At 71.3% G+C, this 56,353-nt stretch carries 51 protein-coding genes and 5 tRNA genes (2 of these 56 running past the window's edge); 18 read left to right on the forward strand and 38 right to left on the reverse strand.

The features are described 5' to 3' along the window. On the reverse strand, positions 1–961 hold the 5' portion of the coding sequence (locus tag ABZ079_RS25035; protein WP_356941682.1) for an ammonium transporter. The gene continues 383 nt to the left of window position 1, outside the view; 961 of the gene's 1,344 nt are visible here — the first part of the coding sequence; it begins with the start codon at positions 959–961; the stop codon falls past the left edge of the window. A gap of 405 nt (positions 962–1,366) precedes the next feature. Then, positions 1,367–2,845, reverse strand: a complete 1,479-nt coding sequence (locus ABZ079_RS25040) for a hypothetical protein (protein ID WP_356941683.1) — start codon at positions 2,843–2,845, stop codon at positions 1,367–1,369. A 459-nt stretch (positions 2,846–3,304) separates the two neighbouring features. On the opposite strand from ABZ079_RS25040, the gene ABZ079_RS25045 reads away from it, so the two are divergent. Then, positions 3,305–3,967: a bifunctional DNA primase/polymerase gene (locus ABZ079_RS25045; RefSeq protein ID WP_356941684.1), complete on the forward strand. Its 663-nt coding sequence runs from the start codon at positions 3,305–3,307 to the stop codon at positions 3,965–3,967. A gap of 111 nt (positions 3,968–4,078) precedes the next feature. Here the strand turns inward: ABZ079_RS25045 and ftsY are convergent, their stop codons facing one another. Then, positions 4,079–5,290: a signal recognition particle-docking protein FtsY gene (gene ftsY, locus ABZ079_RS25050; protein WP_356941685.1), complete on the reverse strand. Its 1,212-nt coding sequence runs from the start codon at positions 5,288–5,290 to the stop codon at positions 4,079–4,081. Positions 5,291–5,460: 170 nt separating this feature from the next. Between ftsY and ABZ079_RS25055 the strand changes: the two genes are divergently transcribed. Further along, positions 5,461–6,912 (forward strand): cytosine permease, encoded by a 1,452-nt coding sequence (locus ABZ079_RS25055; RefSeq protein WP_356941686.1) that lies wholly within the window; start codon positions 5,461–5,463, stop codon positions 6,910–6,912. Between the two features lie 6 nt (positions 6,913–6,918). On the opposite strand, the gene ABZ079_RS25060 is transcribed toward ABZ079_RS25055, so the two are convergent. Next, positions 6,919–7,128, reverse strand: coding sequence for a hypothetical protein (locus tag ABZ079_RS25060; RefSeq protein ID WP_356941687.1), 210 nt, complete (start codon positions 7,126–7,128; stop codon positions 6,919–6,921). A 223-nt stretch (positions 7,129–7,351) separates the two neighbouring features. On the opposite strand from ABZ079_RS25060, the gene ABZ079_RS25065 reads away from it, so the two are divergent. Beyond that, complete coding sequence (locus ABZ079_RS25065) at positions 7,352–8,323, forward strand: LLM class flavin-dependent oxidoreductase (protein WP_356941688.1); 972 nt, start codon at positions 7,352–7,354, stop codon at positions 8,321–8,323. 139 nt (positions 8,324–8,462) lie between these two features. Here ABZ079_RS25065 and ABZ079_RS25070 read toward each other — a convergent pair whose 3' ends face one another. The 4 genes from ABZ079_RS25070 to ABZ079_RS25085 form a co-directional block, all read right to left on the reverse strand. Further along, a complete protein-coding gene (locus tag ABZ079_RS25070) occupies positions 8,463–9,881 on the reverse strand; it encodes a sugar porter family MFS transporter (protein WP_356941689.1) in 1,419 nt (472 codons plus the stop codon). Between the two features lie 212 nt (positions 9,882–10,093). Further along, positions 10,094–13,813: an AAA family ATPase gene (locus ABZ079_RS25075; RefSeq protein ID WP_356941690.1), complete on the reverse strand. Its 3,720-nt coding sequence runs from the start codon at positions 13,811–13,813 to the stop codon at positions 10,094–10,096. A 242-nt stretch (positions 13,814–14,055) separates the two neighbouring features. Beyond that, positions 14,056–14,259, reverse strand: coding sequence for a hypothetical protein (locus ABZ079_RS25080; protein WP_023546484.1), 204 nt, complete (start codon positions 14,257–14,259; stop codon positions 14,056–14,058). A gap of 382 nt (positions 14,260–14,641) precedes the next feature. Next, positions 14,642–14,923 (reverse strand): acylphosphatase, encoded by a 282-nt coding sequence (locus ABZ079_RS25085; RefSeq protein ID WP_356941691.1) that lies wholly within the window; start codon positions 14,921–14,923, stop codon positions 14,642–14,644. Between the two features lie 180 nt (positions 14,924–15,103). Between ABZ079_RS25085 and ABZ079_RS25090 the strand changes: the two genes are divergently transcribed. Then, positions 15,104–16,222 (forward strand): CAP domain-containing protein, encoded by a 1,119-nt coding sequence (locus tag ABZ079_RS25090; protein ID WP_356941734.1) that lies wholly within the window; start codon positions 15,104–15,106, stop codon positions 16,220–16,222. Between the two features lie 110 nt (positions 16,223–16,332). Here ABZ079_RS25090 and ABZ079_RS25095 read toward each other — a convergent pair whose 3' ends face one another. Continuing rightward, positions 16,333–16,914 carry a hypothetical protein gene (locus ABZ079_RS25095; RefSeq protein ID WP_356941692.1) on the reverse strand — a complete coding sequence of 194 codons (582 nt, stop codon included), beginning with the start codon at positions 16,912–16,914 and terminating at the stop codon, positions 16,333–16,335. 256 nt (positions 16,915–17,170) lie between these two features. Here ABZ079_RS25095 and ABZ079_RS25100 point away from each other — a divergent pair, with 256 nt between their 5' ends. Then, the gene (locus ABZ079_RS25100) at positions 17,171–17,563 is read left to right on the forward strand and encodes a helix-turn-helix domain-containing protein (protein ID WP_356941693.1); all 393 of its coding nucleotides are present in this window, start codon (positions 17,171–17,173) and stop codon (positions 17,561–17,563) included. 120 nt (positions 17,564–17,683) lie between these two features. Here the strand turns inward: ABZ079_RS25100 and mutM are convergent, their stop codons facing one another. From mutM to recG, 8 genes are all read right to left on the reverse strand, one after another. Next, positions 17,684–18,565, reverse strand: a complete 882-nt coding sequence (gene mutM, locus ABZ079_RS25105) for a bifunctional DNA-formamidopyrimidine glycosylase/DNA-(apurinic or apyrimidinic site) lyase (protein ID WP_356941694.1) — start codon at positions 18,563–18,565, stop codon at positions 17,684–17,686. Between the two features lie 82 nt (positions 18,566–18,647). Next, positions 18,648–19,508: a ribonuclease III gene (gene rnc, locus ABZ079_RS25110; RefSeq protein WP_356941695.1), complete on the reverse strand. Its 861-nt coding sequence runs from the start codon at positions 19,506–19,508 to the stop codon at positions 18,648–18,650. Between the two features lie 8 nt (positions 19,509–19,516). Continuing rightward, positions 19,517–19,690 carry a 50S ribosomal protein L32 gene (rpmF, locus tag ABZ079_RS25115; RefSeq protein WP_003951102.1) on the reverse strand — a complete coding sequence of 58 codons (174 nt, stop codon included), beginning with the start codon at positions 19,688–19,690 and terminating at the stop codon, positions 19,517–19,519. A gap of 2 nt (positions 19,691–19,692) precedes the next feature. Then, positions 19,693–20,337, reverse strand: a complete 645-nt coding sequence (locus ABZ079_RS25120) for a DUF177 domain-containing protein (RefSeq protein ID WP_356941696.1) — start codon at positions 20,335–20,337, stop codon at positions 19,693–19,695. Between the two features lie 141 nt (positions 20,338–20,478). Then, positions 20,479–21,561, reverse strand: a complete 1,083-nt coding sequence (locus tag ABZ079_RS25125; protein WP_356941697.1) for a cell division initiation protein — start codon at positions 21,559–21,561, stop codon at positions 20,479–20,481. 57 nt (positions 21,562–21,618) lie between these two features. Continuing rightward, positions 21,619–22,098, reverse strand: a complete 480-nt coding sequence (gene coaD / locus ABZ079_RS25130; RefSeq protein WP_356941698.1) for a pantetheine-phosphate adenylyltransferase — start codon at positions 22,096–22,098, stop codon at positions 21,619–21,621. Positions 22,099–22,124: 26 nt separating this feature from the next. Then, positions 22,125–22,751 carry a 16S rRNA (guanine(966)-N(2))-methyltransferase RsmD gene (gene rsmD, locus ABZ079_RS25135; protein ID WP_356941735.1) on the reverse strand — a complete coding sequence of 209 codons (627 nt, stop codon included), beginning with the start codon at positions 22,749–22,751 and terminating at the stop codon, positions 22,125–22,127. Positions 22,752–22,851: 100 nt separating this feature from the next. Next, complete coding sequence (gene recG, locus ABZ079_RS25140) at positions 22,852–25,071, reverse strand: ATP-dependent DNA helicase RecG (RefSeq protein ID WP_356941699.1); 2,220 nt, start codon at positions 25,069–25,071, stop codon at positions 22,852–22,854. 200 nt (positions 25,072–25,271) lie between these two features. On the opposite strand from recG, the gene ABZ079_RS25145 reads away from it, so the two are divergent. Further along, entirely contained in the window at positions 25,272–27,107 is a 1,836-nt protein-coding gene (locus tag ABZ079_RS25145; RefSeq protein ID WP_356941700.1) for an HSP90 family protein, read from the forward strand. Next, complete coding sequence (locus ABZ079_RS25150; RefSeq protein WP_356941701.1) at positions 27,107–30,073, forward strand: tetratricopeptide repeat protein; 2,967 nt, start codon at positions 27,107–27,109, stop codon at positions 30,071–30,073. Before ABZ079_RS25145 ends, ABZ079_RS25150 begins: the two co-directional genes overlap by 1 nt. 13 nt (positions 30,074–30,086) lie before the next feature. Here ABZ079_RS25150 and ABZ079_RS25155 read toward each other — a convergent pair whose 3' ends face one another. After that, positions 30,087–31,796, reverse strand: a complete 1,710-nt coding sequence (locus tag ABZ079_RS25155) for a DAK2 domain-containing protein (protein ID WP_356941702.1) — start codon at positions 31,794–31,796, stop codon at positions 30,087–30,089. A 258-nt stretch (positions 31,797–32,054) separates the two neighbouring features. Between ABZ079_RS25155 and rpmB the strand changes: the two genes are divergently transcribed. Continuing rightward, on the forward strand, positions 32,055–32,240 hold the full coding sequence (rpmB, locus tag ABZ079_RS25160) for a 50S ribosomal protein L28 (protein WP_003993230.1): 186 nt from the start codon (positions 32,055–32,057) through the stop codon (positions 32,238–32,240). A gap of 90 nt (positions 32,241–32,330) precedes the next feature. Here the strand turns inward: rpmB and thiD are convergent, their stop codons facing one another. Together thiD and ABZ079_RS25170 are read right to left on the reverse strand one after the other, a co-directional pair. Next, positions 32,331–33,122, reverse strand: coding sequence for a bifunctional hydroxymethylpyrimidine kinase/phosphomethylpyrimidine kinase (gene thiD, locus ABZ079_RS25165; protein ID WP_356941703.1), 792 nt, complete (start codon positions 33,120–33,122; stop codon positions 32,331–32,333). Next, a complete protein-coding gene (locus ABZ079_RS25170) occupies positions 33,119–34,084 on the reverse strand; it encodes a thiamine-phosphate kinase (protein ID WP_067004870.1) in 966 nt (321 codons plus the stop codon). Before ABZ079_RS25170 ends, thiD begins: the two co-directional genes overlap by 4 nt. Before the next feature lie 248 nt (positions 34,085–34,332). Here ABZ079_RS25170 and ABZ079_RS25175 point away from each other — a divergent pair, with 248 nt between their 5' ends. Both ABZ079_RS25175 and ABZ079_RS25180 read left to right on the forward strand, forming a co-directional pair. Next, a complete protein-coding gene (locus ABZ079_RS25175) occupies positions 34,333–34,566 on the forward strand; it encodes an Lrp/AsnC ligand binding domain-containing protein (protein WP_030040983.1) in 234 nt (77 codons plus the stop codon). 20 nt (positions 34,567–34,586) lie between these two features. Next, positions 34,587–35,105, forward strand: coding sequence for a DUF3515 domain-containing protein (locus ABZ079_RS25180; RefSeq protein WP_356941704.1), 519 nt, complete (start codon positions 34,587–34,589; stop codon positions 35,103–35,105). Between the two features lie 146 nt (positions 35,106–35,251). On the opposite strand, the gene ABZ079_RS25185 is transcribed toward ABZ079_RS25180, so the two are convergent. The 3 genes from ABZ079_RS25185 to ABZ079_RS25195 all read right to left on the reverse strand — a co-directional run bounded on the left by ABZ079_RS25185 (position 35,252) and on the right by ABZ079_RS25195 (position 38,286). After that, positions 35,252–36,409, reverse strand: a complete 1,158-nt coding sequence (locus ABZ079_RS25185) for a D-alanine--D-alanine ligase family protein (RefSeq protein WP_356941705.1) — start codon at positions 36,407–36,409, stop codon at positions 35,252–35,254. Positions 36,410–36,490: 81 nt separating this feature from the next. Then, positions 36,491–37,501 carry an NAD(P)H-dependent glycerol-3-phosphate dehydrogenase gene (locus ABZ079_RS25190; RefSeq protein ID WP_356941706.1) on the reverse strand — a complete coding sequence of 337 codons (1,011 nt, stop codon included), beginning with the start codon at positions 37,499–37,501 and terminating at the stop codon, positions 36,491–36,493. Continuing rightward, a complete protein-coding gene (locus ABZ079_RS25195) occupies positions 37,498–38,286 on the reverse strand; it encodes a lysophospholipid acyltransferase family protein (RefSeq protein WP_356941707.1) in 789 nt (262 codons plus the stop codon). Before ABZ079_RS25195 ends, ABZ079_RS25190 begins: the two co-directional genes overlap by 4 nt. 153 nt (positions 38,287–38,439) lie before the next feature. On the opposite strand from ABZ079_RS25195, the gene cofC reads away from it, so the two are divergent. Together cofC and ABZ079_RS25205 are read left to right on the forward strand one after the other, a co-directional pair. After that, positions 38,440–39,078, forward strand: coding sequence for a 2-phospho-L-lactate guanylyltransferase (cofC, locus tag ABZ079_RS25200; RefSeq protein ID WP_356941708.1), 639 nt, complete (start codon positions 38,440–38,442; stop codon positions 39,076–39,078). A 257-nt stretch (positions 39,079–39,335) separates the two neighbouring features. Beyond that, a complete protein-coding gene (locus ABZ079_RS25205) occupies positions 39,336–39,539 on the forward strand; it encodes a hypothetical protein (protein WP_356941709.1) in 204 nt (67 codons plus the stop codon). 71 nt (positions 39,540–39,610) lie between these two features. Here ABZ079_RS25205 and ABZ079_RS25210 read toward each other — a convergent pair whose 3' ends face one another. The 4 genes from ABZ079_RS25210 to leuC all read right to left on the reverse strand — a co-directional run bounded on the left by ABZ079_RS25210 (position 39,611) and on the right by leuC (position 42,922). Next, positions 39,611–40,267 (reverse strand): HU family DNA-binding protein, encoded by a 657-nt coding sequence (locus tag ABZ079_RS25210; RefSeq protein WP_356941710.1) that lies wholly within the window; start codon positions 40,265–40,267, stop codon positions 39,611–39,613. Between the two features lie 135 nt (positions 40,268–40,402). Continuing rightward, complete coding sequence (locus ABZ079_RS25215) at positions 40,403–40,633, reverse strand: hypothetical protein (RefSeq protein ID WP_356941711.1); 231 nt, start codon at positions 40,631–40,633, stop codon at positions 40,403–40,405. Positions 40,634–40,898: 265 nt separating this feature from the next. After that, entirely contained in the window at positions 40,899–41,492 is a 594-nt protein-coding gene (gene leuD / locus ABZ079_RS25220; RefSeq protein WP_356941712.1) for a 3-isopropylmalate dehydratase small subunit, read from the reverse strand. A 5-nt stretch (positions 41,493–41,497) separates the two neighbouring features. Beyond that, on the reverse strand, positions 41,498–42,922 hold the full coding sequence (leuC, locus tag ABZ079_RS25225) for a 3-isopropylmalate dehydratase large subunit (protein WP_356941713.1): 1,425 nt from the start codon (positions 42,920–42,922) through the stop codon (positions 41,498–41,500). A gap of 207 nt (positions 42,923–43,129) precedes the next feature. Here leuC and ndgR point away from each other — a divergent pair, with 207 nt between their 5' ends. Continuing rightward, entirely contained in the window at positions 43,130–43,846 is a 717-nt protein-coding gene (ndgR, locus tag ABZ079_RS25230; RefSeq protein ID WP_145883474.1) for an IclR family transcriptional regulator NdgR, read from the forward strand. A 149-nt stretch (positions 43,847–43,995) separates the two neighbouring features. Here ndgR and ABZ079_RS25235 read toward each other — a convergent pair whose 3' ends face one another. After that, positions 43,996–44,508: a DUF4188 domain-containing protein gene (locus tag ABZ079_RS25235; RefSeq protein ID WP_356941714.1), complete on the reverse strand. Its 513-nt coding sequence runs from the start codon at positions 44,506–44,508 to the stop codon at positions 43,996–43,998. Between the two features lie 86 nt (positions 44,509–44,594). Between ABZ079_RS25235 and ABZ079_RS25240 the strand changes: the two genes are divergently transcribed. Beyond that, positions 44,595–45,239: a MerR family transcriptional regulator gene (locus tag ABZ079_RS25240; RefSeq protein ID WP_356941715.1), complete on the forward strand. Its 645-nt coding sequence runs from the start codon at positions 44,595–44,597 to the stop codon at positions 45,237–45,239. 72 nt (positions 45,240–45,311) lie between these two features. Here ABZ079_RS25240 and ABZ079_RS25245 read toward each other — a convergent pair. From ABZ079_RS25245 to ABZ079_RS25290, 10 genes are all read right to left on the reverse strand, one after another. Beyond that, positions 45,312–45,384 (reverse strand) — tRNA-Glu (locus ABZ079_RS25245). A 28-nt stretch (positions 45,385–45,412) separates the two neighbouring features. Then, positions 45,413–45,484 (reverse strand) — tRNA-Gln (locus ABZ079_RS25250). Between the two features lie 21 nt (positions 45,485–45,505). After that, positions 45,506–45,578, reverse strand: a tRNA-Glu gene (locus ABZ079_RS25255). 29 nt (positions 45,579–45,607) lie between these two features. Continuing rightward, positions 45,608–45,680, reverse strand: a tRNA-Glu gene (locus tag ABZ079_RS25260). Positions 45,681–45,701: 21 nt separating this feature from the next. Beyond that, a tRNA-Gln gene (locus tag ABZ079_RS25265) sits at positions 45,702–45,773 on the reverse strand. 90 nt (positions 45,774–45,863) lie between these two features. Further along, the gene (locus tag ABZ079_RS25270) at positions 45,864–46,595 is read right to left on the reverse strand and encodes an HAD family hydrolase (RefSeq protein WP_356941716.1); all 732 of its coding nucleotides are present in this window, start codon (positions 46,593–46,595) and stop codon (positions 45,864–45,866) included. 53 nt (positions 46,596–46,648) lie between these two features. Next, positions 46,649–47,332, reverse strand: coding sequence for a DUF4241 domain-containing protein (locus ABZ079_RS25275; protein WP_356941717.1), 684 nt, complete (start codon positions 47,330–47,332; stop codon positions 46,649–46,651). Between the two features lie 137 nt (positions 47,333–47,469). After that, the gene (gene gltX / locus ABZ079_RS25280; RefSeq protein WP_356941718.1) at positions 47,470–48,954 is read right to left on the reverse strand and encodes a glutamate--tRNA ligase; all 1,485 of its coding nucleotides are present in this window, start codon (positions 48,952–48,954) and stop codon (positions 47,470–47,472) included. Then, on the reverse strand, positions 48,947–49,732 hold the full coding sequence (locus ABZ079_RS25285) for a fumarylacetoacetate hydrolase family protein (protein ID WP_356941719.1): 786 nt from the start codon (positions 49,730–49,732) through the stop codon (positions 48,947–48,949). The genes gltX and ABZ079_RS25285 overlap by 8 nt, the downstream gene beginning before the upstream one ends. A 713-nt stretch (positions 49,733–50,445) precedes the next feature. Next, positions 50,446–50,640 carry a hypothetical protein gene (locus ABZ079_RS25290; protein WP_356941720.1) on the reverse strand — a complete coding sequence of 65 codons (195 nt, stop codon included), beginning with the start codon at positions 50,638–50,640 and terminating at the stop codon, positions 50,446–50,448. A 568-nt stretch (positions 50,641–51,208) separates the two neighbouring features. Here ABZ079_RS25290 and ABZ079_RS25295 point away from each other — a divergent pair. From ABZ079_RS25295 to ABZ079_RS25310, 4 genes are all read left to right on the forward strand, one after another. Further along, positions 51,209–55,003, forward strand: a complete 3,795-nt coding sequence (locus ABZ079_RS25295; RefSeq protein WP_356941721.1) for a nitrate- and nitrite sensing domain-containing protein — start codon at positions 51,209–51,211, stop codon at positions 55,001–55,003. A 9-nt stretch (positions 55,004–55,012) separates the two neighbouring features. Beyond that, positions 55,013–55,426, forward strand: a complete 414-nt coding sequence (locus tag ABZ079_RS25300) for a roadblock/LC7 domain-containing protein (RefSeq protein ID WP_184970701.1) — start codon at positions 55,013–55,015, stop codon at positions 55,424–55,426. Positions 55,427–55,536: 110 nt separating this feature from the next. Continuing rightward, positions 55,537–55,935, forward strand: a complete 399-nt coding sequence (locus ABZ079_RS25305; protein ID WP_009190816.1) for a DUF742 domain-containing protein — start codon at positions 55,537–55,539, stop codon at positions 55,933–55,935. Then, positions 55,916–56,353: the 5' portion of an ATP/GTP-binding protein gene (locus ABZ079_RS25310; protein WP_356941722.1), read on the forward strand. It continues 138 nt past the right edge of the window; 438 of the gene's 576 nt are visible here — the first part of the coding sequence; its start codon is at positions 55,916–55,918; the stop codon falls past the right edge of the window. The genes ABZ079_RS25305 and ABZ079_RS25310 overlap by 20 nt, the downstream gene beginning before the upstream one ends.

Genomic DNA, 56,353 nt, shown 5'->3' on the forward strand with positions numbered 1-56,353 from the left:
CGAAGCCGAACCTGAACTTCAGGCCCACGGCCGCGGCGCAGGCGACACCGGCGATGGCGCCGACGGCGATCGCACCGAGCGGGGAGACCGCGCCACCGGACGGGGTGATGGCGACCAGACCGGCGACCGCCCCGGAGGCGGCGCCCAGCGTGGTGAACGCCCCGTGCCGGATCTTCTCGTAGGCGAGCCAGGCCAGCATGGCGGCGGCCGTGGCGACCTGCGTGTTGACGAACATCAGCGCACCGACGCCGTCGTCGTTGCCGAGCCAGGAGCCGGCGTTGAAGCCGAACCAGCCGAACCACAGCAGACCGGCACCGAGCATGACCAGCGGAAGGCTGTGCGGGCGCATCGGGTCCTTCTTGAAGCCGACGCGCTTGCCGATGACGAGGATGACGCCGAGGGCGGCCGCACCCGCGTTGATGTGGACCGCGGTACCGCCGGCGAAGTCGATCACGCCGAGCTTGTAGGCCCAGCCGTCGGCGCCCCAGACCCAGTGCGCCACCGGGACGTAGACGATCGTGGCCCACAGGGCGACGAAGAGCGACCAGGCGGAGAACTTGACGCGGTCCGCGAGGGCGCCGCTTATCAGGGCCGGCGTGATGATGGCGAACATCAGCTGGAAGACCATGAAGACGAAGATCGGGATGGTGTAACCGTCCCAGAGCTCCGTCAGCCCGATGTCGCTGAGGCCGAACCAGTCGGAGTTCCAGCCGATGAGGCTGTTGCTTGTGCCGAAGGCGAGGGAGAAGCCGTAGAGCACCCACAGAATGGTGACGATGCCCATGCTGATGAAGCTCATCATCAGCATGTTGAGGGTGCTTTTGACGCGGACCATGCCTCCGTAGAAGAAGGCGAGACCCGGGGTCATGAGCAGCACCAGGGCGGAACAGATGAGCATGAAGCCTGTGTTCGCGGAGGACAGCTTGGGTGCCTCCGCGGCAAGCGTGATGGCTGGTGCCATCGGCGTCTCCTCGTCGATTGGTACGGCCCCGTGCGGGCGAAGCCTGAGCGGTCCGGTCAGTGAGGGGCGGGCCGGTTATGCGCCATGAGATTGGCGCAGCGCGGTTTCGGTGGAAGCCCCTCGTTGTTTCGCCGGGGTGACGAAGGCGCCTGGCGTGTTACGCGTCCATGAACTGCCGGATGCCGGGCTCGCCGATCGTTATCGTGGCGCAACCATCGCGGAGGCGCCGCAGCCGTGCGGGGAGAGACCTCGACCGCGACCAGCCAGGTGCACGAGAACGGCGGCGGCGGTTCAGTCACAGAAAAGGGGCCGGCCGCGGCGGGCCTTCCGATGACCTGGCGTGGGGGAGCCGAGTCGGGCGGTTCGGGAGGACCGGCCGCGGCCGGGGCATGGGGGCGGGGCGGGTCAGACCGCCTCGGCGGTCTCGGGCAGGTCCACGGCGAGCTGGTCGGTGAGGTCGACCACGGCCGCCATATCGCCGAAGTCGCGTACGGCCGTGTCGACCGTCTTTCGGATACGAGTGGTCACACGCTCGGAGCGGACCTTCTTGGCGATCCCCATGGCCTGCGAGGCGTACTCGGCGCCGCGCTCGGGCTCGCGCTGGAGCAGGTGCACGGTGGCCATGCCGATGAGGTTGAGCGCGTAGGACCGCTGGTGCTCGGAGTCCTTGGCGAACAGTTCCACCGCCCGCCGCATGAGCGGCTCGGCCAGGGAGGCGTAGGTGGGGCTGCGGCCGGCGACGTAGGCGAGGTCGCGGAAGGAGTGGGAGTTCTCGCCGTACAGCTCCGCCTCGGAGAAGAAGCGGATCCAGTCGGGGTCCGGCTCGTCCCACTCGTCGGCCTCGGCGAAGGTGTCCTCGGCCATGCGGACCGCGCGCTTGGTCCTGCCTGGCTGGCCCATGTTGGCGTAGGCGCGGGCCTCCATCGCATACAGCATGGACTGGGTGCGCGGACTCGCGCAGTCGCGGCTGCCGTACTGGGCGAGGTGGATCAGCTCCAGGGCGTCGTCCGGCCGGCCGAGGTGGATCATCTGGCGGCTCATGCTGGAGAGGATGTAGGAGCCGAGCGGTTTGTCGCCGGCCTCCTTGGCCGCGTGCAGGGCGAGGACGAAGTACTTCTGGGCGGTGGGCTGGAGACCGACGTCGTACGACATCCAGCCGGCCAGTTCCGCGAGTTCGGCGGCGACCTTGAACAGGGTGCGGGTGGTGGCCTCGGGCTGGGGTTCCTGGAGGAGGTCGGTGACCTCGTGCAGCTGGCCCACGACCGCCTTGCGGCGCAGACCGCCGCCGCACTGGGCGTCCCACTGGCGGAACATCCGCGTGGTGGACTCCAGCAGGTCCAGCTCGGGCCCGGACAGCCGGCCCGGCCTGCGGGAGTCGAGAAGGGTCTCCGGAGGGGGCGGGCCCGGGGAGCCGGGGGTGGGGACGAGCCAGCGCTGCATGGGCTCGATGAGGGAGGGGCCCGCGGACAGCGCGAGCGAGGTGCCGAGGAAGCCGCGGCGGGCGAGCATCAGGTCGCTGCGCGAGAACTCGCTGAGCAGGGCCACCGTCTGCGGGCCCGTCCAGGGCAGGTCGACGCCGGACGCGGAGGGCGACTGACGGGCGGCGCGCAGGCCGAGGTCCTCGATGGAGACCACACAGCCGAAGCGCTCGGAGAACAGCTCCGAGAGGATGCGCGGGATCGGCTCGCGAGGGTTCTCCCCGTCCAGCCAGCGCCGTACGCGCGAGGTGTCGGTGGAGATGTGGCTGGCACCCAACTGGCGTGCCCTGCGGTTCACCTGGCGGGCCAGCTCGCCTTTGGACCAGCCGCTGCGCACGAACCACGAGCCGAGCAGCTCGTTGGGGGGCCTGTCAGCGCTCGTCCCGCCACCGCCGTTGCCGCCCACTGGAACGCCCCCACTCCCTGAGACCACTTGTCGCCGAGTGCGCCAAGCCCTATCAGGATGCCGGTGAATACGGCCTCCCGTCCGCCGGTTCTCACCCTTCGAACGAGCTGACGACTTGCCTCCGGCATACCCACGGGGGCATGTGCCCCCAGGACTCGCACACTCACAGTAATCCTGCGATCACCGCCTCAGCCACGGAAATCCCAGAAACGCCACCATTCGCCACCCCTTCGAATGAACCCACGGCCTCCTCCGCGCGATTGACTTGACACAGGACGTCCGGAAGCGGGCGGAGTGATGCACACAGGGGCGCATGCCCTCCGGCGCGCCACCCGATGCGCTTCGATGCGCCGCCTTGGCCTTGCGGCAGCGCGGGCAGGCGGAAACCGTGGCGTTACGTTCCGCGACCGTCTCGTTCCGTGTCGTAACCACCGGCGCACTGGACCCGTTGGAGGGGGCATGGGCTTCACGATCGGCGGCATTCGCGAAATCCGTACCGGCTCACGTCGGCGCGGGCGTTCGTCGGAGTGCACCGCCGTCGCCGAGTTCACCGGACTGTGGGGCTGGGACGTGGTGCCGGGGGCACGAGCCGCCGCGGGCGCCTGCTCGTGCGGGCACGCCGACTGCCCGGCGCCGGGTGCCCATCCGCTGGACTTCGCGCCCCGGGTGCCGGCCGGGGCCACGCTGGACGAGGCGGCCAAGGCCTGGTCCGAGTTCCCGGGCGCCGCGGTGATGCTGGTGGTCGGCCGGGCGTTCGACGTCATCGAGGTCTCCGAAGCCGCCGGGCGCCGCGCCCTGGTCCGCCTGGAGCGCATGGGCCTCCCCCTCGGCCCGGTGACCGCGACCCCGGACGGCCGCGCCCACTTCTTCGTCGGACCCGGCGCCGCCGCCGAACTGCCCCGGCTGCTCTACCGCACGGGCTGGGACGACCCTTCCGCTCTGGATCTGCACGGCCTCGGCCCGGGTACGTACATCACCGCGCCGCCCTCCGACCGGGGCGGCCTCGGCCCGGTGCGCTGGCTGCGCCCGCCGGCGCTGGACTCGGCGACCAGCCCTCCCGCGGCGCGGCTGCTGCTGGGCACACTGGCATACGTGGCGCATCGGTCGCGGGCGCGGGCGTAGCGGCACCGCGGAAAGGCGAAGCGCCCGCCCCGACTGCACCTTGGGACGAGCGCTCCTCTGAGCACCTGGGAACGTTCCTGGCTGGTCACCTCCGGAAATCCGGAGATGGTGTCAGTCACCGATGAGCGCGTCCACGAACGCCTCCGGCTCGAACGGCGCGAGATCGTCCGCGCCCTCGCCGAGCCCGATCAGCTTGACCGGCACACCCAGCTCACGCTGGACCGCGACGACGATGCCGCCCTTGGCCGTACCGTCCAGCTTGGTCAGCACGATGCCGGTGATGTCCACGACCTCGGCGAACACGCGGGCCTGCACCAGGCCGTTCTGGCCGGTCGTGGCGTCCAGGACGAGCAGCACCTCGTCCAGCGGCGCGTGCTTCTCCACGACGCGCTTGACCTTGCCCAGCTCGTCCATGAGGCCGGTCTTGGTGTGCAGACGGCCGGCGGTGTCGATGAGGACGACGTCGACCCCCATCTCCTTGCCTTCCTTGACCGCGTCGAAGGCGACGGAGGCGGGGTCGCCGGCCTCGGGCCCGCGCACGGTGTAGGCGCCGACGCGCTCGCCCCAGGTCTGGAGCTGGTCGGCCGCGGCGGCACGGAAGGTGTCGGCGGCGCCGAGCACGACGGTGCGGCCGTCGGCGATCAGCACCCGGGCGAGCTTGCCGGTGGTGGTGGTCTTGCCGGTGCCGTTGACGCCGACGACCATCACGATGCCGGGCTTGCGGTCCTCGGGCTCGGTCTTCACCGTGCGGTCGACGTCGGTGCCGACCAGCTTGAGCAGCTCTTCGCGCAGCAGGCCGCGCAGCTCCTCCGGGGTGCGGGTGCCGAGCACCTTCACGCGCTCCCGCAACCGCTCGACCAGTTCCTGGGTGGGCTGCACACCGACGTCGGCGGTGAGCAGCGTGTCCTCGATCTCCTCCCAGGTGTCCTCGTCGAGGTGCTCGCGGGAGAGCAGCGTGAGCAGGCCCTGGCCGAGGGCGTTCTGCGAACGGGAGAGGCGGGCGCGCAGCCGGACCAGCCGGCCGGCGGTGGGCTCCGGGATCTCGAGCCCGGGAACCTCGACGGCGGGGCCGGCGGGAGGCTCCTCCACGACGACCGGTGCGGGGCCGCCTGGAAGATCCACCTCCTCGATCGTCCGGCGCGGTTCGTCGCGCGGTGTCTCGGCCTCGTCGCCGACGTGCGGCTCGGCCGGGGGCGCGGTGATGTCGGGCGCTGCGGGGGGCGGTGGGGGAAGCGGCTTCTTGCGCCGGCTGCCGACGATGAGCCCGCCGAGCGCGCCGAGCACGACCAAGGCGATGACTACAGCAAGGATGACGATTTCCATAACCCGTCCAGTATCAGCCATGGGTTACGCCGGGACCCTGTTTGTGGCTTCCGCCAAGAGACAAACGCCCTGTAAAGCCAGGAGCCGGAGCAAAGTACTGTGGTGGGGAGTTGGTTGACGCGCGTAGAGTCCCCACGTCCCCCTGTCCCCCCATGTCTGGCACCTCTTCCATGAGCAAAACCGTCGAGACCGAAGGCGCTCTCGAGACCCGAGGCATCGAGCAGGTCCCCGACCACGAGCGCACCGCGAAGACCCGTGAGCTGTTCCCCACCTGGGTCGGCGCCAACATCAGCGTGCTGCTGCTGACGATGGGTGCGAGCCTCGTCGTGGCGTACCACCTGAACATCTGGCAGGCGCTCGTCGTCGCGCTGGCCGCGCCGATCGTGTCGTACGGCCTGGTCGGGCTGATCGGCATCGCCGGCAAGCGGGGCGGAGCGCCCGGCATGGCGCTGTCGCGCGCGGTCTTCGGGCAGCGCGGGAACCTGCTGCCCGGGTCGCTGATCTGGGTCGCCCGCTGGGGCTGGGAGACGATCAACGCGGTGACCGGCGCCTACGCGATGCTCACCATCCTGGACATCCTGTTCGGCCTCAGGGCGAACAGCGTGCTCGACATGGTGATGCTGCTGCTGTTCGTCGTCGCGACGTTCGCCATCTCCGGGCTCGGCATCAACGCCGTGCAGAAGTGCAACAAGTACGCGACCTATCTCTTCGGCGCCTTCTCGGTGCTCGTCCTGGCCTACCTGGTGGCGAACACCGACTGGTCGAAGGTGATGGACCACAGCGCCGGCTCCACGGCCGCGGTGATCACCGGCGTCGGCATGATCGCGGCCGGCGGTGTCAGCTGGATCCCGTCCGCCCCGGACTTCACCCGCTACCTGCCGCGCACGGCCTCGTCGAAGGCGATCGTGGGCACGGCGGTGGGCGGCGCCGGTGTCGTCGTCCTGCCGATGGTCCTGATGGGCGCGGTGATGGCGGTGTCCACGCCGGACCTGGCCTCGGCGACCGACCCGGTGTCCTTCCTCGGTGAGATCCTGCCGACGTGGATCGCGGTGCCGTATCTGTTCATCGCGCTGATCGGCATGCTGCTGATCAACTCGATGTCGATGTACTCGGCGGGATTCACCGCGCAGACCCTCGGATTCAAGGTGCCCCGCCACTGGGCGGTGTCGGTCAACGCCGTGATCTCGCTGATCTTCGGCGGGGTGCTGATGCTGGTGGCGACGAGCTTCATGGGGTCGTTCATCGCCTTCCTGTCCCTGCTGGCGGTCGCCTTCTCCGCCTGGGTCGGCGTCTTCGGGGCCGACATGCTGCGCCGCACGGAGTACGACGGCCGGGCCATGGCCGACACCGGACGCACCAGCGCCTACTGGTACCGGGGCGGTTTCTCCCCCGCGGCCGTGGCCTCCTGGGCGGTCGGTCTGCTCTCGGGTCTGATGTTCACCACCTCGGACTGGTTCACCGGCCCGCTCGCGAAGAACAACGTCATCGGCGAGTACGGCCTCGGCTGGGTCGCGACGATCGTGATCTCGGGCCTGCTGTACCTGGCGCTGCCGAAGCCGGCGGTGACGGCACCGACACAGACGGCCGAGACCGCCGAGGAGCCCGCGACCGTCAGCGCCTGACGGGCTTCAGCCGGACAGGCCGCTCTTGTGCGGGGCCGCGCTCGCCCGGAAGCGGAGGCGGGCACAGCGGTCCCGTGCCCCCTGGTCCGCGTCGTCCGGGCAGCAGCAGTGCCGGGCCAGCCATCGCAGGTCGTCCGGGCCGAGCCACAGGGCGGCACGGCCGCGGGCGGTCTCGGCCCGCGGGTCCGTGGGTTCCGGGGGTGCGGGGTCGGTCATGACGTGATCGTATGACCACCCGCCATCGCACGGCCGGCCGCACGACCGTCCGCAGCCGCACCCGCACCCCCACCCACGGCCGCGGCCTGAGCGTACGGTCGCCGGCCACCGGAATCCACGGCCCGATCGCAGGGTCGACCGGTACCGCTTCCCTGGCCATCTGACGCACCGTCAGCTAACGTCCCCCTCCACCGCATCACATCGCGCCGGAGGGGGACGTCCCATGCCCGTCACGGTCGTACGTCTCAATCTCGTCGAGCCCGGCGCCACCCCCGCCTCCCTGGCCGCCCGGTACCGGGCGGCCCTGGAGATGGCGGCGTACGCGGACGAGCACGGGATCACCACCGTGCAGACCGAGGAGCACCACGGGGCGGACGACAACTGGCTGCCGTCCCCGTTCGCCTTCGCGGGCGCGGTGTTCGGGGCGACCCGGCGGATCGCGGTGACGGTGTCGGCGGTGATCGGCCCGCTGTACGACCCGCTGCGGCTGGCCGAGGACATCGCCGTCCTGGACCTGCTCAGCGGGGGGCGGCTGGTGACCGTGGCCGGGATCGGTTACCGGCCCGAGGAGTACGCCCTGTTCGACGTCGACTGGAAGCGGCGCGGCCGGCTCCAGGACGAGCTGCTGGAGACGCTGCTGAACGCCTGGTCCGGCGCGGAGTTCGAGTACCGGGGCCGCAGGGTACGGCTCACCCCGCGGCCGTTCACCGATCCGCACCCGCTGCTGCTGGTCGGCGGTTCGTCCAAGGCCGCCGCCCGCCGGGCCGCCCGGCTCGGCCTGCCGTTCTTCCCAAGCGCGCATCTGCCGGAGCTGGAGGCGTACTACAAGGAGAAGCTCACCGAGTACGGCACCGAGGGCTGGACGATGATGCCGGCCGCGGAGACCCCTCTCCTCCACCTCGCAGAGGACCCCGACCGGGCGTGGGCCGAGTACGGTGAGTACTTCCTGCACGAGGCGCGGACGTACGCCTCCTGGCAGTCCGGCGGGATCCGCTCCGCCGTGAAGTCGGCGGCCACGACGGTGGGAGAGCTCCGCGCGGAGGGCGTGTACCGCATCCTCACCCCGCAGGAGTGCGTGGCGCAGGGCCTGGACAGCCTGGTGCTGCATCCGCTGGCGGGCGGGATGCCGGTGGACGAGGGGTGGCGGAGCCTCGGACTCTTCGTGGAACAGGTGCTCCCCGCGCTCGGCGACTGACCCGGTACGGGGAGCGGGTACGACACCGCCGCCCCCGGTCCGGGCAGTGGCCGGACCGGGGGCGGCGGACGGTGCGAGGAGAGGGGCAGCGGGGACTTGGCCCTTCTCCTCGGGTTCAGGGGGCGCCTCGCTACGAGGCTCAGCCCATCTCCTCCAGCGCCTTGCCCTTCGTCTCCTTGACGAACTTGAGCACGAACGGGACGGAGAGCGCGGCGAAGACCGTGTAGATCACGTAGGTGCCGGAGAGGTTCCAGTCGGCCAGTGACGGGAAGCTCGCGGTGATGGCCCAGTTGGCGATCCACTGCGCGGAGGCGGCGACGCCCAGCGCGGCGGCGCGGATCTTGTTCGGGAACATCTCACCGAGGAAGACCCAGACGACCACACCCCAGGAGAGGGCGAAGAAGAGGACGAACAGGTGGGCGGCGATCAGGGCGACCCAGCCCTGGGTGCTCGGCAGCTTGCCGTCGACCAGGTGATAGCTGAACGCCCAGGCCTCCAGCGCGAGACCGACGACCATGCCGACGGAGCCGATGAGGGCGAGCGGCTTGCGGCCGACGCGGTCCACGAAGATCATCGCGATCACGGTGCCGAGGATGTTGATGATCGACGTCGTGAAGGAGTAGAAGAACGAGTCCGCCGGGTCGACGCCGACCGACTGCCACAGCGTCGAGGAGTAGTAGAACGCCACGTTGATGCCGACGAACTGCTGGAAGACGGACAGGCCGATACCGATCCAGACGATCGGCTTGAAGAAGAAGCCGCCGCCGAGCAGGTCCTTGAAGGTGGACTTGTGCTCGCTCTTCATCGCGTGCTCGATCTCGGCGACGCGGGCGTTCAGGTCGACGTCCTTGCCCTCGACCTCGGCGAGGATCTCGCGGGCACGCTCGTGCCTGCCGACGGAGATCAGGAAGCGCGGGGACTCGGGGATCGCGAAGGAGAGCAGGCCGTAGAGGACGGCCGGGACGACCATCACGCCGAGCATGACCTGCCAGGCCTCCAGGCCCATCAGCTTGCCGCGCTGGTCGCCGCCGGCGGCGTTCAGCAGACCCCAGTTGACCAGCTGGGAGACGGCGATGCCGACGACGATCGCGGCCTGCTGGAAGGAGCCGAGACGGCCGCGGTAGGCGGGCGGGGCGACCTCGGCGATGTAGGCGGGGCCGATGACGGAGGCCATGCCGATGGCGAAGCCGCCGACGATGCGCCAGAAGGCGAGGTCCCACAGCGCGAAGGGCAGCGCGGAGCCGACGGCGCTGATGGTGAAGAGGACGGCGGCGATCTGCATGCAGCGGATGCGGCCGATCCGGTCGGCTATGCGGCCGGCCGTGGCGGCGCCGATGGCACAGCCGATCAGGGCGATCGCGATGACCTGAGCGAGGGCCGCGGAGCCGATGTCGTAGCGACCGCGGATGGCCTCGACGGCGCCGTTGATGACGGAGCTGTCGTAACCGAAGAGGAAACCGCCCATCGCGGCGGCCGCCGCGATGAAGATGACGTGCCCGAGATGTTCGGGATGAGCCGTCCTGGCTCCTGACTGAGGTGCCTGCGCTGTGCTGGTCACGTGAAACTCCTCGGGCCACGGCAACGCTGCCGGTGGGGGTAAGCCCTTACAGGTATCCGAGGGGGCCTAGGCACTCCACTTACACCTGAAGGTAAAAACAACATTGCAGAGACTATGCCTTCAAGTTTCGAAGTCAATACCTCGGTGGCTGTGAAGTTTCTCCTGTCTACGTTCAAGTAGTGAACGTAGAGTCAGTTGATCTTGAGGAAGTGCTAGCGAAGCCGCTGGGAGATGACCTTCGACACGCCGTCGCCCTGCATGGACACGCCGTAGAGCGCGTCGGCGACCTCCATCGTGCGCTTCTGGTGCGTGATCACGATCAGCTGTGAGGTCTCCTGCAGCTCCTGCATGATCCGGATCAGCCGCTGGAGGTTGGTGTCGTCGAGAGCGGCCTCGACCTCGTCCATGACGTAGAACGGGCTCGGCCGGGCCTTGAAGATCGACACCAGCAGCGCGACAGCGGTCAGCGAGCGCTCACCACCGGAGAGCAGGGAGAGCCGTTTGACCTTCTTGCCCGGCGGCCGTGCCTCGACGTCCACGCCCGTGGTGAGCATGTGGTCGGGGTCGGTCAGCACGAGGCGTCCCTCACCGCCCGGGAAGAGGCGGCTGAAGACGCCCTCGAACTCGCGGGCCGTGTCCCGGTAGGCCTCCGTGAAGACCTGCTCGACGCGCTCGTCGACCTCCTTCACCACCTGAAGCAGGTCGGCTCGGGTCTTCTTCAGGTCCTCCAGCTGCTCGCTGAGGAACTTGTGCCGCTCCTCCAGCGCCGCGAACTCCTCCAGCGCCAGCGGGTTGACCTTGCCCAGCTGCTGGTACGCCCGCTCGGCCGCCTTGAGCCGCTTCTCCTGCTCGCCGCGCACGAAGGGTCTCGGCTGGTTGCGCGGGTGCCCGGGATCCTCCGGCAGCACCTCGCCGGCGGCGGGGGGCGAGGGCGGCACGAGCTGGTGCGGCCCGTACTCCGCCATGAGCCCCGCCGGTTCGACACCCAGCTCCTCCAGCGCCTTGGTCTCCAGCTGCTCGATCCGCAACCGCTTCTCGGCGCCGAGTACCTCCCCTCGGTGGACCGAATCCGTCAACTTGTCCAGTTCGGCCTTCAGTTCACGTCCCGCCGTGCGAGCGGCGGTCAGCTCCTGTTCCCGGCGCGCCTTGGCGGCCTCGGAGGCGGCGCGCTCCCGCTCGGCCCGGGCGAGGGACACCTCGACATGGGCGAGCAGCTGGCGGGTGCCGGAGGCGACGGCCTCCGCGACGGACGCCTCGTGCCGCAGCCGGGCCCGGCGCTGCTCGGCACGCACGCGTGCCTCGCGTTCGGCGCGGGCGGCCCGGTCGAGCGAGTCGGCCCGCCCGGCCAGCCCCTTGACCCGCTCCTCGTGGGTACGGACCTGGAGCCGGGCCTCCATCTCGGTCTGCCGGGCGTTGGCACCGTCGGCGGCGAGCCGGTCCCGTACCGAGGTGTCCGGCTCCTCCTCGACCGGTGTCTCCTCGGCCACAGCCAACCGCTCGGCCAGCTCCTCGGCCTCCTGTACGGCCGTCTCCAGCGCCTCCTGCGCACGTGCGGCAGCCGCCGCTGACCGCTCGGCCTCCCCGGCGGCACCCCGCGCCTGCCCGGCGAGCCGCCCGAGCTGCTGGGCCACGGCCGACTTCTCCCGGTCGGCGGCCCGGCGCCGCTCCCCCAGCTCCTCGACGAGCGCGGCCGCCCGCGTGCGCCGCTCGGCCGCCGCTGCCTGCTCCTCGGCCAGCTGCGCGCAGCGCACCTTCAGTCCGGCCAGCTCGGCGGCGGCCTCGTCCACGGAGGCCTGCACCTCCAGCAGGCTGGGCGCCCCGGCGGATCCGCCGTGCGCGAAGTGCGCCCCGAGCAGATCCCCCTCAGCGGTCACCGCGGTCAGCTCCGGGTGGCCGTAGACCAGATCCTCGGCGTCCTCCAGCGTCCCGACGACGACGATCCCGCGCAGCAGCCGCCGCACGGCGGGCATCAGCTCGGCGGGACCGCGGACGAGGTCGGCGGCGAAGAGGCCCGCGGGGTGGGGTTCGTGCGGTACGCCGGCCGTACCGCTCACCGGCGCATCGGCGGTGCCGCCCGGCATGCCGGGCGCCGGAACGTCCACGGAACCACCGCGCCCGGCCGCCGGCCGGTCTGCGAAACCGGAGGCGTCACCGCCCGCCGGCACACCGCCGGCCGGCAGCCGCTCCTCCGGTGCCCCCGCGAGTTCCTCCGGGGCTCCCGCGAGCAACAGGGCCGCCCGGCCTCCGTCCTGCTTGCGCAGCAGTCTGATCGCCTCGGCCGCCGACGACGGTGTCGTCACGGCGACCGCGTCGGCCGCCGCGCCGAACGCCGCGGCCAGTGCCACCTCGTAGCCGGGGGTGACCGTCAGAAGTTCCGCGGCCGGGCCGAGGACGCCGGTGAGGCGGTCCCGGGCGCCGAGCAGTATGCCGGTGCCGTCCTTACGGCGCAGGCCGAGCGCCAGCGCCTCGTGGCGGGCCTGGGTCGCGGCGCGCCCCCGTTCGGCCGCGGTGGCCGCCTCGCGGGCCGCGCTCAGGGCGGCCTCCGCCTCGGCGAGCTGCCGCTTGCCCGCCTCATGCCGCTCGGCCAGGTCCGCGTCGTCGGCGTCCAGGCCGTCGACCTCGGCCTTCAGGGCCTCGTACTCCTCCTGGGCGCGGACCGCCCGCTCCTGGGCCTCGTCGCGGGCGGTGGCCAGCCGGTCGATCTCGGCCTGGGCGGAGGCCGCGCGCGAGCGGGCCGCGTTGACCTGCCCGGAGAGACGGGCCAGACCCTCGCGGCGGTCTGCGATGGCGCGGGCCACGTCCTTCAGCCGGCGCTCCTCGACGGCCAGCTCACGCTCCAGCTCGGCGCGGTGGGCGACCGTGTCGTCCAGGGCCCGCTGGGCCGCCTCCAGGGCCGCTTCCAGCTCGGCCTCCTGCTCGCGGACACGGGCCGCCTCGCGCTCCAGGTCCTCGGGGTCACGGCCGCGCCGCTCCTCGTCGGGCGCGGAGACGGCGCTCTTCACCCGGGCGTCGGCCAGCGAGACGGTGCCGCGGACGCGCTCGGCCAGCTGGGACAGTTCGTACCAGGTCTGCTGGGCGCGCTGCAGCCGGGGCGTGAGCTGCCGGACCTCGTCCTCCAGATGGGCCTCGCGCTGGAGTGCCTTCTTCAGCTCCTGTTCGGCGGTCTCCTTGCGCTCCTTCAGGGCCGCCTCGTCGGCGATCTCGGCCTTGAGGGCGTCGCGCAGCCGCACGAGGTCGTCGGCGAGCAGCCTGAGGCGGGCGTCGCGGAGGTCCGCCTGGATGACGGCGGCCCTCCTGGCCACCGCCGCCTGGCGGCCCAGCGGCTTGAGCTGGCGGCGCAGTTCGTCGGTGAGGTCCTGTACGCGCGCGAGGTTCGCCTGCATCGCGTCCAGCTTCCGCAGCGCCTTCTCCTTGCGCTTGCGGTGCTTCAGCACGCCCGCGGCCTCTTCGATGAAGGCGCGGCGGCCCATGGGGTCGGCGTGCAGGACGGAGTCGAGCTGGCCCTGGCCGACGATGACGTGCATCTCGCGGCCGATGCCGGAGTCGGAGAGGAGTTCCTGGATGTCGAGGAGGCGGCAGGTGTCGCCGTTGATCTGGTACTCGCTGCCGCCGTTGCGGAACATGATCCGCGTGAGGGTGACCTCGGCGTACTCGATGGGCAGCGCCCCGTCGGAGTTGTCGATGGTCAGCGACACCTCGGCCCGGCCGAGCGGCGGACGCCCGGTGGTGCCGGCGAAGATGACGTCCTCCATCTTGCCGCCGCGCAAGGACTTGGCGCCCTGCTCGCCCATGACCCAGCTGAGTGCGTCCACGACGTTGGACTTGCCCGAGCCGTTCGGGCCGACGACGCACGTGATCCCCGGTTCGAACCGGAGCGTGGTCGCGGAGGCGAACGACTTGAACCCCCGGAGGGTCAGGGCCTTGAGGTGCACGCCGCTGGACTCTACCCGCCGCCGCTATCTCACTCCACGAACACTCGCAACCCCACGGTTTCACCATTGAACGCGCAGGGCACACCAGACGTTGAAGAGAGTGAAAGGATGCGCGGGGGAAAGAAAAAAAGGGACGCCGAAGCGTCCCTTGCAGACGACCTGGGTTTCAGTCGTCCAATCAACTGAGCGGTTGATACGGGCAGCCCAACCACTGCGACTGCTGTCGCCGAGCGATGCAGTGATCAGGTGAGCGCAGGCTCCGCCTGGTGTGCGTCGATGCTCTCCATGATCCTGTCCTGAGAGGCGGCAGCCGTCAGAGCGTCGTTCTCCGCCTGGATCCGTACGAGCTCGGACTCCAGGTCCTGCACGCGCTGCTGCAGCCGTCGCATCTCGGCGAGGAGTCGAGGGTCGGAGCCGCCGACGTAACCGAGAAGCGCCTTTGCCATGATGGATGGTCCTCCACACTGAGTGACCGACCGATGCGGTGTGGGTCGTGAGGGATTCGCACCCGCGGTGCTTGGCACATCCGGGTGTTGCTCTGGTGTTGCTCCATGCCAAACAGCTAAGGTGCGCGGGGCTTTCAGCGTCTCACCAAAAAGTTTGACGGTCAACACGATCACGCCCTGTATTGGTGGGCAAACCGGGGCGCGCGGCCGGAAAAACGGCGGCGCTGCGACTCGTCCGGGACCCTCAGGGCGTGGCGATCAGCAGTACCAGCGGAGCCTGCCACGCCACGTCGTTCTTGGCAACCACCAGGTCGTTCCCGCTTTCCGCATGTGCCCCCGGCAGCTCCCGCGCACCGGCCCGGCGGGTCCGCACGCGACCGGCTCAGCGGATGGCGAAGCCGTCGTAGCCGCCACGGGGTGTGTCCCAGATCTCGGTGACGCCGTCCACGCGCCCGGGTGTGTCGTCGCCCTGGAGCCAGTCGAGCAGCCCCTCGCAGCCCTTACGCGGCCCCTCCGCGACCACCTGGACCCGGCCGTCGGCCAAATTGAGAGCAAAACCACTCAGACCGCCGATCTCCAGCGCCTTGGCGCGCGTGAACCAGCGGAAACCCACGCCCTGTACGCGTCCACGGACCCAGGCGACCAGTCGTACATCCTCGCTCATGGGTGCAACCTAACCGGCCGGTGCCGCTCGGACACGTCGCCCCTCAGCGGCATGGGGTACCGTCCCCACCCAATGCATCTCATATGAAACTCACTCGATCGAGTGAGCTGGTTGACCAATGGGGAGCCGCTCACCGCGCTGGCTGCGGTCGACCGTGAGCACGAGGAAGAGGGCAAGGACATGGGACGCCACCGACGCACCGCCGCCGGCCGCGCCGCCACGGGCCGCGCCACGGAGGTCACGCACCCGCACACCTCCGCCCCGTGGAGCGACGACCCCACGAAGTCGTCCGCGGGCGGGCAGGCACCCAGGGGCATCGCGCCGTACCTGAACCCGGAGGCGTACACCGAGGCCAACGCCAAGTCCACCGCCTACCTGTTCGCGGCGGACGACGACGGAGCGGCACCGGCCGCTTCCGCGGGTGGCGGGTTCACCCCGGCCGGCGGCCCGTCGTCCGGCCACCGGCGCCGGAAGAAGGCAGGACGGCCGGTGCGCGCGGGTCTGCTCGGAGTATCGGCGGCCGTCGCCCTCGGCACGGCCGCGGTGTCCACGGGCGTGGTGCCGGGCCTGGAGAACTATCAGCTCGGCGGCGGTACGCACCCCACCGGCGGCGACCGGGTGCAGGCCGCGGACACCTCCCGCAACACGGCCAGCGAGCAGGGCGGCACCTCGGGCAGCGCCGACCGCCACGACGGCTCCACCGCCGCCGGCCGGAACACCGGGCGCCCGCAGTCCCCGAGCCCGTCCGCCTCCTCCCCCTCCTCCTCGGCCTCGAAGTCGGCCTCGCCCACGCCGGCCCCGTCGAAGACGGCCACCAAGAAGCCGACGCCCAGGGCGACACCGTCCACGCCGAAGAGGACCCCGTCGCGCAAGGCGACCAAGGCGCCGGCGGCGACCTCCGCACCGGGGACGGTGCCGACCGAGGCCGCTGTCGAGGCGGAGGTGCTCAAGCTCGTCAACGAGGAGCGGGCGAAGGTCGGCTGCAGCGCGCTCGCGGCGAACTCCTCGCTGAGCGAGCTCGCCGGGGCGTTCAGCGACGACATGGCCGCGCGAGGCTTCTTCGACCACACCGACCCCGACGGCGCCACGCCGTGGGACCGGGCCGCGAAGGCCGGCATCACCGACCTCGGCGGCGAGAACATAGCCCGCGGCCAGGCCACCTCGGCGGCCGTGATGGAGGCCTGGATGAACAGCCCGGGTCACCGCGCCAACATACTGAACTGCGACTTCAAGACCCTCGGCGTCGGCCTGCACCTGGGCCCCGGCGGCCCTTGGTGGACGCAGGACTTCGGCTACTGAGCTCACGGAGCGCTCGACAGCAGCGGCCAGGCGCGCTTGGTGCCGACCGCGGCGGCGTCGCGCCCTGGCTGCGCGCTGTCCCGTCCCGGCTGCGCTCCGCCACGCCGACCTCAGCGCTGGCTGTTGCGGAATCCGATGACCACGGCGCCCCACCAGCAGAGCTGGGACACCAGAGCTGTCGCGGCTCCCCGGGCGAGGTGGCGCGGGGCGAGTGCGGCAGTGCCCTGCTGCGTCATGCGCCTGTTCAGGAGCCCGGCCTGGAGGCCGTTGAGCGTGAGGACGAGCACCAGCCCCAGCTTGACGCGGGTGAGGGCGGAGCCAAGGTCCGGGTGGAGCATGACGCCGCTGGCCACGAGACCTGCAAGGCCTGTCCAGATGAGAACGTGGAGGCGGCCCGCGCCGTTCAGCGCGTCGCGCAGGGTGCACCGGCCCGTCAGACACAGCAGAGCGTAGTAGTCGGCCACCAGGACAGCTCCGAAGCCGAGTACGAGCGAGGCCAGATGGGCAAAAAGCGCCACGGTGTGGAGGGCGGCATCCACGCGCAGGTGCAGGGATATCCAGGCGCAGGCCGAGAGGCCCAGGCAGGCGGCGAGTGCGGCGGCTGCGACCGTCCACCACGTGTCGTACAGCCCCAGCCGCTGGGTGGGCGCCGGCTGAGGGGGCACGGACGACTCCGAGGGCAGCACGGACACGGACGACTCCTAAGGCATTCGTCAACAGCACTTAGGTGAGGCTCACCTAACGGTGTTTTCAAGTCAAGCTGGTGATGTGCACGGGCTCCAGCCGCGACACAAGCGTGATCACGGCGTGTCACTCCAGCGACCTGGGCCTGGAGGTTCGCGGCCCGGCAGGGCTCAGCAACGGATCAGAGGCGACTGCCAGAAGAAACACTAACCCTGGGTTAGTGCAACCTGGCGGGTAGCGCTGCGCCCGCGTACCCTTGCCGGTATGACCGCCACCGCCCAGGACCACGACGACCTCGCCTACAACGTCTTCGCCAAGGCCTGCCCCTCGCGCGGCACACTGGAGCACGTCACGGGCCGCTGGGGCGGACTGACGCTCGGCGCGCTGTACGAGGGTTCGCTGCGCTTCAACGAGCTGCGCCGCCGCGTCGACGGGGTGAGCGAGAAGATGCTGTCCCAGACCCTGCACGCACTGGAGCGCGACGGACTGGTGCACCGCGAGGCGCAGCCGACGAATCCACCCCGCGTGGACTATGAACTGACCCCGCTCGGCCGACAGGTCACCGAACGCCTGCTGGCCCTCATCCACTGCGTCGAGGGTGCGATGGACGACGTCCTCGCGGCCCGCGAGGCGTACGACGGCCGCCAGCCGGCGTAGGCGCGGGGCGTCACTCGCGAGGAGCACGCGGAGGATCTGCTCGGTGCTCGTTGTCCGCGGTGGCCGCCCCCTCGTCGGAGAGAACCCCGGATGCCCGGCAGGGCCGTGCGGAGACTGCCCTCAGCCCCGGCCGGCCGGTCCCGCCGTACGGGTCCGTGGCGGGCGCTGGCACTTCGGGCAGAAGTAACTGGACCGGTTCATCCAGGGCCGGCGGCGCATGAGGGTGCCGCACCGCTTGCAGGGCAGGCCCTCTCGGCCGTAGGCGTCCAGGGAGCGGTCGAAGTAGCCCGACTCGCCGTTGACGTTGACGTACAGGCTGTCGAAGCTGGTGCCCCCGACGGCGAGGGCCGCGTGCATCACGTCCCGTACATGGCCGAGGAGTTCCGCCGTGACCGGTCGGGTGAGGCTCGCCGTCGGGCGCTCGTAGTGGATGCGGGCGCGCCAAAGCGCCTCGTCCGCATAGATGTTGCCGACCCCGCTGATCAACGACTGGTCGAGCAGGGCCCGTTTGACGGTGGTCCGCTTGCGGCGCAGGGCCACGTGGAACGCCTCGTCGTCGAACAGCTCGTCGAGAGGGTCGCGGGCGATGTGCGCGATGACGTCGGGCAGGCCCTCGGGGGTGTTGTCGTGCAGCGACAGACCGCCGAAGGTGCGCTGGTCCACGAAGCGCAGCTCGGTGCCGAGGGAGTCGGCGAACCGGACCCGGATCCGCAGATGCCTCTCGTCCGGCACCTCGTGCGGCTGGACCAGCAGCTGGCCGCTCATCCCGAGGTGGGCGAGGACGGACTGGTTGGTCTCCTCCAGCGGCAGCCACAGGTACTTGCCGCGCCGGCTGGGCGTGCCGATGTGGTGGCCCTTGAGCCGGTGGGCGAAGTCGTCGGCGCCCGCGATGTGCCGGCGTACGGCGCGCGGGTGCAGCACCTCGACCTCGGCGACGGTGCGGTGGGCGACCCACCGCTCCAGGCCGCGCCGGACGACCTCGACCTCGGGCAACTCGGGCATCGGGACCCCCGTACGGACGGTGGATGACCGAGCGCCCGCCCCGGCGTCGTGCGGCGGGGCGGGCGCTCGGTACTGCTGTTCGTCAGGCGGTGGCGGACGACGGGTCGCCGTCCCTGGCGGCGGCCTCCTTGGCCGCGCTGTCCACAGCGGCGGCCTCCTTGGCCGCCTTGGCGCGCTCGTCCGCCGCGGCCCTGATGGACCGCCAGGCGGACTCGGCGGCCTGCTGCTCCGCCTCCTTCTTGCTGCGGCCGGTGCCGGTGCCGTACGAGACGCCTCCGACGCGGGCGGCAGCAGTGAAGGTCTTCTCGTGGTCGGGGCCGGTCTCCGTGACCAGGTACTCGGGCACGCCGAGCCCCTCGATCGCGGTCAGCTCCTGCAGACTGGTCTTCCAGTCCAGGCCGGCTCCGAGGTTGGAGGACTTCTCGATCAGCGGGTCGAAGAGCCGGTGCACCAGCTCGGACGCCGCGTCGAGGCCCTGGTCGAGATAGACCGCACCGATCACCGCTTCGAGGGTGTCGGCGAGGATGGACGCCTTGTCCCGGCCGCCCGTGCCCTCTTCACCACGGCCGAGCCGGATGAAGGCGCCCAGGTCGAGGCCGCGTCCCACTTCCGCCAGCGCACGCGAGTTGACCACCGCGGCCCGCAACTTGGCCAGCTGGCCTTCGGGCAGGTCGGGGTGGGTGCGGTACAGCGTGTCCGTGACGACGAGGCCGAGCACGGAGTCCCCGAGGAACTCCAGCCGCTCGTTCGTCGGCAGGCCGCCGTTCTCGTACGCGTAGGAACGGTGGGTCAGCGCGCGCACCAGAAGGGCGGACTCGACCTGGTAGCCGAGCCGCCCTTCCAGAAGCGTGTGGGACGAGGCCTGGTTGTCCAATTTCTTCTTGGCGGACACGTCCGCCTTGGCGTCATCCGCCTTCTTGGGACTGGACACAGTGCCTCTCACCAGCCCGCTCAGACTTCGAGGACCTGGCGCTTGTTGTAGGTGCCGCAAGACGGGCACGCGATGTGCTGCTGCTTGGGCTCGTGGCAGCGCTCGCACGCAACCAGGGTGGGGACCGCAGCCTTCCACTGCGACCGGCGGTGGCGCGTGTTGCTGCGCGACATCTTCCGCTTCGGAACAGCCACGGCTACTTCTCCTGCTTCTCGTCGACGCCCGCTTCGGCGCCGCTCATCTCGTCCTTCTCGCCGTCTTCGAGTGAACCGGCGAGTCCCTGCAAAGCCGCCCAACGGATGTCGACGGCGTCGTGGTGGTGGTCCGGGTCGTCCGCGAGCCGCGCCCCACACTCGGAGCACAGGCCCGGGCAGTCTTCCTGGCACACCGGCTGCATCGGCAGTGCGAGCACCACCGCATCGCGCAGCAGAGGTTCGAGGTCGAACAGTCCGTCCTCGAGGTAGAACCTGTCCTCGTCGTCCTCGGCGTCGTCGCCCGGTTCCGCGATCACACGGCCCCGGTCGTCGGCGTCAGGGTACGAGAACAGTTCCTGGAAGTCCGCTTCGAGCTCCAGCTCGACCGGCTCCAGACACCTTACGCACTCCCCCTCGGCCAGTGCACGGGCGGTGCCTGTGACGAGCACCCCTTCCATGACCGACTCGAGCCGGAGGTCGAGCTCCACCGGGGCGCCTTCCGGCACTCCGATGACTCCCTGGATACCGAGGTCCCGGGGGGCGTCGATCGTGCGGGTCAGGCGCTGCAGCGCGCCCGGACGCCGACCCAGCTCGTGTGTGTCGAACACGAGGGGGTTGCGGTGGTCGAGGCGGGCGTTGGAGGCCATTCCTGCTTTCGATCTTCGAACTCGAAGGGACGCTACCCGTTGGTGTGGGGGCAGCGGTGATCGCGGGCATACGCGCGACCGAAGAGCCAGGATACTGGACCTTTGGCTCAGGGCCCAATCCGGTGGGGCTCCGGTACGCGGCTACAGACCCCGGCCCTGCTCGTACGCCTTCAGCTGCTCCGCGCTGATCATGCCGGTGTCGAAGAGACTGGTCTCGTCGAGGGCGTACCCCTGCTGCGACTGCTGCTGGGACTGGTGGGGTGGCTGGGGCTGCTGGGGCTCGTAGGCGGCCTGCTGGGCGTCGTAGCCTCCCGCCGGGGCGTAGCCGGAGGTGGCGGAGTAGGGGTCGGCCTGCTGGTAGCCGTACGGGTCCTGCCGCCGGCCGTAGTCGGACTGGTGCGGGAAGCTCGCGTACGGGTCCGGCTGCTGCTGGTAGTCGAAGGCCGGCTGCGGCTCGTACGACGGCTCCGGCCGCCGCGGTGGGGCCGGGCGCTCGGCCGGGGTGTCGGTGAGGGCCGCGAGGTCGGCGAGGTAGTCGGCGTCGCTGGAGTGCTGGTAGGTCGTGGTGTCGTCGGCGAGGGCGCCGAGGTCGTCGGTGGCGATCCGGCCGTGCAGTTTCTGCCGGCCCCGGCCGACGGCCTCCAGGGTCTTGGCGAGGACCGCCTCGAAGGCGCCGAGCTTGGCGTCGACGTACGCGTCGGCGTTGTGGCGCAGGGTCGCCGGGTCCTGGCTGCGCTCGGGGGCGTCCTCGTCCTCGTAGCCGTTCTCGTCCAGGCCGGGGCCGGTGCCGAGGAGCTTCTCGCGGCCGCGGCCGACCGAGCCGAGGGTCTTGGTGAGGACGACCTCGAAGTTGGCGAGCTTGGAGTCGACGTAGTCGTCGGCCTCGGCGCGGATCTCCTCGGCCTCCTGGCGGGCCTCGGCGAGGATCCGGTCGGCCTCGGCCTGGGAGCGGCGGGCGATCTCGGTGTCGGAGATCAGCGAGCCACGCTGGGCGTGCGCGTTCTCGATGATCCGCTCGGCCTCCATGCGGGCCTGCTCGACCATCTGCTCACGGTCGCCGATCAGCTCCTGCGCCTGCGCGAGGGAGCCGGGCAGGGCCTGGCGCACCTCTTCCAGCATTGCGAGCAGCTCGGCGCGGTTGATCACGCACGACGCCGACATGGGCATCGCCCGGGCGCCGGCGACCGCGGAGACGATCTCGTCGAGCTTCTTCTGCACGTCCACCTGTGCTCGCCACTCTCTACAGCCGGTATGGAGACGGACGGGACGACTGTAGCCCCATCAGTCCTTGCGCAGGCGCGCGTTCAGGGCCTCAAGAACCGGGGCGGGCACCAGGTGGGAGACGTCGCCGCCCCAGGCCGCCACCTCCTTGACCAGGGAGGAGGAGAGGAAGCTGTAGGTGGGGTTGGTGGGCACGAACAGCGTTTCGACGCCGGTGAGGCCGATGTTCATCTGGGCCATCTGGAGTTCGTAGTCGAAGTCGCTGACGGCGCGCAGGCCCCTGACGATGGCGGGGATGTCGCGCTGCTTGCAGAAGTCGACGAGGAGGCCGTGGAAGGCCTCCACGCGGACGTTGGCGTACTCGGCGGTGACCTCGCGGATCAGCTCGATCCGCTCCTCGGTCTCGAACAGGCCCTTCTTGGACTTGTTGATCATCACCGCGACATAGACCTCGTCGTACAGACGGGAGGCTCGGGCGATGATGTCGAGGTGTCCGTTGGTGATCGGGTCGAACGACCCGGGACAGACGGCGCGGCGCACTTGCAATCCCTCGCTCTCCGGTCCGGTCATCGTGCGTCTTCGCACGTAGAGGCGGCGCGACCGTACCAAAACGTTCCCTCGCCGTAGCGACGGGACCGGATCGCCTCGAAGCCGTCCGGCCAGTGGAATTCGCCGCCTCTGGTGCTGCGCTCCACGGTGACGAGGGCTTCTCCGGCGAGCCACCCCTCCGTGCGGAGTGTGAGCAGAATCTCCCGAAGATCGTCGTCTCCGACGGCGTACGGCGGGTCCAGGAAGACCAGGTCGTACGGCTCGGCGGGGGGTGCGGTTCTGATGACTTGTTCCGCTTTGCCTGTTCTCACCTCGGCGCCGGGCAGGCCCAGGTTCTTCACGTTCTCCCGGACGGTCTTCGCCGCGCGGGCGTCCGCCTCGACCAGGAGCGTGTGGCTCGCGCCACGGGACAGGGCCTCCAGGCCTACGGCGCCCGAGCCGGCGTAGAGGTCCAGGACACGTTCTCCGTCCAGGGGGCCGCCGAGGAGGGACTGCCAGGTGGAGAAGAGGGCCTCGCGTGCGCGGTCCGAGGTGGGCCGGGTTCCCGTGCCGGGCGGTACTGACAGGCGCCGGCCGCCTGCGGTGCCGGCGATCACGCGGGTCATTTCAGGGTCCTTCTTCGAGGGGCGGCTTCGTCTGGTCAGTTTGGCAGCCTCCGGAGGGGGGTGCTTGATCGCCGTCGGCGGATGCGGCACCGCTGTGGCGCGTCGCGCGGTTCCCGCGCCCCTTTCGGGGCGCCTCACCTCACCCCTTCTCCAGGTACTGCTCCCTCTCCTCGTCCACAAGGGCGTCCAGGGCCGTACGCAGGCCGGGAAGGTGCTCCAGGTCAGGGTCGGCGGCCACCACCGCCGCCGCCTCCTGCCTGGCCTCCGCGATGACCTCCTCGTCCTCGATGACCGCGAGGACCCGGAGGCTGGAACGGGCGCCGGACTGGGCCTGGCCGAGGACGTCTCCCTCACGGCGTTGTTCGAGGTCGATGCGGGAGAGTTCGAAGCCGTCCAGGGTGGAGGCGACCGCGTTCAGGCGCTGGCGGGCCGCGCTGGCCTCGGGCATCTCGGTGACCAGCAGGCACAGGCCGGGGGCCGAACCACGGCCGACCCGGCCGCGCAGCTGGTGCAGCTGGGAGACGCCGAAGCGGTCGGCGTCCATGATCACCATGGCCGTGGCGTTGGGGACGTTGACGCCCACCTCGATGACGGTGGTGGCGACCAGGACATCGGTCTCGCCCGCAGCGAAGCGGCGCATCACCGCGTCCTTGTCGTCGGGGTGCATACGGCCGTGGAGGACCTCGACCCGCAGGCCCTGGAGCGGGCCCTTGCCCAGCTGGTCGGCCACGTCGAGGACCGCGAGCGGGGGCCGCTTCTCGGCCTCGTCCTCGGGGGACTTCTTCTTGCCGGTCTTCTTCGGGTCGTCCTCCTCGTCGCCGATGCGGGGGCAGACGACGTAGGCCTGGTGGCCGCCCGTCACCTCCTCGCGGACCCGTTCCCAGGCGCGGGCGAGGAAGTGGGGTTTGTCGGCGGCCGGGACGACATGGCTGGCGATCGGGGAGCGGCCGGCCGGAAGCTGGTCGAGGACCGAGGTCTCCAGATCGCCGAAGACCGTCATGGCCACCGTGCGCGGGATGGGGGTGGCCGTCATGACGAGCAGGTGCGGGGGCTGCTTGCCCTTGCCGCGCAGGGCGTCGCGCTGTTCGACGCCGAAGCGGTGCTGTTCGTCGACAACCACCAGGCCCAGGTCGTGGAACTGGACCTTGTCCTCGATCAGGGCGTGCGTGCCGATGACGATGCCGGCCTCGCCGGTGACCAGGTCCAGAAGGGCCTGGCGGCGGGCGGCGGCGCCCATCGAGCCGGTGAGCAGGACCACCTTGGTGGCGTGCTCGGCGCCGCCCAGCATGCCGCCCTCGGCCAGTTCGCCCATCATCTCGGTGATCGAGCGGTGGTGCTGCTGGGCGAGGACCTCCGTGGGCGCGAGCATCGCGGCCTGGCCGCCCGCGTCGACCACGGCGAGCATCGCACGCAGGGCCACGAGCGTCTTGCCGGAGCCGACCTCGCCCTGGAGCAGTCGGTGCATCGGATGGTCGGTGGCGAGGTCGGCGAAGATCTCCTCGGAGACCTTCTGCTGGCCCTCGGTGAGGGTGAAGGGCAGGCGGTCGTCGAAGGCCGTGAGGACGCCGTCCGGCTTGGGCGCGCGGGGTACGGCCGGGAGTTGGGTGTCGGCGTGACGGCGGCGGGCCAGGGCGACCTGGAGGACGAAGGCCTCGTCCCACTTGAGGCGGGCGCGGGCGTCGGCGATGTCCGCCTTGGTGTGCGGGCGGTGGATCTTGAGGAGGGCCTCGGGGAGCGGGAGCAGGCCGCGGCCCTCGCGCAGGGAGTCGGGGAGCGGGTCCCGTGCTTCCTGGGCGCCGGGCAGCACCGTCTGGACCGCCTTGCCGATCTTCCAGGACTCCAGTTTGGCGGTGGCGGGGTAGATCGGGATGAGGGCGCCGGCCCAGGTCTCGACCGTCTCCTCGCTGTCGCCGCGCAGCAACTCGTAGGCCGGATGGGCGAGTTGGAGGCGGCGGTTGAAGACGGAGACCTTGCCGGCGAACATCGCGCGGGTGCCCGGCAGCAGCTCCTTGTGGGGCTTGTGCACGCCGGCGCCGAAGAAGACCAGCTGGAGCCGGCCGCTGCCGTCGGTGATCGTGACCTCGAGACGCTGGCCCTTGCCTCGGGGGGCCTTGGCCGAGGCGAAGCTGTGCAGGCGGGCGTCGGCGACCTGGGCGACCACCGTGACGTGCTCGTCCATCGGGAGGTCGGCGAGATGCGTGAGCTGGCCGCGCTCCTCGTATCTGCGCGGGTAGTGGTGCAGGAGGTCGCCGACGGTGTGCAGGCCGAGGTGCTCGGCCATCACCTTCGCGGTGGCGGGGCCGAGCACTGACTTCAGGGGTTGCTTCAGTGGTTCTTCCAGTGCGGGCACGAGATCCATTGCACACCACCGCACTGACAATGCCGTAGACGCCGCCCTGCGGTTTCGTCCCGCGATGTCGGAGAGGTCCGGGAAACCCCTGGTCAGGTGGGCTGTTCCGGCTCTAGGATGGCGCGCTCCGGCCATCCTTCGCGGTCACCGCCCCCTCCGGGACCGCCCGACCCCGCGCCGCACGCACTCCCCCTGCCGGCGCAGTGACGATGGACTCCCAGACCTCACAGTCAGCCCAGGCATCCCAGTCACCTCAGCCACCTCATACGTTTCAGGTCGACCTGCGCGGTCTGGTGGACCTGCTCTCCCATCACCTCTACTCCAGCCCCAGGGTCTATCTGCGCGAACTGCTGCAGAACGCCGTGGACGCCATCACCGCGCGGCGGGCCGCGGAGCCGGACGCCCCGGCACTGGTACGGCTGCACGCGACGGACGGCGGCCTGCGCGTGGAGGACAGCGGCGTCGGGCTCACCGAGTCGGACGTGCACGACCTGCTGGCGACCATCGGCCGCAGCTCCAAGCGGTCCGAGGGGCTCCAGGAGGCCCGAGCGGGCTTCCTCGGCCAGTTCGGCATCGGGCTGCTCGCCTGCTTCGTGGTCGCCGAGCGGATCCGGGTGGTCAGCCGCAGCGCCCGTACGCCCGAGGCGCCGCCGGTGGAGTGGACGGCCCGGGACGACGGGTCGTACACCGTGCGCACGCTGCCCGGCACCGAGCGGCCCGAGCCGGGCACGACGGTGTACCTGACCGCGCGGGCCGGGGCGGCCGAGTGGCTGTCGGCCGAGCGGGTCCTCACCCTCGCCCGGGACTTCGGGTCGCTGCTGCCGTACGACGTCCGGGTGGGCGAGGAGCGGATCACCGATCTGCCGGCGCCCTGGGACCGCCCGTACCAGAGTCCCGCCACGAGACGGGTGGCACTGGCCCGGCACTGTCACGAGCTGTTCGCGTTCACCCCGCTGGACTCGATCGACCTGGATGTGCCGGTGGCCGGGATCCGCGGGGTGGCGTACGTCCTGCCGTCGGCGGTCAGCCCGGCCCAGCGGGCGACTCATCGCGTGCACCTGAAGGGCATGCTGCTGACCGAGCGCGCCGAACAGCTGCTGCCGGACTGGGCGTTCTTCGTGCGCTGCGTGCTGGACACCGACAGCCTGCGGCCGACCGCCTCGCGCGAGTCGCTGTACGAGGACGAGACGCTGGCCGCCGTACGGGACGCGCTCGGCGAGCGGATCCGGTCCTGGCTGACCGGGCTCGCCGCCGGTGATCCGGAGCGGCTCGCGGCCTTCCTCGCGGTGCACCACCTCGGGGTGAAGTCCCTCGCCCGGCACGACGGCGACATGCTGCGCACGATGCTGCCGTGGCTGCCGTTCGAGACGACCGACGGCCGGCTGTCCCTGGAGGAGTTCGCGCAGCGGCATCCGGTGGTGCACTTCACCCGGACCGTCGAGGAGTACCGGCAGGTCGCGCCGATCGCCTCCGCGCAGGGGGTCGGGGTGGTCAACGGCGGCTACACCTACGACAGCGAGCTGATCGAGGCACTGCCGCAGGTGCGGCCGGGGACGGTCGTCGCCGAGCTGGACGCGGACACGGTGACCGCGCACCTGGACGCGGTGGACCCGGCCGAGGAGCTGGCGCTGTCAGGCTTCCTGGCGGCCGCGCGGGCGAAGCTCGACCCGTTGGGCTGTGACGTCGTGCTGCGCGCCTTCCACCCGCTGTCCGTGCCCGCGCTGCACCTGGACGACCGGTCCGCGCGGCACGAGCAGGCGCGGGCCGAGGCCGAGGAGCGGGCCGACGACCTGTGGGCGGGCATCCTGGGCTCGCTGCGCGGCAGCGCCCCGCGCGCGCGTCTGGTGCTCAACCATCTCAACCCGCTGATCCGGCGGATCGGTTCACTGGGGGACCCGGAGCTCATCGGCACCGCCACCGAGTCGCTGTACGGGCAGGCGCTGCTCATGGCACAGCGCCCGCTCAGGCCGGCCGACTCGGCGCTGCTCAACCGGGCGTTCATCGGCCTCCTGGAGTGGGCCACGCATGGGGAGAACGGTCGCTGATGGGTGAGATCACGGACTTCGACGCGCTGCGCCGGGCGATGGCGGAGAACTCCGGGCAGCCGGAGGGACCGGCCCGCAACGCGCGCGCGGAACAGCTCCTCGCCGAGGCGGAGAAGCTGAACATCGCGCTCGCCGTGATCGAGGCGCTCGGGCACCAGCTGAAGGTCTACAACTACAGCTCCGAGAAGGACAAGATGTTCGTCCCGTTCGCGCGGCTGCTGCGCATGTGGGACGAACGGCCCGAGGACTTCGACGAGTACGAGACGCACTCGCTGCACTGGGTCTTCAAGTGGATGTCGGCGGGCATGCTGGACCAGCCGCACATCCCGCTCGCCTCGGTCGAGAAGTGGCTCGGCGAGATGGAGCACCGCTACCGGCTCGCCGGGCACTCCGAACGGGCTGTGCGCAGCGCCGAGTTCAGTGTGGCCGCGCACATCGGCGATCTGGCGCGGGCCGAGCGGGCGTACGCCGCGTGGCTGGCCGCCGACCGGGACGGGATGGCCGACTGCCACGCCTGCGAGCTGCACGGGCAGGGCACCTGGCAGGTCAGGTGCGGCCGGGACGCGGACGCCCTCGAGTTGTGGGAGCCGGTGCTGACGGGCGAGTACAGCTGCGCGCACGAGCCGCACACCGTCCTCGCCTCCTCCCTGAAGCCGCTGCTGCGCCTCGGCCGGGTGGAGGAGGCCCGCGCGAACCATCTGCGGGGCTTCCGGCTCGTGCGCGCCATGGAGAGCATGCGCGGTGCCTACGCGGACCACGTGGAGTTCTGCGCGCTGACCGGCAACGAGGCCCGGGGTCTCGAACTGCTCGCCGAGCGGCCGGCGTACTTCACGGACACCGGGCATCCGCGCAGCCGGCTCGACTTCATGGCCGTAGTGACGCTGCTGATGGACCGGCTGACCGAGCTGGGGCTCGGCGAGCAACGGGTGCCGGGGCCCGCCGGACGGACGTGGGCCGCACGGGAACTCGCCGCGCACGCGCGCGCGGAGGCCACGGAACTGGCCGAGCGGTTCGACCGCCGCAACGGCACCTCGTACGTCGGCGACCAGGTCCGTGGGCGCATGGCACAGCGCCCGCTGCTGGAACGCCTCCCGCTGGGCGTGCGCACGGTGCGCCCCGCGCCGGCGCCGGCGACCGCGCCCCCGGCGCCGGAGGTGCGCGACGAGCCCGGCCTGGCGGCCCTGCTCGCCGAGGCCCGGCGGCTGTCGGACACCCTGCGGCCGCACGCGCTGGAGGCCTGGGCGGCGGTCGCGCGGGCGGCGCAGGGCGCCGACCTGGAGCCGCGCGACCGCGCGGAGATCGCCGACCACGAGGCGATGGCCCGTGGCCCCGAGGGCGTCGAGCTGTTCGAGCGGGCGGCCGCGCTGTACGCGGAGGCCGGCGACCCCGGCGAGGCGCTGGCGGCATGCGCGCGCGGGGCCTACGTCCGCGCGCTGCGCGGCGAGGTGGACGCGGCCCAGGCCGTGATCGCGGGCCTGTACGACGAGGTACTCGCGCTGTACGCCGACGAGGCCACCGGAGTACGGCAGACGGCGTCGGTGGTGATGAGCCGGGCCCGGATCCTGATGCGGCGGGTGCACGAGGACGCCGCGGGCCCGGCCGCCCGGGCGGCGCTCGCGGAGGCCGAGCAGGCGGTGCGCGAAGTGCTGGCCCTGGTGGACGGGCGGGCCGGCGACGAGGTACGGCTGGCGGCGCGGGCCGCCGAGGCACGGGCGATGCTCGCCGAGCTGGCCGCGCGCGCCGGGGACGCCGGGCGGGCCGCGGAGCTGTTCCGCCGGGCCGCCGCCGAGTACGTGGCCGCCGGGCTCCCGTGGTTCTCGGTCGAGTACGAGGTGCAGGTCGCCGCCCTCGCCCACCAGGCCGGCGACCTGGCCGGGTCCGAGCGGGCGCTGCGCGCGGCACTGGAGCACGGCGGACCGTACGTGGAGCCGGTCGGGCGGGCGCAGCTGCACCTGCAGCTCGCCGAGGTGATCGGCGGCCGGGGCGAGCCGGTGGAGGCGGCGGAGCATGCTCTGGAGGCCGCGCACTGGGCCGACGAGGCCGGCGAGAGCGGCACGCTGGGCGCCTGGGCGCGGCAGCAGCTGGGCGGCTTCCTGCTGCGCCAGGGCCGGTATGCGGAGGCCGCCGAGGTGCTGGAGTCGGCGCTGGCCGACCTGAGCGCCGAGACGCACGGCGACGGGGCGGTCGTCCAGGCCCACTGGTGGCTCGGGGACTGCCTGGGCGAGCTGGGGGAGCACCGGGCGGCCGCCGAACACCGGCTGCGGGCCGCCGACATCGCCCGGCACTGGCCCGAGCAGCAGGACCACGCCACGCTCGCGCACCTCGCCGCCGAGTCCCTGGGCGACGCCGGGCTGACGGACGAGGCGGACCAGGCCTACGCGCGCGCGGGCGAGCTGTGGCGCACGCTCGGCAACCCGCACTTCCTGGTCCGCTCGCTGCGCGCCCGCGGCTGGCTGGCGCTGCGCGGGGAGTCCGGCGCGGAGGGCGCGCGGAACCTGATGACGGACGCGATACGCGTGTGCGAGCACGCGCTGGAGACCGCGGCGGACCCGGTGGCCCGGGAACAGCTCACGGCCGAACTGGGCCACACCCATCGCCAGTTCGGCGACCTGCTGGCCCGCTCGGCGGCCGAGGAGGCCGAGGGGGCCGAGGGGGCCGAGGGGGCCCAGGAGGCCCAGGAGGCCCAGGACGACGTGATCCGGGCCGCGTTCGAGGCGGCTCTGGCCCAGATGGACCGAGCGGCCGCGTTGTTCGGCACGCTCGGCGCCGACGGGCTGCACGACCGTACCGGCGCCGAACTCGCCGCGGGCTGGCTGGAGACCGACCTCGGGCGGCCCGCCGAGGCGGCGGCACGCGCGCGTGCCGTGCTCGGGGCCTACGAAGGCGCCGGCGACGGGGACGAGACCGTCCGGGCCCGGCGGGCGGAGGCCACGCAGATGCTCCAGGCGGCGCAGGCCGAGGCGTGAGCGGAGCCGCCGCTCACTCCACGCCGATGAGCAGCAGCGCCCCCTGGCGGCCGCCCCGGTACACCACCGTGTCCACCGCGAGGTAGGACTCCCGCACGCGGGACTCCAGATGCCCGGCGACCGTCTTCGGTGCCTCGTCGCCGACGACCAGGGTGACAAGCTCGCCGCCGGCCTGGAGCATGCGGTCCAGGACGGTCGCGGCGGTGGCGATGACGTCCGGGCCGATCACCGCCACGTCGCCGTCGATCAGGCCCAGGACGTCCCCGGCCTGGCAGATGCCGGCCGTCGTCCAGGACTGACGTTCGGCGACGACGACCTCGGCGTAGCGGGTGGCGCCCGCCGCGGAGGTCATCTGGACGACGTCCTCATCGAAGCGGCGCTCCGGCTCGTGCACCGCCAGCGCGGCGATGCCCTGGACCGCAGAGCGGGTCGGGATCAGGGCCACGCGGATGCCCTCGGTACGGGCCTGCTCGGCCGCCGCGGCGGCCGTGTGGCGCAGTTCGGCGTCGTTGGGCAGCAGCACGACCTCGCGCGCGTGGGCACGCCGTACGGCCTGCACCAGCTCGCCGCTGGCGGGCGGCTCCCCGGGGCGGGCGAGGACGGTGGTCGCGCCGGCCTCGGTGTACAGCCCGGCCAGGCCCTCGCCCGGCACGACGGCGACGACGGCCCGCTGGGCGCGCTCGCGCGGCGGCCGCTCCCCGCCGGTGTGGACGTCGCCGAGCCCGAAGTGCGTGATCCGGATCCGGTACGGCCGCCCGGCCTCCACGCCCGCCTCCACAGCGGCGCCCGCGTCGTCCACGTGCACATGGACGTTCCACAGCCCATCACCGCCGACCACGACCAGGGAGTCCCCGAGGGCGTCGAGCCGCGCGCGCAACCGGGCCACGGCCGCGTCGTCGGCCTCCAGGAGGTAGATCACCTCGAAGGCGGGTCCGCCCGCTTCGGCGCCGTCGGCGCACAGGCCGGCGTCGGGGGCGGCCTCGCGCGCGTGCGCGCCGGAAACGGTGCCGGCCGCGGCGTCCGGGGGCCCCGTGGGGGCGGGCCGGCCGGGCACCGCCCCCGGGGTTTCCCCGGTGAACGCCTCCACCAGCGCCCCCAGCACCGCCACCAGTCCCCGTCCGCCCGCGTCGACCACCCCGGCCCGCGCCAGCACGGCCAGCTGGCCGGGAGTCGCCGCCAGGGCCGTCCGCGCGCCCTCGTAGGCCGCCCGCGCCACGGCCCCGCAGTCGCCCTCGGCCTCCTCGGCGGCGTCCGCGGCGGCGGAGGCGACCGTCAGCACGGTGCCCTCGACGGGGTGGGCCACGGCCTGCCGGGCGGAGTCGGCGGCCCGCCGCAGGGCCAGCCGCAGCCCCGAACCGTCGAGGTGAGGCGTCTGACGGCCGGAGTCGTCGGCGAGCACCTGCGCCATGCCCCGCAGCAGCTGCGCGAGGATCGTCCCGGAGTTGCCCCGGGCCCCGATGAGTGCCCCGTGGGCCATGGCGCGCACCGCGTCCGCGAGGGACGGCTCGCCGGAGCCCGTCCCGTATCCGGCGAACACGGCCTCCACGGCCGTCGCCGCCGACTCCACGGTCAGATACAGGTTGGTTCCGGTGTCGCCGTCCGCGACCGGATAGACGTTGATCGCGTCGATCTCCTCGCGGGCCCGCCCCAGTGCCCGGAGCGCCAGACCGCACCAGGTGCGCACCGCGAGAGCATCGGAGAATGTCTGCGGCACCTGGGCCACCTGCGCCTCCCTGAGCTGGCTGGACGTGGGACGCAGCGTAGACCCCGAGCCGGTGTGCACCGGAAGAGGGCCGGGAGCGGGGCCTTGAGCTGCCATGGTAGTTTCGTTGCACGGACGCAGTCGTTGTATGCTGCTCCGGTTGCCCGATCCGATCGGGCCATTCCCCTGGCAGCGCCACTCAAGATCTCAGGTTTTAGGATCTCGATCCCGGCATGCCGGGATCAACCGTAAGTGCATCTGAAGTCTTTGGAGTGACCCGTGGCTGCCAACTGCGACGTCTGCGGCAAGGGGCCGGGCTTCGGCAACAACATCTCGCACTCGCACCGCCGTACGTCCCGCCGCTGGAACCCGAACATCCAGCGTGTGCGTACCGTGGTCGGCGGGACGCCGAAGCGCGTGAACGCTTGCACCTCGTGCATCAAGGCCGGCAAGGTCTCGCGCTGACGCTACAGCTGAGCGCGCGGCCACTGCCTGGTTCGCCGCAAAAAGCCGGTCCACCCTCGGGTGGACCGGCTTTTTGCCGTACCCGCGAGATCACTCGGGTGACCTGAACCGCCAGCCATGATCCACCGGCCCGATCCCCGCCCCCAGCGCGAACCCGGCCGCGATCGCCCCGGTGACGTACTCCTTGGCCTGTGTGACCGCCTTCGGCACGGACAGCCCCTTCGCCAGCCCCGACGCGATCGCGGAGGCCAGCGTGCAGCCCGTGCCGTGGGTGTGCCGGTTGTCGTGACGCGGGGCCCGCAGCCAGTGCTCCGCCGAGCCGTCGGTGAGCAGATCCACGGCATCCCCGGACAGATGGCCGCCCTTGATCAGCACCCAGCGCGGCCCGTACTCCAGCACGGCCGCCGCGGCCCGTCGCAGATCGTCCTCCGACTCGACCCGCACTCCGGTGAGTTGGATCACCTCGTCGAGGTTCGGGGTCGCCACGGTCGCCGCCGGGAGCAGCCTGGTGCGGACCGAGTCCAGTGCGGAGGCGGCGAGCAGCGGGTCGCCGTGCTTGGAGACGCCCACCGGGTCGACCACGGCGGGCGCGTCCGTGCCGGAGATCAACTCGGCGACCGCCTCGACCAGTTCGGCCGAGGCCAGCATGCCGGTCTTCACGGCCTGTACGCCGATGTCGTCCACGACGCTGCGGTACTGGGCCCGGACCGCCTCCACGGGCAGCTCCCAGGCGCCCTGCACACCCAGGGAGTTCTGCGCGGTCACCGCCGTGATCACGCTCATCCCGTGCACGCCGAGCGCCAGCATCGTCTTCAGGTCGGCCTGGACGCCCGCGCCGCCGCCGGAGTCCGAGCCCGCCACCGTGAGGACCCTGGGGATCATGACTCGATGTCCCCGAAGTGGTCCCAGCCGCCCTTGCTGGTCCAGGGCGCCCCGTCGACCGTCACCTGGGGCAGCGCGGAGGGGTTGAGGACCTCGCCGATGACCTTCCAGCGGGCCGGCAGCTTGGCGTCCGGCGGGAAGGTCGCCACGATCGCGTGGTCCTCTCCCCCGGTCAGCACCCACTGCAGCGGGTCCACGCCGACGGCCTGCCCGATGTCGTTCATCTGCGTCGGGATGTCGATGGCGCCGGAGCGGATGTCGATGCGGACCTTGCTGGCCTCGGCGATGTGTCCGAGGTCTGCGATCAGTCCGTCGCTCACGTCGCACATGGCGGTGGCGCCGAGCGCTGCGGCGGCCGGACCCGCGTGGTACGGCGGCTCCGGGCGCCGGTGGGCCTCCACGAAGGCACGCGGGGATCGGAAGCCCCGGGAGAGCACCGCGTAGCCGGCCGCGGACCAGCCCAGCCAGCCCGTGACGGCCACGAGGTCGCCGGGCTGGGCGCCGGCGCGGGTCACCGGCTCCTGGTTGCGCAGATCGCCGAGCGCGGTGATCGACACCATGATCGTGTCGCCGCGTACGACGTCACCGCCGACCACGGAGGCGCCTGCCACCTGGCACTCGTCCCGCAGGCCGTCCATCAGCTCGCTCGGCCAGGTGACCGGGAGTTCGGCCGGGACGACCAGCCCGAGCAGCAGCGCGGTCGGTACCGCGCCCATGGCGGCGATGTCCGCGAGGTTCTGTGCCGCCGCCTTGCGCCCGACGTCGTACGCCGTGGACCAGTCGCGGCGGAAGTGCCGCCCCTCCAGCAGGATGTCGGTGCTCGCCACCACCCGGCGGTCGGGCGCGGCGACCACCGCGGCGTCGTCGCCGGGGCCGACCCGGACCGCCGGAGTGGTGGTGAGACGGGAGGTGAGCTCCCTGATGAGCCCGAACTCCCCGAGCTCACCAACAGTGCCCTTCATTTCCCTTGGCTCCCCTTCTCTGCCGTGCCGTGCCCGGTCGCGCGTCATCAGTGTCCCCGATACCGTCGAGGTGACCGTCGCCGCGGTCGGGATGACCTTCGTCGCGGGCGAGGTGACCGTCAACTTCCGCCGTGCCTGCACCCTGGCGCGCAAGCCCGGTTCCCGCAGGTCTCCCCGCGGGGAGCGGCGACGCGATACCGTGGCGTTCCTTTTCCCCACATGATCCTCGTGGCCGCCCTGGAGGTTCCGTGGTACAGGCGTACATCCTGATCCAGACGGAGGTCGGCAAGGCGTCGACCGTCGCCGAGACGATCAACAAGATCCCTGGAGTGATCCAGGCCGAGGACGTGACGGGACCGTACGACGTCATCGTGCGCGCCCAGGCCGACACGGTCGACGATCTCGGCCGCATGGTGGTCGCCAAGGTCCAGCAGGTGGACGGCATCACCCGCACCCTGACCTGTCCGGTCGTGCATCTGTAGCCCCCGTCTACCCTTGGCCGGTGAACATCTTCCGTCACCGGCCCCTCGGTCTGCTCGCGCCCGCACTGCTCATCGCGGTCGCGGGCTGCTCCACGGCAGCCGACAGCGCCACGGTGGCGGTTCCCAGCCCCGACGCGAAGACGGCGAAGGTGTGCCGGGATCTGCACCGGATGCTGCCGCGGAAGCTCGACGGACGGAGCCGCAACGACCCCGGGCCCCGGTCCGCCTACACGGCGGGCTGGGGAAACCCGGCGATCATACTGCGCTGCGGTGTCGTACGGCCGCCGAAGATGATCGATCCCAAGGTGGCCGAGGGAGGCGACCCGGACGCGATCCCGGGCGGGGTGAACGGCGTCGACTGGCTGATGGAGAAGCAGGGCGACGGCACATGGCGGTTCACCACGGCCAACCGCGTGGCCTATGTGCAGGTGAGCCTGCCCGAGGGGATGTCCGCGCAAGCGGAGGGCACCTCGGTGCTCACGGGTCTCGCGTCCGCCGTCAGGAAGGCGATCCCCGAGGGAATCGCCTCCATGCGCTGACGGCGCGCTGCCGGCGGGGTCGGCGGGGTCGTCGGGGCAGCGCCTGAAAGGGCGCCTGGGGCGGTACGCGGCCTGCGGCTACCGCCGCGCGGGCGCGACCGGCCGCGATGGACCCGCAGGCGACGAACCGCCCTCCCGGCGATGCGCTAACGCAGCCCGGTCGAGCGGCGCAGCGCCGCCTGCACCAGCCGGTCGATCAGCTCCTCGTAGCTGACACCGGTGGCCTGCCACATCTGCGGGTACATCGAGATCGGCGTGAAACCGGGCATGGTGTTGATCTCGTTGATGACGAACTCGCCGTCCTCGGTGAGGAAGAAGTCCGCGCGGACCAGCCCCTCACAGGAGGCCGCCTCGAAGGCCTCGATCGCGAGCCGCCGCACCTCGGCGGTCTGCTCCTCGCCGAGCGGCGCCGGGACGATGCCGGGCGTGGAGTCGATGTACTTGGCCTCGAAGTCGTAGTACGCGTGCGCGTCCGGCGGCGGGATCTCGGCCGGGACGGAGGCGCGCGGGCCGTCCTCGAACTCCAGGACACCGCACTCGATCTCGCGGCCTCGCACGGCCGCCTCGATCAGGATCTTCGGGTCGTGCGACTGGGCCTCGGCGATCGCCTCGTCCAGGCCGGAGAGGTCGTCGACCTTGGTGATGCCGATGGACGAGCCCGCGCGCGCGGGCTTCACGAACAGCGGCCAGCCGTACTCGCCGGCGAAGTCGATGATCTTCTTACGGGCGGCGGACTCGTCCTGGGCCCACTCGCGGGGCCGGATCACCACGTACGGGCCGACCTTGAGCCCGAAGGAGGTGAAGATCCGCTTCATGTACTCCTTGTCCTGGCCGACGGCCGAGGCGAGCACGCCCGCACCCACGTACGGCACTCCGGACAGCTCCAGGAGGCCCTGGAGGGTGCCGTCCTCGCCGTAGGGGCCGTGGAGCACCGGGAAGACCACGTCGACCTCGCCGAGCGCCTTGGGCACGGAGCCGGGCTCGCTGTAGACGACCTCGCGGCTGCCGGGGTCGACGGAGAGCACCACGCCGCCCTCGACCGAGTCCGCCAGGTCCGCGACCTCGGGGGTGCGGCGGTCGGTGATCGCCATCCGCTCCGGTTCGTCGGCCGTCAGCACCCAACGGCCTTCCCGGGTGATGCCGATCGGCAGGACGTCGTACTTGGTCCGGTCGATGGCGCTCAGGACGGCGCCGGCGGTGACCGCGGAGATCCCGTGTTCGGAACTGCGTCCGCCGAACACGACGGCCACGCGCGGCTTGCGCGACGGCTGCTCAGGGCTCTGGGGGAGGTTCTCGGTGCTCATATCGCGTTGAGAGTACCCGGTGGTATTCCCCGAGTCAGCGCCCGCTTGGCCGCCGTGACTCCGCGTCCCTCCAACGGTCGCTCAGCGTCGTTCCGGCTTGGCGCTGCGCGACATCAGCTCCTTGAGAGCGACCACCGGCGGCTTGCCCTCGTGCACGATGTCCACGACCGTCTCGGTGATGGGCATCTCCACGCCGTGCCGGCGGGCGAGATCCGCCACCGACTCGCAGGACTTGACGCCCTCGGCGGTCTGCCTGGTGACCGCGATGGTCTCCTGCAGGGTCATGCCCTTGCCGAGGTTGGTGCCGAAGGTGTGGTTGCGGGACAGCGGCGAGGAGCAGGTGGCCACCAGGTCGCCCAGGCCCGCGAGTCCGGAGAAGGTCAGCGGGTCGGCGCCGAGCACGACACCGAGCCGCGCGGTCTCGGCGAGGCCTCGGGTGATGAGCGAGCCCTTGGCGTTGTCGCCGAGCCCCATGCCGTCCGCGATGCCGACGGCGAGCCCGATGACGTTCTTCACGGCACCGCCCAGCTCGCAGCCCACCACGTCGGTTTCCGTGTACGGCCGGAAGTACGGCGTGTGGCAGGCGCCCTGGAGGCGCTGCGCGACGGCCTCGTCGGTGCAGGCGACGACGGCCGCCGCGGGCATCCGGGCGGCGATCTCACGGGCCAGGTTGGGGCCGGTGACGACCGCGATCCGGTCGGCGCCGACCTTGGCGACGTCGTCGATCACCTCGCTCATCCGCATGGCGGAGCCGAGTTCGACGCCCTTCATCAGGGAGACGAGCACGGTGCCGGGCGCGAGCAGCGGGGTCCACTCGGCGAGATTGGCGCGCAGGGTCTGGGAGGGGATCGCGAGGACGGTGAAGTCCGCGTCCTCCAGCGCCTGGGCCGCGTCGGAGGTGGCGCGCAGGTTCTCCGGGAGTTCGACGCCGGGCAGGTAGTCAGGGTTGGTCCGCGTGGAGTTGACCGCCTCGGCCAGCTCGCGCCGGCGGGCCCACAGGGTCACCTCACAGCCCGCGTCGGCGAGGACCATGCCGAAGGCGGTGCCCCATGAGCCGGTGCCCATGACGGCCGCCCGGACAGGCTTGCTCACGTGCCGGTCTCCTGTTCCTTGCCGGTCTGCGCCTGGGCGCGTTCCCTGGTCTGCGCCTGGGTGCGGCGCCGCTGCTCGATCCGCTCCCGGCGCGGATCGTAGGGCCTCTCGGGCGCCTTCTCGCCGCGGATCTGCTCCAGCTGGCGGGTGATGGCCGCCATGATGACCTCGGTCGCCTCCTTCAGCACGTCCGGGGTCATCTCCCTGTCGTAGAAGCGCGAGAGGTCCACGGGCGGGCCCGCCAGCACACGGTGGGTCTTGCGCGGGAAGAGATGGGGCTTCTTGGCGTACGGCGGCAGCAGTTCGTTGGCGCCCCACTGGGCGACCGGAATCACCGGGCACTTGGTCTGCAGGGCCACGCGGGCGGCGCCGGTCTTCCCGGTCATGGGCCAGCCGTTCGGGTCGCGGGTGAGGGTGCCCTCGGGGTAGAAGGCGACGCACTCGCCGCGTTGCACGGCGTCGATCGCGGCCCGGAAGGCGCTGAGCGCGTCCGTGCTCTCGCGATAGACGGGGATCTGCCCGGTACCGCGCATGGCGGCGCCGACGAATCCCTTCTTGAAAAGTCCGCTCTTCGCGAGGAATCGCGGAACCCGTCCGGTGTTGTACTGATAATGCGCGTACGCGAAGGGGTCCACGTGGGAATTGTGGTTCACCACGGTGATAAATCCGCCCTCGGCCGGAATGTGCTCCATTCCACGCCAGTCCCGCTTGATCAGAATCACCAGTGGCGGTTTGCAGATCACCGCGGCGAAGCGGTACCAGAAGCCGATTCTGCGGCGGGGCACAAGGACACCTTCCTCTAGGGCTGCCACCCCGGCGGGGGCCGCACAAGTGTGGCCCCGGGCCGCCGGTCTGTCGAGAACACCGTACGCCCCGCCGCCCGTGCCGCCAGATGGCCCAGGCGACAATGGGCGGGACGAGAGAGGGGCGGTACGCCGGTGCAGTGGACCTTGGTCATCCCCCTGAAGCCCCTGACGCGGGCCAAGAGCAGGCTGGCGGACACCGCGGCGGACGGGGTGCGCCCGGGGCTCGCCCTCGCGTTCGCGCAGGACACGGTGGCCGCGGCGCTGGTCTGTACGGCGGTGGCGGATGTGGCGGTGGTCACGGACGACGAGCTGGCCGCCCGTGAGCTGGCGGCACTGGGCGCGCGGATCGTCCCGGACGCCCCGGCAAGGGGCCTGAACGCCGCTCTGGCGCACGGTGCGGCCGTCGTACGGGAAAAGCGCCCCGGTGCGCCGGTCGCGACCTTGAACGCCGATCTGCCGGCACTGCGGCCGCCGGAACTGGCGCGGGTGCTTCAGGCGGCCGCTGAATTCCCGCGGGCTTTTCTCGCGGATGCGGCGGCGCGGGGGACGACGCTGCTGGCAGCGGGCCCGGACCGGGAATTGCGTCCGGCGTTCGGCATTGATTCCCGTTCCCGGCATCGGGTCTCGGGGGCGGCCGAACTCGCTTTGGCGGGTGTGGATTCGGTACGACAGGACGTGGACACCGGTGAGGATCTGCGAGCGGCCCTGGCACTGGGCGTGGGACCGCGTACGGCGGCGGTGTCGGCGGGGTTGCTGATTCCCGGTTCCTGAGGCGGTTACCGACGCGCCCGGTGGGGCCGGGCGGGGGTCGGGTCGCTCGCCCGCGCCGGCGGGGTGCCGCTCCGCTGCGGGACGGGCGCCACCCCGGCGGCACGGGCACCCGCGGCTGCGCGGGCGCGCCATGCGGGTGCGGCGGCCGCACCCCGCCAGGGGCGCGGGGAACCGGGCGGCCGGCATCGACGGGGCCCGCGGTCGGCGGGCGGCCCGCAGCCCGACGGCCAGCCGCCGGAGGCACTACGCTGGCCGCCATGCAGGCGACCGCATACACCTACGACCCCGAGACCCGCAGCGGGCAGGTGCTGCTCGACGACGGAACCCCGGTGCCCTTCGACACCGCGGCGTTCGACGCGGGCGGGCTCCGGCTGCTGCGGCCCGGACAGCGCGTGCGGATCGAGACCGAGGGCGCCGGGAACGGCCTGCGGATCAGCCTCGTCACCCTTCAGACCCTGTAACCGCCCTTGCACACGCCGCGGGCCGGGCTCCCGAGGGGAGTCCGGCCCGGCGTGTGAGAGCCCTGGCGGCCTTACGACGTCGCCTTGCGGGCGGTGGTCTTCTTGGCAGTGGTCTTGCGAGCCGTCGACTTCTTGGCCGGGGCCTTCTTCGCGGTGACCTTCTTCGCCGGAGCCTTCTTCGCCGTGGTCTTCTTGGCGGTGGTCTTCGACGCGGCGGTCTTGGCGGTCGCCGTGGTCTTCTTGGCGGGCGCCGCCTTCTTCGCCGTGGTCTTCTTGGCGGTGGCGGTGGTCTTCTTGGCCGTCGCCTTCTTCGCCGTGGTCTTCTTCGCCGCACCCGCCGTCTTCTTGGCGGCGGCCTTCTTGCCGGCGGCCTTGGCGATGGTGGGCGGCGGGCCGGACAGGCTGCCCTTCGGCGCCTTCTTGACGGCGACCTCGCCGCCGCGCGGGAGCTTCTTCGAGCCGCTCACCAGGTCCTTGAAGCCCTGGCCCGCGCGGAAGCGCGGCACGGACGTCTTCTTGACCCGAACCCGCTCGCCCGTCTGGGGGTTGCGGGCGTAACGGGCGGGGCGGTCCACCTTCTCGAAGGACCCGAAGCCGGTGACCGAGACCCGCTCGCCCGCGACGACCGCGCGGACGATGGCGTCCAGGACATGATCGACAGCATCGGCGGCCTGCTGGCGGCCACCCATCTTGTCGGCAATCGCTTCTACGAGCTGCGCCTTGTTCACGTCTTCCCCTTCGGAGACATCGCCAGAACCAAAGTGTTCAAGCTTTTCGCACGTTAGGCAGATATATACCGCAAATCAAACACGAAACGGGCTTATCACCCTCGTGCCGCAACGGACTCGGTCGTCTCGGACGGTTCAGCGGTCCTCGTCGGGGATCCGACCCGCGTCGAGGTCCGCGGTGAACCGCTCGAGCCGCCTTGCCGCATCGGCGAGATCGTGCTTGGCCGCGGCCGTAATGACCAGCAGCTTCCGGGTCAGCGCCATCCGTACGCCCTCCGGGACTTGCAGTGCGCGCACCTTTGCGTGCGCTTCCTTCAGCTGGTTCGCGACCGCCGTATAGAGCTGGAGTTGGCCGTCGTGTCCCATGCACAGATTGTGCCATCTGGGGCGAGTTGTCGCCTGCGCAGGGTGTAACTGCCGCCGCAAATGGCTTTCCAGGCACTTGCGGAGGACGCAAACACAGCACTCGCATACCCGAGCAACAACCTTCGTAACGTGGGAAGTTGTGGGAGCCGCCAGCGATGGGCAGGGCCGTTCGGGTGCAGACATGGCTGTACCCCCAATCGTGGCGATCGGGGGTACAGAGGGGGTGTTGGGGTGGCCGAAACCCGACCCGCTCAGAGCGGGTGGATCAGACCTGCAGCGTCCGCGGCTTGTGCCCGGGCCGCTTGTCCTCGTAGGCGGCGATGTCGTCCGCGTTCCGGAGCGTGATGGAGATGTCGTCCAGGCCGTTCAGCAGCCGCCAGCGGGAGTTCTCGTCCAGCTCGAAGGAGGCGGTGATGCCCTCGGCACGCACCTCACGCGCCTCAAGGTCCACAGTGACCTCAGCAGTCGGGTCCTTCTCCGTGAGCTCCCACAGCGCGTCCACGATCTTCTGCTCCAGCACCACTGTGAGCAGGCCGTTCTTCAGCGAGTTACCGCGGAAGATGTCGGCGAAGCGGGAGGAGATCACCGTCTTGAAGCCGTAGTTCTGCAGCGCCCAGACGGCGTGCTCACGGGAGGATCCGGTGCCGAAGTCGGGGCCGGCCACCAGGACGGTCGCACCCTGCCGCTCGGGGCGGTTGAGCACGAACTCCGGGTCCTTGCGCCAGGCCTCGAACAGCCCGTCCTCGAAACCGTCCCGGGTGACCTTCTTGAGCCAGTGAGCAGGGATGATCTGGTCGGTGTCGACGTTGCCGCGGCGCAGCGGGACGGCCCGGCCGGTGTGGGTGGTGAAGGCTTCCATGGTTCTCAGACTCCAGCGGGCGCGGGGACGTCGGTCAGGTCGGCCGGGGAGGCCAGGTGGCCCAGGACGGCGGTGGCGGCCGCGACCTGCGGCGACACCAGGTGCGTACGACCGCCCTTGCCCTGCCGGCCCTCGAAGTTGCGGTTGGAGGTGGACGCGGAGCGCTCGCCCGGGGCCAGCTGGTCGGGGTTCATCCCGAGGCACATCGAGCAGCCCGCGTGCCGCCATTCGGCGCCGGCCTCCTTGAAGACCACGTCCAGGCCCTCGGAGACGGCCTGCAGACCGACCCGCGCGGAGCCAGGGACGACCAGCATCCGTACGCCGTCGGCGACTTTGCGGCTCCGGAGGATGTCGGCGGCGGCGCGCAGGTCCTCGATGCGGCCGTTGGTGCAGGAGCCTACGAAGACGGTGTCCACCTTGATGGAGCGCAGCGACTGGCCGGCCTCCAACCCCATGTATTCCAGGGCCTTTTCGGCGGCCAGGCGCTCCGAAGCGTCTTCGTACGAAGCCGGGTCGGGGACGGACGCCGAAAGCGGCGCGCCCTGGCCGGGGTTGGTGCCCCAGGTGACGAACGGCGACAGCTCGTCGGCGTTGATGACGACCTCGGCGTCGAAGACGGCGTCCTCGTCCGTCTTCAGGGTCTCCCAGTACGCGACGGCCGCGTCCCAGTCGGCGCCCTCGGGGGCGTGCGGGCGGCCCTTGAGGTAGGCGAAGGTGGTCTCGTCCGGCGCGATCATGCCCGCGCGGGCGCCGGCCTCGATCGACATGTTGCAGATGGTCATCCGCGCCTCCATCGAGAGCTTCTCGATGGCCGAGCCGCGGTACTCCAGGATGTAGCCCTGGCCGCCGCCCGTACCGATCTTGGCGATGATCGCCAGGATCAGGTCCTTCGCGGTGACCCCCTCGGGCAGCTCGCCCTCGACGGTGATGGCCATGGTCTTGGGACGGGCCAGCGGCAGCGTCTGGGTGGCCAGCACATGCTCGACCTGGGAGGTGCCGATGCCGAACGCCAGCGCGCCGAAGGCACCGTGCGTGGAGGTGTGCGAGTCGCCGCAGACGACCGTCGTGCCGGGCTGGGTCAGACCCAGCTGCGGGCCGACGACGTGCACGACGCCCTGCTCGACGTCGCCCAGCGGGTGCAGGCGCACCCCGAACTCGGCGCAGTTCTTGCGCAGCGTCTCCAGCTGGGCGCGGGAGACCGGATCGGCGATGGGCTTGTCGATGTCGAGGGTGGGGGTGTTGTGGTCCTCGGTCGCGATGGTGAGGTCGAGGCGGCGCACCTGACGGCCGTTCTTGCGCAGCCCGTCGAAGGCCTGCGGGCTGGTCACCTCGTGCAGCAGGTGCAGATCGATGTAGAGGAGGTCGGGCTCGCCCTCGGCGCGCCGGACGACATGGTCGTCCCAGACCTTCTCCGCGAGTGTCCTACCCATCGCTTTCCCTCCGGCCGGCAAACGTCCACCGGCCCAACTAGAGATCTTGAGGAAGCGGTGGCTGCCCTTTTCGGGCCCCCTGAAGTGGTGATTCCGGGCGCCCACCGCCAGGCCCGTTGGTCTGCGGGCCGCTGTGTGATTCCAGGGTGGCGCGTTCCACGGAAAATTGAACTTGCGTTTCACAGAGTGAGACGCAAGTATCGTTGCATGGACAACAGTAGCGGCGTCGGCGTTCTGGACAAGGCGGCCCTCGTCCTGAGCGCTCTGGAGTCCGGTCCGGCCACCCTCGCGGGTCTGGTCGGGGCCACCGGACTGGCACGACCAACGGCCCACCGCCTGGCCGTGGCCTTGGAACACCACCGCATGGTGGCACGCGACATGCAGGGCCGGTTCATCCTCGGACCGCGCCTCGCGGAGCTTGCGGCGGCGGCGGGCGAGGACCGCCTGCTCGCGACGGCGGGCCCCGTGCTCACGCACCTGCGCGATGTCACCGGCGAGAGCGCACAGCTCTACCGGCGCCAGGGTGACATGCGGATCTGTGTGGCCGCGGCGGAGCGCCTGTCCGGCCTGCGGGACACCGTCCCGGTCGGCTCCACGCTCACGATGAAGGCCGGCTCCTCGGCGCAGATCCTGATGGCCTGGGAGGAGCCCGAGCGGCTGCACCGCGGTTTGCAGGGGGCCCGCTTCACGGCGACGGCCCTGTCCGGTGTCCGGCGGCGCGGCTGGGCCCAGTCCATCGGCGAGCGCGAGCCGGGTGTCGCGTCCGTCTCGGCGCCCGTACGCGGCCCTTCCAACCGCGTGGTGGCCGCCGTGTCCGTCTCCGGCCCCATCGAGCGCCTGACGCGCCACCCGGGCCGTATGCACGCCCAGGCGGTCATCGACGCGGCGGGCCGCCTGTCGGAGGCCCTGCGCCGCTCGGGCTGAGCGCCGCGAACCCCGCCCTGCGAAGAGCCGGCCTCAACGCCGCGGCAGACTCTCCCCCAGGGCGGGGCGGACAATCCCGAGGGGGCGCGGGAACCGCGGCCCGCCACGACGGACCCGCGCCCGCCCCTCCAGCAGGACTCCCCCGGCGACTAGGCGCGCACATCACCGCCCGACCGGTGAGCGAACCGGTCCTTCGCGTACCGCCCTCGCTTCTCCAGGGGCACCTGCCCGTGCGCGGCCGCCAGTCCGAACGCCGGCATGTCGCCGTAGATCGCCTCGTAGGACCCCTCCGGCACCACGTACGTCTCGTGCCAGATACCCACGTGCCCGCGCACCTTCCCGGCCCGCTCCTTGCGGTTGACCAGCGCCCAGACCCGGTGATGGAAGGCGTCCGGCGCGGTCGCGTACGCGTACAGCTTCTCCTTGGACTCCCAGTACTGGACGACGTAGTACGTCCGCGGCGAGGCCGTCAGCAGAATGCGCCCCAGCAGCCCCCGGCGCCTGTCGCGAGCAAGCTCCCCCAGCATGCGGAACATCGACAGCATGACCGGAAGCCACTGGTGGACCGCCCAGAAGTGGTTCACGCGCATACCGATAAGGAGGACCACCACATCGCCCTCCGCCGCCGCGGTGGTGCGGCCCGGAACGGGTTTTGCGAACATCACGACCCCCTGGCTCGATCGGATAGCAGCACTATCCATCTGTTCGGTGTTTGGATAGTTGCAGTTCCCAAGGAGGGGCGCAAGAGATGCGGCTTGCCGAGTTGAGCGGACGCAGCGGTGTGTCCACCGCGACGATCAAGTACTACCTGCGCGAAGGCCTGTTGGCCCCGGGCCGCCAGGTCAACGCGACGACCGCGGAGTACGACGAGGACCACCTGCGCCGGCTCCGCCTGGTGCGCTCGATGATCCAGGTCGGCCGGCTGCCCGTGGCGACCGTCCGGGAGGTCCTGAGGCACGTCGACGACGACTCGCTGGGCCGCACGATCCGGCTGGGCGCGGCGCTGTGGGCCCTGCCGCAGGTGCCGGAGCCGGACGAGGACGACGACCACGTCCGGGCCGCGCACCGCGAGGTGGACGAGCTGCTGGACAGGCTGGGCTGGTCGAACGCCAAACTGCTCCTCACCATCTCCCCCGCGTACCGCTCCCTGGTGGTGGCGGTGGCCGCGATGCGTCGGCTCGGTTACGACTGGGACCCAGAACTGCTCGTGGCGTATGCGGAGTTGATGCACCAGGCGGCCATCCTGGACCTGAACTTCGTGGAGACGCGTCCGTCGGAGGCGGAGAAGGTGGAGACCGCGGTACTCGGGGCCGTCCTCGTGGAGCCCATGCTGCAGGCTCTGCACCGGCTGGCGCAGGAGGAGGAGTCGGCACGGCGCTACGGCTTCGAGTGAGCCCCCACAGCCCCGGGACGACCCGGGACACACCGAAGGCCCCCCACCGAAGTGGAGGGCCTTACCTGTGCGTACCCCCGACCGGATTCGAACCGGCGCTACCGCCTTGAGAGGGCGGCGTGCTAGGCCGCTACACAACGGGGGCCTGGACGCTGCGTTTCCGCAGGTCCGAGCTGGTCTACCTGGACTCGAACCAAGACTAACTGAACCAGAATCAGTCGTGCTGCCAATTACACCATAGACCAATGATGGTTTAGACCAGTCAGTACCCCCGACCGGATTCGAACCGGCGCTACCGCCTTGAGAGGGCGGCGTGCTAGGCCGCTACACAACGGGGGCCCTAGCGATCCCGACAGGGTCAGGATCAGTACCCCCGACCGGATTCGAACCGGCGCTACTGCCTTGAGAGGGCAGCGTGCTAGGCCGCTACACAACGGGGGCTTTGCAGATAAGCTCTGCGAGCTGGCCTACCTGGACTCGAACCAAGACTAACTGAACCAGAATCAGTCGTGCTGCCAATTACACCATAGGCCACTGGAACTCAAGCCCCTGCGGGGATCTCGTTCTAGCTTGCTCCGTGGGTCTCCGGCCTTCCGGCCCGCTCCCCTCGGCGCAGGAAGAACATTACCCGAAGGTGGACGGGGCTCCAAAACGGCTATCCGCGCGGACGAGCGCCGGAAGTTCGGCGAGGGTCGAGATCCGGTGCGCGACAACCTCTCCGACGGCCCGTGCGTAGGCCGCGCCGCGGTCGATCCACACGGACAGCAGCCCGGCCTCGGCGGCGCCCCGCCCGTCGATCTCGGGGTGGTCGCCGACGTACGCCACCTCGTGCGGGGGCAGGTCCAGCGCCTCGCAGGCCGCGAGGAAGGCGCGGGCCGCCGGCTTGGAGACGCCCAGCTCGGCGGCGCACAGCACGGACTCGAAGCGGTCGAGCACGCCGAGGGCGCGCAGCTTGTGTTCCTGGACGATGATGCTGGAGTTGGACAGCACCGCGTGGCGGTGGCTGGCGGCGAGGGCCTCCAGGGCGGGCAGGACGTCCGGGAAGGGCCTCCAGGCGGCCTCGTAGTGACCGACGTAACGCCGGAACCAGGCGTCCGCCTCCCCGTCGGACAGCTCCTTGCCGAGGAACACCCGGACTCGGTCCCGCCGCTGGTCCTGGAACGTGCTCTCACCCGCCGCGTACCGGGCCCACTGCTGCTCGGTGATCTCCCGCCACCGGACCAGTGCCTCCTCGGCGCTGCCATAGCCGGCGAGCAGGCCCTCGGCCGCGAGGTGGGCACGCATGCCCGCCCGGTCCGCGGCCGTGTAGTCGAAGAGGGTGTCGTCCACGTCCCAGACCACGGCTCTGATCGTCATGACACCGACGGTACCGCCGGACCGGCCTGGGGTCCGGGGAGCCGGGTCGCTCGTCAGACCGGGTCCGCGGGGGCCTCGGACGGGTCCGGCGCCACGAAGAAGTCCGTCACGAAGCAGGTGACCTCGCCCGCCGCCGAGCGGCCTGTCCAGGTGGGATAGCAGCCGTCGCCCCAGCCCGAGGTGAACGCGGCCAGGCTGTGGCCGGTGGCAGGTGACGTGACCAGATGCGGCCCGACCGACCAGTCGCTGCCCTCGAACGCGTCCCACAGCGGCCCCTCGTCCTCCCGGGCCTCCGGGAACGCCTTCTCGGCCGAGGCGTCGTAGAAGCAGCCCGTGCCGGCGTCGACGCCGTACCCGAAGAACTCGTCGCCTTTGAGTCCGGCGGGGTCCTGGCCGGGGAGCAGGGCCAACTCCCAGGTCGTGGTCGGTTCGTCGCGAATGACGAGGCGGGCCGCGGCCACGCGCAGGTGGGGGCGGTCGGACGGGGGCTCGTCGGGCCGGGTGAGGGTCGCGACCGCCGCTTCGACGCGATAACGGCCGGGCGCGACGGCGACCGTGAAGGGCTCCACGTCCCCGGTTCCGAGGTGGACGAACGGGTCGCAGGCGACGACCCGGCCGGTGGGGAGGTCCAGCTCGCCGCCGCCGGCCAGACGGATCACCCCTGTGGTCCCGGACTCGTAGGTGAACGTGCTGCCCGGGGTGAACAGCCAGGTGTAGTCACGAGGGCTCATCGGCATGACGGCGCCTTCCTTGATCTTGCGTGCTGGGTGAGCCGAGACGACTGAGTGAGCCGACACACTGGTGCGGCTCACTGACAGGCATGCCTGAGGGGCGGCAGCCGGTGCGGCCGCCGCCCCTCGGGAAGCGTGGGCGATTACGCCGTCAGCCTGGCCAGCGCCGCGTCGATGCGCGCCAGCGTCTTCTCCCTGCCCAGGACTTCCAGGGACTCGAAGAGGGGCAGGCCGACCGTGCGGCCGGTGACGGCGACGCGGACCGGGGCCTGGGCCTTGCCGAGCTTGAGGCCGTGGGCCTCGCCGGCGGCCAGGACGGCCTCCTTCAGGGACTCGGCCGAGGTCCAGTCGGCGGACTCCAGCTTCTCGCGGGCCGTGCGCAGCAGGCCGTCGCTTCCCTCCTTCATCGCCTTCTGCCAGCTCGCCTCGTCGGACACCGGCTCCGGCAGGAACAGGAAGTCGACGTTGTCGGTGATCTCGGAGAGGACCTTCACGCGGGTCTGGGCGTGCGGGGCGATCGCCTGCCACTTGGCCTCGTCGAAGTCCTCCGGCGCCCAGGGGGCGAACGGGGCCTTCAGCCAGGCGCGGCAGCGTTCGGTGAACTCCTTCACATCCAGCATGCGGATGTGGTCGGCGTTGATCGCCTCGCACTTCTTCAGGTCGAAGCGCGCCGGGTTGGGGTTCACGTCGGCGATGTCGAAGGCCGCGACCATCTCGTCGATCGTGAAGACGTCCTTGTCCGCCGAGAGCGACCAGCCCAGCAGGGACAGGTAGTTGAGCAGGCCCTCGGGCAGGAAGCCGCGCTCGCGGTAGAGGTTGAGGGAGGACTGCGGGTCGCGCTTGGAGAGCTTCTTGTTGCCCTCGCCCATCACATACGGCAGGTGGCCGAAGGCCGGGGTCCGCTTGGCGATGCCCAGCTCGATCAGCGCCTTGTACAGGGCGATCTGGCGCGGGGTGGAGGAGAGCAGGTCCTCACCGCGCAGGACGTGGGTGATCTCCATCAGGGCGTCGTCGACCGGGTTGACGAGCGTGTACAGCGGGGCGCCGTTGGCGCGGACGATGCCGTAGTCCGGGACGTTCTCCGGCGTGAACGTCAGCTCGCCGCGGACCAGGTCCGTGAAGGTGATCGTCTCGTCGGGCATGCGGAAGCGGACGATCGGGGTGCGGCCCTGGGCCTTGTACTCCTCGACCTGCTCGGCGGTCAGGTCGCGGCAGTGGCCGTCGTAGCCGGAGGGCCTGCCGGCCGCTCGGGCGGCCTCGCGGCGGGTGTCCAGCTCCTCCTGGGAGCAGTAGCAGTGATAGGCGTGGCCGCCGTCGAGGAGCTTCTGCGCGACGTCGGCGTAGATGTCCATGCGCTGCGACTGGCGGTACGGCGCGTGCGGGCCGCCGGCCTCGGGGCCCTCGTCCCAGTCGAAGCCGAGCCAGCGCATGGCGTCGAGCAGCTGGTTGTACGACTCCTCCGAGTCGCGGGCCGCGTCGGTGTCCTCGATGCGGAAGACCAGGGTGCCCTCGTGGTGCCGGGCGAACGCCCAGTTGAACAGGGCGGTGCGGACCAGGCCCACATGGGGGTTACCGGTGGGCGAGGGGCAGAAACGGACGCGTACGGGGGAGCCGGGTGCGCTAGCCACGCTTGACAACCTTGTTGGTGAGAGTGCCGATGCCTTCGATGGTGACGGCGACCTCGTCGCCGACGTTCAGGGGGCCGACCCCCGCGGGGGTGCCGGTGAGGATGACGTCGCCGGGGAGCAGGGTCATGGCCTCGGAGATGTTGACGACCAGGTCCTCGATGGAGTGGATCATCTCGCTCGTGCGGCCCAGCTGGCGCTGTTCGCCGTTGACGGTGAGCTGGACGGTCAGGTCGTTCGCGCGGTCGAGGCCGAGGTCGGTCTCCACCCAGGGGCCGAGCGGGCAGGAGGTGTCGAAGCCCTTGGCCCGGGCCCACTGCTTCTCGCGCTTCTGCACGTCGCGGGCGGTGACGTCGTTGGCGCAGGTGTATCCGAAGATCACGTCCTTGACGCGCTCGCGCGGGACCTCGCGGCACATGCGGCCGATGACGACGGCCAGCTCGGCCTCGTGGTGCAGCTCCCGGGAGAACGGGGGGTACTGGATCTCGTCGCCGGGGCCGATCACCGAGGTGGAGGGCTTGAAGAAGGCGAACGGGGCGTCTGGCACCTCGTTGCCCAGCTCGCGCGCGTGCTCGGAATAGTTGCGGCCGAACGCCACGACCTTGTTCGGGAGGACCGGCGGGAGCAGCCTGACCTTGTTCAGCGGCACCTTCGTCCCGGACAGCTCGTAGTCCGCGAACGGGATGCCCTTGATGATGTCGAGGACGAGTTCGTCCTGCTTGTCGCCCTCGACCGCGCCGAAGGCTACGTTCCCGTCGATGGAGAACCTGGCGATGCGCACGGGATCCGCGCCCCTCACTGAGAACCGGCGTACTGACGCCCCAGGTTAACCGGTCGGGCCGCCCGGCGTTCGGCCGGTACGGCCGCCGGTCAGGTGTTTTCCGGCAGCCGGAACCGGCGTAGCGGAGTTTCGGATCTCGGAGGTTCGCAGGCGTTCCCTGACCGGAATGTCTGTCGATCCGGCCGGGACCCGACCCCGAGGACCGCCCCCGGATCCCGCTCGCCCTCCCGTCGGGCTGCGCCACCGAGGGACCGGCCCGCGCCCGCCCCGCCTTCCGGCTCGGCGACTCCGCATATGCGGTCGTACGCATGAGGCGTTTCGGTATCTCCTACCGACCGGTGGGGAATCACCGGTACGGGGAATTCAGTGCGGCCGATGCGGCACGCGAGGGATACGGCCTGCCGACGCGGCCGCCCGAGAAGGAACCGGAACTCGGCACGGGCGAGCGCACCGCGCTGTACGGAAAGCGCGGCCTCGCACATACGGGAAAGCGCGGGAAACCGGAGTAGCGGGGCAGGCCGGCAGGACGACGGCTGCCCGGGCTCGGCCGTCGGACAGGTCAGGACCGCGCGCCGGATTCAGCGGGAGATGATCACCCCGCACCTCAGGGGAAAAGGGGAGCGCGGCCCGGAAGGATCGTCGCTGACGCGTCTCCCCGGCCGCGCCCGCCGGGTCTCACCACCCGTCGCGTCGGCGGCGTACCGCCCGGTCGGCTACTCGCCGGCCGCGGCCGCCGCGCCGACCGGAACGTCCATCAGGACGGTGCGCCTGGGGTTGGCCGTCTGAGCGGGGAGGTCGGCGGAGTGCTCCGGCAGCTCCGGCGTCTGCAGGTCGCCGGCGTCATCGAGGTGCGCCAGGGTCGTGCGTCGCGGGTTGGCTATCGTGCGGAACATCATCGTCGTCTTCACCGTTGTCGTCCTGTGCCCTCTGGTCGAGTGGGTTGGCAGAGTCGCCCGTCCTGTAAAGCGTCAGGCTAAACATCCGATTCCCCGGTGAAGACGCCAACGGCCCACGTCGAGCGTGTGAGTTTGCTCACGAACCCACGGGCAAAACGGTCAATTCAGGCCCCCAATTAGCCCCACCGAAACGGACATTGGAGCCCTGAAGCCATCATTCCGCTCCTGATCATGGCGACTGGGACACGTGCCATCGAGGAGCGACTCGAAGGGATACGTCCGGTTCGACCCGAATCGACTTCCACGGCAGGTAATACACCGACCACAGCCTGTCACGGAGGTCACAGCTCGGCTCACGGCCTTGTTGGAGATCCGGCACTGTGCTGGAATTCCACGGACCGCCGCAGGATCGAGCCGGCGCACTGGGGGCGCTACGCAGCGCCGAGTGGCGGCGAGATAGGGGGGAACCAGCGCCGGTCACCCAAGACCACCCGGGGGCGTATTCAGGGCGCTCTCCAAAACGCCGACACCGTGTCCCTCCGTCCGCGGAGGGGCGCCTGGTCCAGAGGTTGCGACGCTAGTGCAGGGACGTTTCAAGAGGGATGGCAGCGCTTCGGCGGAGCCGGAGCCGCACGGCGGGACCGACCGCGGTTCCTCGCCCCAGCACGCCCAGAACCAGGGCCCGGGCCCGTCCGGAGACGGCGGTGAGCGCGCCGGCCGCCCCGGCGGCGCGTCGGCTTCGTCGGCCTCCGCGAACGCGGCGAACTCCGGGAACCCCACGCCGCCGGTGAAGGCCGTCCAGGGCCCGACCGGCCCCGGTTCACGCATGGCCCTGCGCAACTGGCGCATCTCCACGCGTCTGGTGTCGCTGCTCGCACTGCCCGTGGTCGCGGCGACCTCGCTGGGCGCGCTGCGCATCAGCCAGTCCATGGACAGCATCCAGCAGCTCGACAACATGAAGCTGCTGACGGACATGACCAAGCAGGCCACCGAGCTGGCCGCCGCGCTCCAGGAGGAGCGTGACCAGTCCGCCGGTCCCCTGGCGCACGGTCTGAAGGCGACCGACTACACGGTCAAGGGCTACCAGCAGAAGACCGACCGGGCCCGCGAGAACTTCCTCAACGCCTCCGAGCAGATCGACGCGGCCAGCAAGGACGGCAACCTGCAGGGCGTCCGCGACGCGCTCGTCGGTCTCGCCAACCAGCTGGACGACCTGGCCAAGATCCGCCGGTCCGCCTATCAGTCGAAGGACAACGCGACCCAGACGGTCGAGTCCTACCACCGGCTCATCACCCAGCTGATCGGTCTGTCCCAGGACATGGCCGAGGCGTCCAGCAACCCGGAGATGATCTCGCGCACCCGCGCCCTGGCGGCCTTCTCCACCGCCAAGGAGTACGCCTCCGTGCAGCGCGCCATGATCGCCGCCGCGCTGCCCGCGACCACCTCCACCAAGGGCCATCTCGCCGAGAACGACCGCCTCTACGGTCAGTCGGCCTACGAGAGCGAGGGCTCCGAGCTCGCGATCTTCCGGAAGATCTACGCCGACCAGAACGCCGAGGAACTCCTCAAGCCGATCGACGAGGGCAACCCGACGATCAAGACCGCGGACACCTACGCCAAGCGCTCCTTCGAGTCGCGTAACGGCATCGAGACGCTGCCGGCGCGTTCCTACCGCGACTGGGTGGACACCAGCTCGACCAAGATCGAGCAGATGAAGAAGATCGAGCACACGCTGCTCGAGGACATGGAGCAGAAGGCCCGCGAGCTGCGCAGCGCCTCCGAGCGCGAGGCGATCATCTCCGGTGCGCTGATCCTGCTCGTCCTCGGTGTGTCGCTGGTCGGCGCGTTCGTCGTGGCCCGCTCCATGATCCGCTCGCTGCGCAGGCTCCAGGAGACCGCGACCAAGGTCGCCCAGGACCGCCTGCCCGAGCTGGTCAAGCAGCTGTCGGAGTCCGACCCGCAGGACGTCGACACCTCCGTGGAGTCGGTCGGTGTGCACTCCCGGGACGAGATCGGCCAGGTGGCCGCGGCCTTCGACGACGTGCACCGCGAGGCGGTCCGCCTCGCCGCCGAGCAGGCCCTGCTGCGGGGCAACGTCAACGCGATGTTCACCAACCTCTCGCGCCGCTCCCAGGGTCTGATCCAGCGCCAGCTGTCGCTGATCTCCGAGCTGGAGTCCCGCGAGGCCGACCCGGACCAGCTGTCCTCTCTGTTCAAGCTGGACCACCTCGCCACGCGTATGCGCCGTAACGGTGAGAACCTCCTCGTTCTCGCGGGTGAAGAGCCCGGCCGCCGCTGGACCCGCCCGGTCCCGCTGGTCGACGTGCTCCGCGCCGCCGCCTCCGAGGTGGAGCAGTACGAGCGCATCGAGCTGGCCTCCGTGCCCACCACCGAAGTGGCCGGCCGGGTCGTCAACGACCTCGTGCACCTCCTCGCCGAGCTGCTGGAGAACGCGACGTCGTTCTCCTCGCCGCAGACCAAGGTCAAGGTCACCGGTCACGCGCTGCCCGACGGCCGCGTGCTGATCGAGATCCACGACACCGGTATCGGCCTCTCCCCCGAGGACCTCGCGGCGATCAACGAGCGGCTCGCCTCGCCGCCCACCGTGGACGTCTCCGTCTCCCGCCGCATGGGCCTCTTCGTGGTCGGCCGGCTGTCCCAGCGGCACGGCATCCGCATCCAGCTGCGCCCGTCCGACTCCGGTGGTACGACCGCGCTGGTCATGCTGCCCGTGGACGTCGCCCAGGGCGGCAAGAGGCCCGCTCCGGGCAAGCCGGGCGCGCCCGGCGTGACCGGTGGCCCCGCCGCCGCGCAGGCCGCCGCCGGTGCGGCCGCGGCGCGCCGTGCGGCAGGCCACGGCCAGGGCGGCGCCCCGGCCGGTGGCGGTCTGCTCGGCGGCGGTCCGGGCCCGCGCGGCCAGGTCGGCTCCGCCCAGGGTCCCCGGGCCGCGCTGCCCGGCGCGGGCCAGGGCGGCCGTCCCGGTGCGCCGGGCGGCGCGCGTGGCCCGCAGGGCGGTCCCGGTGGCCAGCAGGGCCGGCCTGCACCCGCCGGGTCCGGTGCGGGCGGCTTCGGCGGCCAGGCACCGGCTGCCCCCCAGGGCCTGCAGGCCGCGAACCCGGGAGGACCGCAGCAGGACGCCTTCGGCGGCCGTCGCCCGCAGCGGCCCACCGCCCCCGGCGACCAGGGCCGTCAGCCCCAGCTGCCGCCGCGCGGCGGCCCCCGGGCCGAGCTGCCCGGTGGTGACCCGCAGTCGCACACCCCGGGCTGGGGAGACACCCGGTCCCCGCGGGCGCGCGCCGCGCAGGACGCCCCGCGCGGCCACGACGAGCAGGACCCGTCGCAGACCGCGCGCATGCCGCGCGTGGACGACCGGCAGGGCCCGGGCTCGACCGCGGAGATATCCCGGATCGACGCACAGGGCCCGGCCACCACGGGTGAGTTCCCGCGCGCCGAACTGAACGGCCTGGGCGGCTCCCAGAGCACGGGCCAGTTCGCCCCGGACAACTCCCAGCAGACGGGCCAGTTCGCGCGTCCCGACGCCTCCCAGCAGGACCCGTTCGCGGCGCGGCCCGACGACCAGCAGGGTTCCGGTTCGTTCGTCCGCTCCGACGTCTTCGGTACGCCGGCGCCCGGGCAGCAGGACGACAGCGCCCAGAACACGGGCCAGTTCGCCGCTCCGCAGGCGTACGACGGCGGCTCCACCGGGCAGCACGCCCTGCCCGGCCGCCAGGACCCCGCGCAGACCGGTCAGTTCGAGCGCCAGCAGCCGGCCGGCCGCGACGACTTCGGACCCCGGGGTGGCCGCGACGACTTCGGCGCCCCGCGCCCGCCGGCCCCGCAGCAGCAGCGGCCGGCCCGCCACGAGCCCGACAACCGGGGCGCCGCGCAGCGGCCCGACGAGGGACGGGGGCCGGGTGACGGGTGGGCACTTCCGCCGGCCAGCGGCCCGGGCGACGGCCGTACCCCGCTGTACGACACGCTGGAGACCAACTGGTTCCACGGTCAGCAGCAGGGCGGCGCGCCGGCGCCGCAGCAGCCGCAGGCTCCGGCCCCGGCTCCGCGGCGCTCCGCCACCGACACCGGCTCCTGGCGTACCTCGCCGAACGACGAACTCGTCCGGCAGGCCGAGCGCGTCCGGCAGCCCGCCGCGGGCGGGATCACCACCTCCGGGCTGCCGCGCCGGGTGCCCAGGGCGAACCTCGTCCCGGGCACGGCACAGCAGCAGCAGCACCAAGCCGGTCCGCAGGTCTCGCGTGCGCCTGACGACGTACGCGGACGGCTGACCAATCTTCGTCGGGGCATCGCTCAGGGCCGTCAGGCCGGCAGCGGCCAGACCGGCAGCTACCCGAGCCCCACTCACCAGCAGGAGCGTTAGTTGAGTCCGATGAGCCAGGCGGCACAGAACCTGAACTGGTTGATCACCAATTTCGTGGACAACACCCCTGGGGTGTCCCACACCGTGGTGGTCTCCGCCGATGGCCTTCTGCTGGCGATGTCCGAAGGTTTCCCACGGGACCGAGCCGACCAGCTGGCGGCCGTCGCGTCCGGGCTGACCTCCCTGACGGCCGGGGCGTCCCGGATCTTCGAGGGCGGCAGCGTGGCGCAGACGGTCGTCGAGATGGAGCGGGGGTTCCTCTTCTTGATGTCCATCTCGGACGGGTCGTCCCTCGCGGTCCTGGCCCACCCGGATGCGGACATCGGTCTCGTCGGCTACGAGATGGCACTGCTCGTCGACCGCGCGGGTGCGGTACTCACCCCGGATCTGCGCGCCGAACTCCAAGGCAGTCTGCTTCACTGACCGCCCCGGCACCACCCACCTCACGAAAACACCGTCCGGCCGCCACAATCCCCCCACCGGCCCCGTCAGACGGCTTGACTGACCGACTTGCTGTCCCGCCCGGAGGATTCATGACCCCGCCCACCGCCCATCATGATCCGTACGCCGAGCCGTACGGGGACGAGGGCGACCAGCCGCTGGTGAGGCCGTACGCGATGACCGGCGGCCGGACCCGGCCGCGCTACCAGCTCGCCATCGAGGCGCTGATCAGCACCACGGCCGACCCGGCTGCGCTCATGGGACTGCTCCCGGAGCACCAGCGGATCTGCCACCTGTGCCGGGAGGTCAAGTCGGTCGCGGAGGTCTCCGCGCTGCTGGCCATGCCGCTCGGGGTGGCCCGGATCCTGGTCGCCGACCTCGCCGAGGCCGGCCTGGTCGCCATCCACCAGCCGGGTGGCGACGAGAACAACGGCGGCGCTCCGGACGTGACGCTGCTCGAAAGGGTGCTCAGTGGACTTCGCAAGCTCTGACGCGGGCCGGGCCACCACCTCCGCGAAGATCGTGGTGGCGGGCGGCTTCGGCGTGGGCAAGACCACGTTCGTCGGCGCCGTCTCGGAGATCAACCCGCTGCGCACAGAGGCCGTCATGACGTCCGCCTCGGCGGGCATCGACGACCTCACCCACACCGGTGACAAGACCACCACCACGGTGGCCATGGACTTCGGCCGTATCACCCTGGACCAGGACCTGATCCTGTATCTGTTCGGTACGCCGGGCCAGGACCGCTTCTGGTTCATGTGGGACGACCTGGTCCGCGGCGCCATCGGCGCCGTCGTCCTGGTCGACACCCGCCGCCTCGCCGACTGCTTCCCGGCGGTCGACTACTTCGAGAACAGCGGTCTGCCGTTCGTCATCGCCCTCAACGGCTTCGACGGCCAGCAGCCCTAC

It is taken from the genome of Streptomyces sp. NPDC006314, from assembly GCF_040613075.1.
In the GTDB taxonomy this organism is placed as follows: Bacteria; Actinomycetota; Actinomycetes; order Streptomycetales; family Streptomycetaceae; genus Streptomyces.

What these genes read in the sequence shown, in the direction of transcription:
- ABZ079_RS25120 (WP_356941696.1), bottom strand. Translation starts at nt 20,337, where the DNA reads ATGGCCTCCAACGCCCGCCTCGACCACCGCAACCCCCTCGTGTTCGAC.
- leuD (WP_356941712.1), bottom strand. Translation starts at nt 41,492, where the DNA reads ATGGAAGCCTTCACCACCCACACCGGCCGGGCCGTCCCGCTGCGCCGC.
- ABZ079_RS25270 (WP_356941716.1), bottom strand. Translation starts at nt 46,595, where the DNA reads ATGACGATCAGAGCCGTGGTCTGGGACGTGGACGACACCCTCTTCGAC.
- ABZ079_RS25185 (WP_356941705.1), bottom strand. Translation starts at nt 36,409, where the DNA reads ATGAGCACCGAGAACCTCCCCCAGAGCCCTGAGCAGCCGTCGCGCAAG.
- ABZ079_RS25240 (WP_356941715.1), top strand. Translation starts at nt 44,595, where the DNA reads ATGCGGCTTGCCGAGTTGAGCGGACGCAGCGGTGTGTCCACCGCGACG.
- ABZ079_RS25215 (WP_356941711.1), bottom strand. Translation starts at nt 40,633, where the DNA reads ATGGGACACGACGGCCAACTCCAGCTCTATACGGCGGTCGCGAACCAG.
- ABZ079_RS25090 (WP_356941734.1), top strand. Translation starts at nt 15,104, where the DNA reads ATGGGACGCCACCGACGCACCGCCGCCGGCCGCGCCGCCACGGGCCGC.
- ABZ079_RS25235 (WP_356941714.1), bottom strand. Translation starts at nt 44,508, where the DNA reads ATGTTCGCAAAACCCGTTCCGGGCCGCACCACCGCGGCGGCGGAGGGC.
- ftsY (WP_356941685.1), bottom strand. Translation starts at nt 5,290, where the DNA reads ATGGAAATCGTCATCCTTGCTGTAGTCATCGCCTTGGTCGTGCTCGGC.
- ABZ079_RS25080 (WP_023546484.1), bottom strand. Translation starts at nt 14,259, where the DNA reads ATGGCAAAGGCGCTTCTCGGTTACGTCGGCGGCTCCGACCCTCGACTC.
- ABZ079_RS25305 (WP_009190816.1), top strand. Translation starts at nt 55,537, where the DNA reads ATGACCCCGCCCACCGCCCATCATGATCCGTACGCCGAGCCGTACGGG.
- ABZ079_RS25300 (WP_184970701.1), top strand. Translation starts at nt 55,013, where the DNA reads ATGAGCCAGGCGGCACAGAACCTGAACTGGTTGATCACCAATTTCGTG.
- ABZ079_RS25170 (WP_067004870.1), bottom strand. Translation starts at nt 34,084, where the DNA reads ATGAAGGGCACTGTTGGTGAGCTCGGGGAGTTCGGGCTCATCAGGGAG.
- thiD (WP_356941703.1), bottom strand. Translation starts at nt 33,122, where the DNA reads ATGATCCCCAGGGTCCTCACGGTGGCGGGCTCGGACTCCGGCGGCGGC.
- ABZ079_RS25205 (WP_356941709.1), top strand. Translation starts at nt 39,336, where the DNA reads ATGCAGGCGACCGCATACACCTACGACCCCGAGACCCGCAGCGGGCAG.
- recG (WP_356941699.1), bottom strand. Translation starts at nt 25,071, where the DNA reads ATGGATCTCGTGCCCGCACTGGAAGAACCACTGAAGCAACCCCTGAAG.
- ABZ079_RS25085 (WP_356941691.1), bottom strand. Translation starts at nt 14,923, where the DNA reads ATGAGCGAGGATGTACGACTGGTCGCCTGGGTCCGTGGACGCGTACAG.
- ABZ079_RS25145 (WP_356941700.1), top strand. Translation starts at nt 25,272, where the DNA reads ATGGACTCCCAGACCTCACAGTCAGCCCAGGCATCCCAGTCACCTCAG.
- mutM (WP_356941694.1), bottom strand. Translation starts at nt 18,565, where the DNA reads ATGCCCGAGTTGCCCGAGGTCGAGGTCGTCCGGCGCGGCCTGGAGCGG.
- ABZ079_RS25055 (WP_356941686.1), top strand. Translation starts at nt 5,461, where the DNA reads ATGAGCAAAACCGTCGAGACCGAAGGCGCTCTCGAGACCCGAGGCATC.
- ndgR (WP_145883474.1), top strand. Translation starts at nt 43,130, where the DNA reads ATGGACAACAGTAGCGGCGTCGGCGTTCTGGACAAGGCGGCCCTCGTC.
- ABZ079_RS25100 (WP_356941693.1), top strand. Translation starts at nt 17,171, where the DNA reads ATGACCGCCACCGCCCAGGACCACGACGACCTCGCCTACAACGTCTTC.
- ABZ079_RS25275 (WP_356941717.1), bottom strand. Translation starts at nt 47,332, where the DNA reads ATGCCGATGAGCCCTCGTGACTACACCTGGCTGTTCACCCCGGGCAGC.
- ABZ079_RS25045 (WP_356941684.1), top strand. Translation starts at nt 3,305, where the DNA reads ATGGGCTTCACGATCGGCGGCATTCGCGAAATCCGTACCGGCTCACGT.
- ABZ079_RS25150 (WP_356941701.1), top strand. Translation starts at nt 27,107, where the DNA reads ATGGGTGAGATCACGGACTTCGACGCGCTGCGCCGGGCGATGGCGGAG.
- ABZ079_RS25060 (WP_356941687.1), bottom strand. Translation starts at nt 7,128, where the DNA reads ATGACCGACCCCGCACCCCCGGAACCCACGGACCCGCGGGCCGAGACC.
- ABZ079_RS25065 (WP_356941688.1), top strand. Translation starts at nt 7,352, where the DNA reads ATGCCCGTCACGGTCGTACGTCTCAATCTCGTCGAGCCCGGCGCCACC.
- leuC (WP_356941713.1), bottom strand. Translation starts at nt 42,922, where the DNA reads ATGGGTAGGACACTCGCGGAGAAGGTCTGGGACGACCATGTCGTCCGG.